The sequence below is a fragment of the Pseudomonas sp. 28 E 9 genome, assembly GCF_900004785.1.
Classification (GTDB): Bacteria; Pseudomonadota; Gammaproteobacteria; order Pseudomonadales; family Pseudomonadaceae; genus Aquipseudomonas; species Aquipseudomonas orientalis_A.
Map to the genome: position 1 here is coordinate 206,088 of NZ_CVTK01000053.1, position 56,273 is coordinate 262,360.

General features: G+C 52.3%; 57 protein-coding genes and 1 pseudogene (2 of these 58 cut by a window edge). 26 read left to right on the plus strand and 32 right to left on the minus strand.

The window, feature by feature from the left end:
- The 7 genes from BFQ00_RS21325 to BFQ00_RS21355 all read right to left on the minus strand — a co-directional run.
- A protein-coding gene (locus BFQ00_RS21325; RefSeq protein ID WP_065934660.1) for an MFS transporter crosses the window boundary here: on the minus strand, positions 1–412 show its beginning. It extends 782 nt beyond the left edge of the window; 412 of the gene's 1,194 nt are visible here — the first part of the coding sequence; it begins with the start codon at positions 410–412; its stop codon lies off the left edge, out of view.
- A gap of 40 nt (positions 413–452) precedes the next feature.
- Positions 453–1,808, minus strand: a complete 1,356-nt coding sequence (locus BFQ00_RS21330) for an MATE family efflux transporter (protein WP_065934661.1) — start codon at positions 1,806–1,808, stop codon at positions 453–455.
- A gap of 184 nt (positions 1,809–1,992) precedes the next feature.
- Complete coding sequence (locus BFQ00_RS29700) at positions 1,993–3,246, minus strand: hypothetical protein (protein WP_170827580.1); 1,254 nt, start codon at positions 3,244–3,246, stop codon at positions 1,993–1,995.
- Positions 3,247–3,415: 169 nt separating this feature from the next.
- Positions 3,416–3,886 carry a hypothetical protein gene (locus BFQ00_RS21340; protein ID WP_065934663.1) on the minus strand — a complete coding sequence of 157 codons (471 nt, stop codon included), beginning with the start codon at positions 3,884–3,886 and terminating at the stop codon, positions 3,416–3,418.
- A 117-nt stretch (positions 3,887–4,003) separates the two neighbouring features.
- The gene (nadE, locus tag BFQ00_RS21345) at positions 4,004–4,819 is read right to left on the minus strand and encodes an ammonia-dependent NAD(+) synthetase (RefSeq protein WP_065934664.1); all 816 of its coding nucleotides are present in this window, start codon (positions 4,817–4,819) and stop codon (positions 4,004–4,006) included.
- A 1-nt stretch (position 4,820) separates the two neighbouring features.
- Positions 4,821–6,038, minus strand: coding sequence for a nicotinate phosphoribosyltransferase (gene pncB, locus BFQ00_RS21350; RefSeq protein WP_065934665.1), 1,218 nt, complete (start codon positions 6,036–6,038; stop codon positions 4,821–4,823).
- A gap of 11 nt (positions 6,039–6,049) precedes the next feature.
- The gene (locus tag BFQ00_RS21355) at positions 6,050–6,688 is read right to left on the minus strand and encodes an isochorismatase family protein (RefSeq protein WP_065934666.1); all 639 of its coding nucleotides are present in this window, start codon (positions 6,686–6,688) and stop codon (positions 6,050–6,052) included.
- 105 nt (positions 6,689–6,793) lie between these two features.
- Here BFQ00_RS21355 and BFQ00_RS21360 point away from each other — a divergent pair, with 105 nt between their 5' ends.
- From BFQ00_RS21360 to BFQ00_RS21395, 8 genes are all read left to right on the plus strand, one after another.
- The gene (locus BFQ00_RS21360) at positions 6,794–7,939 is read left to right on the plus strand and encodes a tyrosine-type recombinase/integrase (protein WP_056859331.1); all 1,146 of its coding nucleotides are present in this window, start codon (positions 6,794–6,796) and stop codon (positions 7,937–7,939) included.
- Entirely contained in the window at positions 7,939–9,618 is a 1,680-nt protein-coding gene (locus tag BFQ00_RS21365; RefSeq protein ID WP_012723725.1) for a hypothetical protein, read from the plus strand. Before BFQ00_RS21360 ends, BFQ00_RS21365 begins: the two co-directional genes overlap by 1 nt.
- Positions 9,615–11,498, plus strand: coding sequence for a hypothetical protein (locus tag BFQ00_RS21370; protein ID WP_056859333.1), 1,884 nt, complete (start codon positions 9,615–9,617; stop codon positions 11,496–11,498). Before BFQ00_RS21365 ends, BFQ00_RS21370 begins: the two co-directional genes overlap by 4 nt.
- A complete protein-coding gene (locus BFQ00_RS21375; protein ID WP_065934667.1) occupies positions 11,495–11,935 on the plus strand; it encodes a TetR family transcriptional regulator in 441 nt (146 codons plus the stop codon). The genes BFQ00_RS21370 and BFQ00_RS21375 overlap by 4 nt, the downstream gene beginning before the upstream one ends.
- 375 nt (positions 11,936–12,310) lie before the next feature.
- Positions 12,311–13,342 (plus strand): site-specific integrase, encoded by a 1,032-nt coding sequence (locus BFQ00_RS21380; RefSeq protein WP_065934668.1) that lies wholly within the window; start codon positions 12,311–12,313, stop codon positions 13,340–13,342.
- Between the two features lie 251 nt (positions 13,343–13,593).
- Entirely contained in the window at positions 13,594–13,905 is a 312-nt protein-coding gene (locus BFQ00_RS28480; RefSeq protein WP_083227404.1) for a hypothetical protein, read from the plus strand.
- Positions 13,902–14,504: a DUF262 domain-containing protein gene (locus BFQ00_RS21390; protein ID WP_065934732.1), complete on the plus strand. Its 603-nt coding sequence runs from the start codon at positions 13,902–13,904 to the stop codon at positions 14,502–14,504. Before BFQ00_RS28480 ends, BFQ00_RS21390 begins: the two co-directional genes overlap by 4 nt.
- Before the next feature lie 581 nt (positions 14,505–15,085).
- Positions 15,086–15,508, plus strand: coding sequence for a hypothetical protein (locus BFQ00_RS21395; RefSeq protein ID WP_065934670.1), 423 nt, complete (start codon positions 15,086–15,088; stop codon positions 15,506–15,508).
- An 806-nt stretch (positions 15,509–16,314) separates the two neighbouring features.
- Here BFQ00_RS21395 and BFQ00_RS21400 read toward each other — a convergent pair.
- The 5 genes from BFQ00_RS21400 to BFQ00_RS21415 form a co-directional block, all read right to left on the minus strand.
- Entirely contained in the window at positions 16,315–17,052 is a 738-nt protein-coding gene (locus tag BFQ00_RS21400) for a S1 family peptidase (RefSeq protein WP_065934671.1), read from the minus strand.
- 290 nt (positions 17,053–17,342) lie between these two features.
- A complete protein-coding gene (locus BFQ00_RS29345) occupies positions 17,343–17,942 on the minus strand; it encodes a hypothetical protein (protein WP_124433840.1) in 600 nt (199 codons plus the stop codon).
- Positions 17,943–18,032: 90 nt separating this feature from the next.
- Complete coding sequence (locus BFQ00_RS21405) at positions 18,033–19,109, minus strand: hypothetical protein (protein ID WP_065934672.1); 1,077 nt, start codon at positions 19,107–19,109, stop codon at positions 18,033–18,035.
- Positions 19,110–19,241: 132 nt separating this feature from the next.
- Entirely contained in the window at positions 19,242–19,583 is a 342-nt protein-coding gene (locus tag BFQ00_RS21410) for a hypothetical protein (protein WP_124433841.1), read from the minus strand.
- A gap of 16 nt (positions 19,584–19,599) precedes the next feature.
- A complete protein-coding gene (locus BFQ00_RS21415; RefSeq protein WP_065934674.1) occupies positions 19,600–20,481 on the minus strand; it encodes a hypothetical protein in 882 nt (293 codons plus the stop codon).
- 87 nt (positions 20,482–20,568) lie between these two features.
- Here BFQ00_RS21415 and BFQ00_RS21420 point away from each other — a divergent pair, with 87 nt between their 5' ends.
- The gene (locus BFQ00_RS21420) at positions 20,569–21,648 is read left to right on the plus strand and encodes a helix-turn-helix transcriptional regulator (RefSeq protein ID WP_065934675.1); all 1,080 of its coding nucleotides are present in this window, start codon (positions 20,569–20,571) and stop codon (positions 21,646–21,648) included.
- 230 nt (positions 21,649–21,878) lie between these two features.
- Here the strand turns inward: BFQ00_RS21420 and BFQ00_RS21425 are convergent, their stop codons facing one another.
- Complete coding sequence (locus BFQ00_RS21425; protein ID WP_065934676.1) at positions 21,879–22,280, minus strand: hypothetical protein; 402 nt, start codon at positions 22,278–22,280, stop codon at positions 21,879–21,881.
- Entirely contained in the window at positions 22,273–22,776 is a 504-nt protein-coding gene (locus BFQ00_RS21430; RefSeq protein WP_065934677.1) for a 3'-5' exoribonuclease, read from the minus strand. The genes BFQ00_RS21425 and BFQ00_RS21430 overlap by 8 nt, the downstream gene beginning before the upstream one ends.
- A gap of 818 nt (positions 22,777–23,594) precedes the next feature.
- On the opposite strand from BFQ00_RS21430, the gene BFQ00_RS21435 reads away from it, so the two are divergent.
- The 4 genes from BFQ00_RS21435 (at position 23,595) to BFQ00_RS21450 (ending at position 28,956) form a co-directional block, all read left to right on the plus strand.
- Entirely contained in the window at positions 23,595–24,602 is a 1,008-nt protein-coding gene (locus tag BFQ00_RS21435; RefSeq protein WP_065934678.1) for a putative phage abortive infection protein, read from the plus strand.
- Positions 24,603–26,183 carry a DUF262 domain-containing protein gene (locus BFQ00_RS21440; protein WP_065934679.1) on the plus strand — a complete coding sequence of 527 codons (1,581 nt, stop codon included), beginning with the start codon at positions 24,603–24,605 and terminating at the stop codon, positions 26,181–26,183. It abuts the gene before it with no gap.
- Between the two features lie 710 nt (positions 26,184–26,893).
- On the plus strand, positions 26,894–28,219 hold the full coding sequence (mauJ, locus tag BFQ00_RS21445; protein ID WP_065934680.1) for a methylamine utilization protein MauJ: 1,326 nt from the start codon (positions 26,894–26,896) through the stop codon (positions 28,217–28,219).
- A gap of 119 nt (positions 28,220–28,338) precedes the next feature.
- On the plus strand, positions 28,339–28,956 hold the full coding sequence (locus BFQ00_RS21450; protein ID WP_065934681.1) for a 3'-5' exonuclease: 618 nt from the start codon (positions 28,339–28,341) through the stop codon (positions 28,954–28,956).
- Between the two features lie 3 nt (positions 28,957–28,959).
- Here BFQ00_RS21450 and BFQ00_RS21455 read toward each other — a convergent pair whose 3' ends face one another.
- From BFQ00_RS21455 to BFQ00_RS21470, 4 genes are all read right to left on the minus strand, one after another.
- Positions 28,960–29,430 (minus strand): Mov34/MPN/PAD-1 family protein, encoded by a 471-nt coding sequence (locus BFQ00_RS21455; protein ID WP_164484666.1) that lies wholly within the window; start codon positions 29,428–29,430, stop codon positions 28,960–28,962.
- A 7-nt stretch (positions 29,431–29,437) separates the two neighbouring features.
- Entirely contained in the window at positions 29,438–31,048 is a 1,611-nt protein-coding gene (locus BFQ00_RS28495) for a ThiF family adenylyltransferase (RefSeq protein ID WP_083227408.1), read from the minus strand.
- A 115-nt stretch (positions 31,049–31,163) separates the two neighbouring features.
- Positions 31,164–32,387, minus strand: a complete 1,224-nt coding sequence (locus BFQ00_RS21465) for a nucleotidyltransferase domain-containing protein (protein ID WP_065934684.1) — start codon at positions 32,385–32,387, stop codon at positions 31,164–31,166.
- 7 nt (positions 32,388–32,394) lie between these two features.
- A complete protein-coding gene (locus BFQ00_RS21470; RefSeq protein WP_065934685.1) occupies positions 32,395–33,513 on the minus strand; it encodes an SAVED domain-containing protein in 1,119 nt (372 codons plus the stop codon).
- 207 nt (positions 33,514–33,720) lie between these two features.
- Between BFQ00_RS21470 and BFQ00_RS21475 the strand changes: the two genes are divergently transcribed.
- From BFQ00_RS21475 to BFQ00_RS21490, 4 genes and pseudogenes are all read left to right on the plus strand, one after another.
- Positions 33,721–34,206: a hypothetical protein gene (locus tag BFQ00_RS21475; protein WP_065934686.1), complete on the plus strand. Its 486-nt coding sequence runs from the start codon at positions 33,721–33,723 to the stop codon at positions 34,204–34,206.
- A gap of 158 nt (positions 34,207–34,364) precedes the next feature.
- A pseudogene (locus BFQ00_RS30145) lies at positions 34,365–34,973 on the plus strand (histidine phosphatase family protein); the annotation flags it as partial.
- 885 nt (positions 34,974–35,858) lie between these two features.
- On the plus strand, positions 35,859–36,554 hold the full coding sequence (locus tag BFQ00_RS21485) for a hypothetical protein (protein ID WP_218188832.1): 696 nt from the start codon (positions 35,859–35,861) through the stop codon (positions 36,552–36,554).
- 168 nt (positions 36,555–36,722) lie between these two features.
- The gene (locus tag BFQ00_RS21490; protein ID WP_065934688.1) at positions 36,723–36,932 is read left to right on the plus strand and encodes a hypothetical protein; all 210 of its coding nucleotides are present in this window, start codon (positions 36,723–36,725) and stop codon (positions 36,930–36,932) included.
- 130 nt (positions 36,933–37,062) lie between these two features.
- Here BFQ00_RS21490 and BFQ00_RS21495 read toward each other — a convergent pair whose 3' ends face one another.
- Entirely contained in the window at positions 37,063–38,061 is a 999-nt protein-coding gene (locus BFQ00_RS21495; RefSeq protein WP_164484667.1) for a Shedu immune nuclease family protein, read from the minus strand.
- A 356-nt stretch (positions 38,062–38,417) separates the two neighbouring features.
- On the opposite strand from BFQ00_RS21495, the gene BFQ00_RS21500 reads away from it, so the two are divergent.
- The 3 genes from BFQ00_RS21500 to BFQ00_RS30505 all read left to right on the plus strand — a co-directional run bounded on the left by BFQ00_RS21500 (position 38,418) and on the right by BFQ00_RS30505 (position 39,460).
- Positions 38,418–38,789, plus strand: coding sequence for a hypothetical protein (locus tag BFQ00_RS21500; RefSeq protein ID WP_065934690.1), 372 nt, complete (start codon positions 38,418–38,420; stop codon positions 38,787–38,789).
- Positions 38,786–39,034, plus strand: a complete 249-nt coding sequence (locus BFQ00_RS21505; protein WP_065934691.1) for a hypothetical protein — start codon at positions 38,786–38,788, stop codon at positions 39,032–39,034. The genes BFQ00_RS21500 and BFQ00_RS21505 overlap by 4 nt, the downstream gene beginning before the upstream one ends.
- A 225-nt stretch (positions 39,035–39,259) precedes the next feature.
- Complete coding sequence (locus BFQ00_RS30505; RefSeq protein WP_371914205.1) at positions 39,260–39,460, plus strand: SDR family NAD(P)-dependent oxidoreductase; 201 nt, start codon at positions 39,260–39,262, stop codon at positions 39,458–39,460.
- A gap of 205 nt (positions 39,461–39,665) precedes the next feature.
- On the opposite strand, the gene BFQ00_RS21510 is transcribed toward BFQ00_RS30505, so the two are convergent.
- On the minus strand, positions 39,666–40,661 hold the full coding sequence (locus BFQ00_RS21510; RefSeq protein ID WP_065934692.1) for a hypothetical protein: 996 nt from the start codon (positions 40,659–40,661) through the stop codon (positions 39,666–39,668).
- Positions 40,662–41,340: 679 nt separating this feature from the next.
- Here BFQ00_RS21510 and BFQ00_RS30155 point away from each other — a divergent pair.
- Positions 41,341–41,529, plus strand: a complete 189-nt coding sequence (locus BFQ00_RS30155; protein WP_241188866.1) for a hypothetical protein — start codon at positions 41,341–41,343, stop codon at positions 41,527–41,529.
- A gap of 75 nt (positions 41,530–41,604) precedes the next feature.
- On the opposite strand, the gene BFQ00_RS21520 is transcribed toward BFQ00_RS30155, so the two are convergent.
- On the minus strand, positions 41,605–44,151 hold the full coding sequence (locus tag BFQ00_RS21520; protein WP_124433856.1) for a UvrD-helicase domain-containing protein: 2,547 nt from the start codon (positions 44,149–44,151) through the stop codon (positions 41,605–41,607).
- Positions 44,152–44,381: 230 nt separating this feature from the next.
- Here BFQ00_RS21520 and BFQ00_RS21525 point away from each other — a divergent pair, with 230 nt between their 5' ends.
- Complete coding sequence (locus BFQ00_RS21525; RefSeq protein ID WP_060549397.1) at positions 44,382–45,203, plus strand: DUF6602 domain-containing protein; 822 nt, start codon at positions 44,382–44,384, stop codon at positions 45,201–45,203.
- 282 nt (positions 45,204–45,485) lie between these two features.
- Here the strand turns inward: BFQ00_RS21525 and BFQ00_RS21530 are convergent, their stop codons facing one another.
- The 4 genes from BFQ00_RS21530 to BFQ00_RS21540 all read right to left on the minus strand — a co-directional run bounded on the left by BFQ00_RS21530 (position 45,486) and on the right by BFQ00_RS21540 (position 48,739).
- On the minus strand, positions 45,486–46,775 hold the full coding sequence (locus BFQ00_RS21530) for a DUF4200 domain-containing protein (protein WP_065934694.1): 1,290 nt from the start codon (positions 46,773–46,775) through the stop codon (positions 45,486–45,488).
- A 153-nt stretch (positions 46,776–46,928) separates the two neighbouring features.
- Complete coding sequence (locus tag BFQ00_RS30510) at positions 46,929–47,222, minus strand: hypothetical protein (protein WP_371914204.1); 294 nt, start codon at positions 47,220–47,222, stop codon at positions 46,929–46,931.
- An 85-nt stretch (positions 47,223–47,307) separates the two neighbouring features.
- Positions 47,308–47,817: an SLATT domain-containing protein gene (locus tag BFQ00_RS21535; RefSeq protein ID WP_060549399.1), complete on the minus strand. Its 510-nt coding sequence runs from the start codon at positions 47,815–47,817 to the stop codon at positions 47,308–47,310.
- Positions 47,818–47,956: 139 nt separating this feature from the next.
- On the minus strand, positions 47,957–48,739 hold the full coding sequence (locus BFQ00_RS21540; RefSeq protein ID WP_065934696.1) for a DUF4253 domain-containing protein: 783 nt from the start codon (positions 48,737–48,739) through the stop codon (positions 47,957–47,959).
- 213 nt (positions 48,740–48,952) lie between these two features.
- Between BFQ00_RS21540 and BFQ00_RS21545 the strand changes: the two genes are divergently transcribed.
- On the plus strand, positions 48,953–49,189 hold the full coding sequence (locus tag BFQ00_RS21545) for a hypothetical protein (RefSeq protein ID WP_056859367.1): 237 nt from the start codon (positions 48,953–48,955) through the stop codon (positions 49,187–49,189).
- 141 nt (positions 49,190–49,330) lie between these two features.
- Complete coding sequence (locus tag BFQ00_RS21550; RefSeq protein WP_256537197.1) at positions 49,331–49,735, plus strand: hypothetical protein; 405 nt, start codon at positions 49,331–49,333, stop codon at positions 49,733–49,735.
- A 103-nt stretch (positions 49,736–49,838) separates the two neighbouring features.
- Here BFQ00_RS21550 and BFQ00_RS21555 read toward each other — a convergent pair whose 3' ends face one another.
- From BFQ00_RS21555 to BFQ00_RS21575, 5 genes are all read right to left on the minus strand, one after another.
- Positions 49,839–50,138 (minus strand): hypothetical protein, encoded by a 300-nt coding sequence (locus BFQ00_RS21555; protein WP_056789366.1) that lies wholly within the window; start codon positions 50,136–50,138, stop codon positions 49,839–49,841.
- Positions 50,139–50,720: 582 nt separating this feature from the next.
- Entirely contained in the window at positions 50,721–51,263 is a 543-nt protein-coding gene (locus BFQ00_RS28510) for a 3-demethoxyubiquinol 3-hydroxylase (protein WP_244160699.1), read from the minus strand.
- A gap of 455 nt (positions 51,264–51,718) precedes the next feature.
- Complete coding sequence (locus BFQ00_RS21565; RefSeq protein ID WP_048402005.1) at positions 51,719–52,339, minus strand: hypothetical protein; 621 nt, start codon at positions 52,337–52,339, stop codon at positions 51,719–51,721.
- Between the two features lie 200 nt (positions 52,340–52,539).
- On the minus strand, positions 52,540–52,824 hold the full coding sequence (locus BFQ00_RS21570; RefSeq protein WP_003191463.1) for a hypothetical protein: 285 nt from the start codon (positions 52,822–52,824) through the stop codon (positions 52,540–52,542).
- A 201-nt stretch (positions 52,825–53,025) separates the two neighbouring features.
- Positions 53,026–53,442, minus strand: a complete 417-nt coding sequence (locus BFQ00_RS21575; protein WP_048402003.1) for a hypothetical protein — start codon at positions 53,440–53,442, stop codon at positions 53,026–53,028.
- A gap of 267 nt (positions 53,443–53,709) precedes the next feature.
- On the opposite strand from BFQ00_RS21575, the gene BFQ00_RS21580 reads away from it, so the two are divergent.
- Entirely contained in the window at positions 53,710–54,204 is a 495-nt protein-coding gene (locus BFQ00_RS21580) for a hypothetical protein (RefSeq protein ID WP_065934699.1), read from the plus strand.
- Between the two features lie 170 nt (positions 54,205–54,374).
- Complete coding sequence (locus BFQ00_RS21585; protein ID WP_065934700.1) at positions 54,375–54,710, plus strand: hypothetical protein; 336 nt, start codon at positions 54,375–54,377, stop codon at positions 54,708–54,710.
- A 98-nt stretch (positions 54,711–54,808) separates the two neighbouring features.
- Here the strand turns inward: BFQ00_RS21585 and BFQ00_RS21590 are convergent, their stop codons facing one another.
- Positions 54,809–55,468, minus strand: a complete 660-nt coding sequence (locus tag BFQ00_RS21590) for a hypothetical protein (RefSeq protein WP_065934701.1) — start codon at positions 55,466–55,468, stop codon at positions 54,809–54,811.
- 255 nt (positions 55,469–55,723) lie between these two features.
- A protein-coding gene (locus tag BFQ00_RS21595) for an SOS response-associated peptidase family protein (RefSeq protein WP_065934702.1) crosses the window boundary here: on the minus strand, positions 55,724–56,273 show its 3' portion. The gene runs 161 nt beyond the window's last position; 550 of the gene's 711 nt are visible here — the last part of the coding sequence; its start codon lies off the right edge, out of view; it ends in the stop codon at positions 55,724–55,726.

Genomic DNA, 56,273 nt, shown 5'->3' on the forward strand with positions numbered 1-56,273 from the left:
GCCTGGGCTGGCCGCGGTACAACTCGGTCCAGCGCGCTCGCACCATGGCCGACATGTTGGGCATGCAACCGGCCAGCGCGGCGAACAGGAACAACGTCCAGTTCGGCGCCTGCACACGCGTGCACAGCAGCACCATCAACAACGCGCCCCCACCGATCAGCGCGGCGATGGGCAGCACTCTGCCCTGGCCGTATCGATCCACCAGACGCGATACCTGCGGCGCACAAAATGCCGTGGCCAACGCGAACACCGCCGCCACCGAGCCCGCCAGGCCATAACCGCCATGCACCTGCGAGAGCATGGTGATCAGGCCGATACCGGTCATGGAGATCGGCATGCGTGCCAGCATGCCCGCCAGGACAAAAGCGCGAGCGCCGGGAACCTGGAACAACGCGGCGTAGGGATTTGCCATTGATAAAGCGCCTTCTGTCCTTAGGTGGGGCAACCTTGTATCACACCAGCCGCTTGATCTGCTTATGCCGCCATACCAGGCGGTAATAGGCTGTCTGCAACACCAGCATCGCCAGGTAAGTCACCGGAAACGCCATCCACACCCCTTCCAGGCCAAAGTGCGCATTGAACAGGTACGCCACCGGCAATTCCACGCACAGCACACAGAAAATCGAGATGGCGACCGGCATCAGCACCACGCCGCTGGCGCGCATGATCCCGCCGATCACGGCCTGGAAGCCGAACACCAGAATGCTCCACAGCATGATATGCAACAGGTGCTCGGCGTTGACGCGCGCGGCGGCGTCGGTGATGAACAGACCCAGCAGCCAATGCGACAACCCGTAGCCGAGCACGATCAGGCCACCGGTGAGGCCGGTATTGATCAACAGCCCGGTGCGCAGGATCGGCCCGATGCGCTCCAGGCGACCGGCGCCAATGGCCTGCGCGCCCAGGATCGAGGCGGTGATGGCAATCGACAGCGCCGGAAACTGCACGTAATTGACGATCTGCGTCACCGCGCCGTACGCCGCCGTTGCCTGGGAACCATGGCCGTTGACCAGCGCCAGGATGACCAATTCGGACAACGACAACACCACCATCTGCAAGCCGGTAGGCAAACCGATGCGCAGGACCTTGCCGAGGATCACCCGGTCCAGGCGCAGGGCTGCGAGCATGTCGCGATCCGGCGCCATCACATGGTGCTTGTGGCGCAGGCGCAGAATCAGGAACAGCATCGCCAGGGCATTCCCCGCCAGCCCGGCGTACGCCGCACTCTGGATACCCATGGGCGGCAGGCCGATCCAACCGCGGATCAGCGCCGGCGTCAGCAACAAGCCCATCAGGGTCGATACCATCAGCGCCAACAACGGCGAAACCGTGTCGCTGACGCCGCGCAGCAGCTGGGTATAGAGGATAAATACCAGCAGCAGCGGCATGATCAGCATCATCACCTGGGCGTAGCCCACCGCATCGTCCAGCACGTCGACGGGGGTTCCCAGGGCCTGCAGCGCGGGGCGCGCAAACAGCCCACCCAGTACGGCCGCGAGCAGGCCTATCAGAGCGCCAAGGGTCAGCGTGGCGCCGGTGATCACCTTGACCAAGCCTGTCTCCCCGGCGCCCCAGGCCTGGCCGATCAGCACCGAGGCGCCGGCACCCAGGCCAATCACCAGGGCGATGAAGAAAAACACGATGGGGAACATGCCCGACACCGCCGCCAGCGCGTGGGTACCGAGCATCTGCCCGACATAGATACCGTTGAGCGTACCGGAGAAGCTTTGCAGAAAATTGGAGAGCACCATCGGTGCCAGAAAGAACAGGTAAACCTGCCACAACGGTCGTTGCTGGGTGACTTCCATGATGGTTTGGGCCCCTGGGTGGCAGTGGAGTGGTCAATCGCTTGAGGCTGTTGGCGCTGAACCGCCAATGGTACGCCGAGATCGATGGACCACTCCAGAGGGCAGGTAGTTGCGTGCAACGGGGCAGGTGCCAGGGGCGGCTGCTATCCGTCTGCCGGAAAGCAGCCTTTGATAGCCGCAAATATTACCCGCCGGCGGATACGGAGAAGTTACCCGCATACGCGCTGGCGTAGGGTTTGCCTGGCGCACGGGAGGATTGCTGGTCGATCATGTGGTCGATGTTGACCATATCAAAGCGTTGGTCTTCAGCGCCAGGCTTGCCCTCCTCCCGAATGCCGATATCCAGCTCACGCAACAAGCCAGGACGATTGAGCAATTCCAGGGCCACTTCACGCGCTTGCGGACTGAAGGTTCGTGTGGACGGGGCAAGACCCGCCGCCTCTTTCAGCTCATTGACATTGACGTACTTGTCATCCGCACCGGCGGTAAACTGTCTGAAATTATTTTTGACGGCATGCAGCAGCCCTTCGTCGCTCATCGTCCTGAATGTATTCGATGCATCCCCCAGGTCCTGCCGGGAGATACTGCCGTCGAGCACGCCACTGCGGCCTTGGTCCAGTGTCTTGAACAGTTGCCCTCGCTCCATCAATTCCTGCGCGACAGCAGTATCGGCCGCACTGATAGGTCGTCCATCCAGGGTATGTCCCGACGCAGCGGCGCTCAGCGACTCGTCCGTGATGCTACCTCGCGAAGGATCTTGCAGGGCACCGAAATGGGAAAGCACCTTGGCCGAGAACGCCTCGTCACTGTCATTGGCATAGGGTCGACCTGCGGCCATCATCGGGCTCCATGGCTGGTTACCTTGCACGCCCATATAGGACGGGGGCTGCGTCGCCTGCCAGCCTTGCATGCCTTGCGGCCCACCACCAAATGCAGGTTGCGCGTTGAACTGAGGAGAGCATTGCTGATTTATTCTCTGCTGTTGCATCGCGCCGTTATTCCCTCCGGCGAACCGATTGCCTGACAGTGGGGAATAGCCGCCTGCCTCCTGCTGAGACAACTGACCGATAGCCAGTTGCATATCCTCGCGGTTAATCAGGCCATCTTCCTGAGCGCCGTTTTGAATACCGTCAAACAGGCTTGCGAGACCGGGCCGACCCAATATATCCCTGGCCAGCAACGTCATCTGGTCATCATGACCGCCCATCCCCAATGGGCGATTGGCCACATCAGCCAGCGACTCTCGAGACGCGAACGAACTGCCAGGCGATCTGAAATATTCGAAGTTTTGCAGCAGCATGTCTGCAACGGCCGAGTGGGAATAATTGCTGGTCATTACGCCAGGCATATTCGTCGTCGCATTACCCGCTGGCGGAAATTCGTGGTTCTGCACGGGCGGAGGCGAATAGAACGGTTGGTTTAAGTAAGGATTCATCATGGCAACACCTCATGTCTTGGACGTAACAACGGCCTGGCCAAACACACAAGCGCTCGGTTCAGCTGCCTGTTGGTGGCAACTGAAACAGTGCAGTTCCAAACCAACATAGGGTTTTCGCATCAGGATTGGGCTACCCACCAAACGCCTGCGAGGCTGGCGAAGTGCAGGGTCAAACAGAGCCGTCTGCGCGCCGATCGCCGCCGCCGTGGCGCTGAACACGTAGCTTGAACAGCGAGTGACGCATCTCGCGGTGGCGTTCGCTATTGAGCAGCAGCAATCCGCACAGCGGACATACGACACCCAACGAATAGGCCAGGGTGTGGGGATGGTACTGAAGCGTCGGTACCACCAGCATCAGACACATCGCAAAGTAGCCTGCCAGGACAACACCCGCCCAATGCCGACCGCACACCATCATGACATTGGAAAACACGGCAACAGTCGCCAATGCGACAAGGCTCCACCCGGACATCTGCGCTTTGAGCGACGGGTCGAACCGGCGCAGATAGGTCGCATCATCCAATACCGTCACCAGGATGCCTGACAAAATCGCCATGGCCGTCGTGCCGAGAAGCACTGGCAGGTTGCGGCGCAACACCCTGGCAACTGAATCACTCGCTCTCAATACGCTGGAAGCCATTCCCATGATCCTGAACTCATTGATAGCCCAGAGCGTAAAGAATCCTCATCCTTCAATAATGTAGGAAAAATTCCATTTCACGGCGAGACACTTCCTGATATGGCTTGCAGCCCGCGCCTACTGCGGGGCAATCGGCAGCGCACGTTTATGCGCTGTCTTGCCATACGCCGCCTCGACAATCGCCCTCACCCGCTCGCTCACCGGTTCGCCCATCAAGTACGCATCGATCTCGGCGTACGAGCAACCGTAGGCGTCCTCATCGAGTTTCCCCGGTGCCAGTTCTTCAAGATCGGCAGTCGGCGGCTTTTGCGCCAGTTTTGCCGGGGCACCGAGGGCGGTGGCAAGCAGGCGCACCTGGGATTTGGTCAGGCCAGACAACGGCGCCAGGTCGCAGGCGCCGTCGCCGAATTTAGTGAAGAACCCCATCAGCGCTTCAGCCGCCTGGTCGGTGCCGACCACCAGGCCATTGTGCAGGTTGGCGAGTGCATACTGCGCGATCATGCGCGCGCGGGCCTTGACATTGCCCTTGATGAAATCGCGTTGTGCGGCACTGGCTTGCGCAGCGCCCAGGCTGGCCATCAGGCCGTCGACACTGGCGGCAATGTCCAGGGTGTCGACATGGTCCGGCAGGATAAAATCCAGGGAGGCCTGGGCATCGTGTTCGTCGCCCTGGGTTTTGTAGGGCAGACGCATGGCGATAAAGCGCGCGGCGTAGTCTTCGTCGCGCAGTTGCTGCACCGCCAACTGGCACAGGCGGCCTGCGAGCAATGAGTCGACACCGCCGCTGATACCCAGCACCAGCGCCTTGCAGCCAGAAGCGCGCAACACGCGCTTGATGAAATCGATGCGTCGTTGAATTTCCCGGGCCTCGCCACCTGCGACCAGCAAGCGGTCTACGTTCAACTCACGGGCGATGCGTTCTTGAGTGTGCATGTCATGCCTCCACGCTACCAACGTTGAATACCTGTGCTGCGTACTGCAGGAACGACGGGTCTTCGCAGACGTTCTTCACCGGGTCATCGGAAAATTTCACCACCGGCTCGCCGTGTACCCGCACCAGCTTCATCACGATACTCAGTGGCTCCACGCCGTCGACATCGCAGGCGAGGCTGGTGCCCATGCCGAAGCCGAACCTGGCCTTGCCGCGGATATGCCGCAGGATCGGCAGGCATTTTTCGAAATTCAGACCATCGGAGAACATAAGGTCTTTGGTCATCGGGTCGATACCGAGCGCCTTGTATCTGGCCAGCACTTTGTCCGCCCACACGATGGGGTCCCCGGAGTCCTGGCGCAGGCCGTCGTAGAGCTTGGCGAAGTACAGATCGAAATCCTTGAGGAAGAAATCGGTGCTGATGCAATCGGTCAGTGCCATGCCAAGACGGCCGCGGTACTCGTGCACCCAGTTTTCCAGTGCGGCGTTCTGGCTTTCGCGCAGGCGCCCCAGTTGCTGGTGCACCATCAGCCATTGGTGGGCCATGGTGCCGATCAGCGGCAAGTCGAATTCATAGGCCAGGTGGGCGTTGCTGGTGCCGAGGAACTGCCCGGGGAAGTCGCGGCGCATGATGTCCACCACTTCGCGCTGGGCCTTGAATGACAGGCGCCGCCGCGTGGAAAAATCGGAGACGCGCAGGTCGGCCAGTTCGTCGCGGCTGAGGTTTTTCTCCAGCCAGTCGAACTTCTGGTAGAGCTTGCGGGTGACGTCTTCGAGGGTGACGTCGGGGTACTTGTCGCGGTTGCGCAGCTCGCTGATCAGCGCCAGTACCGGTTGCTCGAACATGATGCAGTGCAGCATCGGGCCGATCACCCGGATGTTCAATTGCCCGTCCACTTCACTGACGTGGATATAACGCAGGTTGAAGCGAAACAGCCCGAGGAAGCGCTCGTAATCCGGCGTGAGGTATTCGCGAAAGCGCGGGTTGAACAGGAAGCGCAGCTCGCCTTCACGCATCTGCAGGCCGGCCAGCTTTTCCAGCTCGGCGCGCAGCTGCGGGATCAGATGGCCGAGTTTTTCCCTGGAGCGGACGATGAAGTTGTACTCCACATCCACATTGGGGTGCTGGTGCAGCACCGCCTGCATCATGGTGAAGGTGTAGTAATCAGTGTCGAGCAAGCCCTGGATGACCGGGGACTCGGTGTCATAGGCGCTTTCCATGGTGGATCTCCTTAACGCGTGGCCATCGCGGCCAGTTCTTCGCGGGTGCGGCTGATAGCGGCACCGGCCTTGAGCAATTCGTTGACGGCCTGCACGCCGCCCTCTTCAGTGATCCCTCGACACGCCGGCAGGTGCAGCACCACCTGCAGCCCGGCCTTGAGCAGTTGCAGGGCGGTGGTCTTGACGCAATAGTCCAGGGCCAGGCCACCGACGAGCACGCGGGCGATACCCCGGGCCTTGAGGTATTCAATGACGCCGGTGGACAGTTTGTCGTGCAGGTCGTGGTAGCAGGCGCCGTAGGGGTGCAGGTCGGGTTCGACGCCCTTCCAGACGAAGTAGTCGTAGTCATAGGGGCTGGGCAATTCAGCCAGCAAGGTGAAGCCCTCGGTACCCGGCACGCAGTGGCTGACCCAGGTGACATCAGCGTGAGCCAGGCCGGTAGGTTGCAGCATCTGGCTGTGCTGCTCGACCACCCAGGGCGCCTGCGGGCTGTGGGCGTCCTTGCTGCCGATACGGCGCCCGGCGAGGCTGGCCATGTAGTTGAGTTCGGCACCGATCAGGTCTCCTCCGGCTACGGGCAGTTCGTCGGGGCACAGCGGCGTGAAACTCTTCTGTTCTGGCACCTTGTAACAGTTACATCTGCATGATATTAAAGATCTTAGGTCTATCTGACGGGGAGTAGAGGGCAGCAGTAATAGCCTTCATGCAATCCATGCAGACAGAGCAAACGTGATCGGTTGATGAATGGGTGGTAGATGGAGCTTGTGTGGGGCACAGAGGATTTCTTGATCGCAGGACATCCGTACCGAGGATTTCCGATTCTGCTGTGGGACTCGATGGAGAGCTGCACTCCCGCCAATCAGTTCTTCCGCTTCTACCTACTTCGCGGAGAAATCGGCTCGGATCTATCCTGGCCGAATACCGGACGAGCACTTTACGACTACTTCAGTTTCCTACAAGCCCATCAACTTGATTGGCGGGACGTAGATCGCGGAGAGGCCAAGAGCCTTCTGGCCGCCTACAGGGATTACTGCCTGAAGACATGCGATCTGGGATCAAACACTACTCGCCAGCGAATGACGTACATCTGCAAGTTCTACGAATTCGCTCTAGACAAAGGCTGGGTGAAGCGTCTGCCGTTCAGTCACGAAGAACGTACAGTGCCGCGCCAAAACAGCTTCCTTGAACATATCGACGCCAGTGGCGGCAAGGTCTTGGTGAACGATGTGATGCCGCGCCATCACAAGCAACTTCCCAAGTTTCTGAGCATGGCCGAGGCCAAGTCGCTCCTGACCGCAGCAGAAAATCCACATCACCGAATCATGATTCAACTGGCACTACGCACAGGATTGCGTCGTAACGAACTGGCTACTTTCCCGGAGGCGTATATTTTCGACCCGGACAAAGCTGGTCGAATCGAACGCAATCTCCGAATTAAGCTTGATCCGTGCGACGGCACCGGGATGGAAACCAAGGGTAGCAAGGAGCGATATATCTGGATTAGTCGCAAGTTCATGTCCGAGCTCTACCGCTACCACTCTAAGGTGCGTGGCGAGCGGGCATCTCTGGGCAAGAACCAAAAGGCGCTTCTCCTCAACCGTCTCGGAGAACCCTATAGCAGTGCTGGCAAGAGCCTGAATCGGATAATCAACCAGACTGGCAAGCAGGCAGGGTTTGAAGTCCATGCGCATATGCTGCGCCATACCTACGCGACCCACACCCTGTTCAACCTTCAGCGCACCCCGCAGAACGGGATCGATCCTCTAACGTATCTGCAACGTCAACTTGGCCACAGCTCCATTCAAACCACGATGATCTACCTGCATTTGGTCAACGAAATGGCCGATGAAGCCGTGCTGGCATATGACGACGAGCTGAGCGAAATGGCGGGTGTAGCCTGATGGGGAAGCGCAAAGTATTTATCAAGACTGATCTCAGCGTCCCGAAAGTCGAACACGGCTTCGACACAGAGGGCAACGTGTACATTCTGCCCGAGGTGATTCCTCCGGCGGACACCTCGGTAGCGTTCGGACGTAATAGCTCCAGCCGTCGAGGATTTGATTTTGCACGATGGTACGGATCTGGAATTGACTCCATTACCTACGCGTGTCAGCGCCAAATTGAGCGCTTCTTATTAGGGCAAGAAGGCGACCTCTCGGTTGCTACGGTCGTCGGCCTTTGCACCGCTGGTCTGAAATATTTCCTTGATTTCTGCATGCTCCAAGCGATGGCTTTCGAACGTGACTTAACATTGAATGATGTGAACCGAATACTCATCGATAGTTATCTCGGCCATCTGTCTGGAAACGGTCTAACGACTAACGGACAGAAAAACGCGTACGGAAAAACAAAGTCTGTACTGGTTGCTCTCGCGCAACGAGGTATCTTTCCACTGGTCGCATCTGGCGGCGAAGCCACCTTTCCACGTAATCCTTTTCCGAACTCCACTCGTAAAGCCAAGGGCGAGACGGCGCTGTCCAAGCGCGAGCGGAAAGAGTTTGCGGCAGCTCTACGACAAGCCATCAAACCAATATGGGCCGATGTACCGACGGTAACCAGCGAACTATTGGTCTATGCGTTACTCATAGTTGCTTTGCACACTGGCCGAAATACCACTCCTTTGCTGGAAATGGGCCGCAATTGCTTGCGCGCGCACCCCAAGGACGACACGGTGTTTTTGGTGCTATGGAAGCGACGTGGTTATAGCTCCAGCAAAGTAGTTTTGCGCGCTGAGTCGAAAGCTGAGCGTCTATTAGAAGCAACACCCAGCGTTAGAACTAACGTTGAGCGTTTGATCCGCCGCGTGATCGCCTTGACTGAGCATTTGGATGCAGAAGCACCGCCTGACATCAAAGGCCGTGTATGGCTGTTTCGAAGTCGAACCATAAGATCAATCGGCCAAGTCACAGAGCTGCAGGCGCGTATGGTGGATTACGGAATAAACCGTCTTGTAGCTGATTATGGCCTGAAAGATAGCGATGGAAAGCCACTGCGAATCAATATTTCCCGCTTGCGCAAGACATTTGGAAATCGAATTTTTGAGCTTACTGATGGAGACCTCGCAACCACCGCCGTTGCTCTTGGGAACACCCCACGGGTAACCGACCAGAACTATTTAGCTCCGACTGAGGAAGCCCGTCGAAACTGGCGGTTTATGGGGGAGGTACTGGTGGGAGAACTACTGACTGCGACCATTGGTGCTACCTATAAGGAAAACCCTCTGGGCCACTGCGGCGATCCAGAAAATGGTCAATTCGCTCCGAAACGTGAAGGAGCTACATGCATGAATTTCATGAACTGCCTCCGCTGCAAAGACTACGCAGTGACCGCCGAAGACCTGTACAAATTGTTCAGTTTTTACTTTCGAGTGTTGAGTGAACGCTCTCGCATGTACAAGGGGCGCTGGGCACGTGAATATGCGCATATCCCTCGCCTTATCGATAACTATATCGTTGCGGAAGGACTTCGTCGCGGAGTTTTCAAAACGGCAGCGGTAGACGCTGCTCGCGAGCGCGCCCGTACCAATCCACATCCGTTCTGGTCAGTTGACCTGATTGCCAGCTTGGAGATCTTTTCATGAGTGAAAAGGTATCAGAAGACCTGCCGTGGCCGCCCCTGAAAGATCAGCCGAGCGATGTTCGCGGGCTTAGTAACTCAGAGCGCGACAAGCTAATCATCACGGCAACTCAGGTCGATGGACAGTGGATCATCCGCAGCCGGTACGGTGACGACGTCTGGCACCTTGAAGGTTTTCCAAGCAACGTGAGGGCATCCTCAAGACGGCTCAATTTCAGCAGCATGCCACCAGCATTCCGAGCAGTGATGAAGGCTATACTTTATCGCTACATCCGACGAGGTCGACTAGAGGCAGGCCGACCGAGGGGCAATACGATTCGAGATCTGGCTAATAACATGCAGCCATTTCTACGTCACTTAGAGAAGCTTGATATCGCAAACCTTGGTGCGGTAACGCCCTTGATCGCAGCAACCTATGTGACCGCCTGCAAGGCCTATCGGCAGATCAAAAAATCTGAGAAACCCCTTACACTCAATGCGCTAAATAGCCGCTACGACGCAGTAGAGGCGATTTATGAGTTGAGCCAATATACAGACGATCAGATGCCGGGGCATCCGTGGCAGGGCACTTCTGCGAAGGCGATGGCAGGACAACTTGGTATAGCCAGCAGCGGCCGAACACCGCTTATGTCCGATGAGATATTTTGCACGATCTTCGAGCGAGCATACAGACAGGTTGAAGACGGAAGGTTGTTACTAAACCTCCGAGATGATCTTGATGTTATCGCAGTAGAGAGCAGGGGCCGCCTTGCTGGAGGCATATATAAGGCAAAAAATAAGCACTTGAAAGCTAAGGGCTGGGATGGTGGTGTGCGAACTTTAAATACGGCGCTGATGTCCCTGCGGACGTCCTGCTATATAGTCCTGGCGAGTACCTCGGGTTGTCGGAACCACGAGCTGGCCAATCTGCAGTCGAACGCCCACCACCGCACTGAGGACGACGAAGGTACGATCTATCATTGGATGCGTTCTAAATCCGAGAAGACTGATGAAGGGATCCACGACTGGATGATTCCAGAGATCGCAGTACGGGCCCTGCGTATCATGGAGCGTTGGGCTGCTCCATATCAAGCGAAGATCGCGGCTGAGATTATTCAGCGACGTCGCACCAACCCCCACGACCCGCTCATCGCAGAAGCTCAAAAGCATCGCCATTCACTCTTTCTCACTACAACCGCTTTCGAAGGGATTGGTTCGCGTACCCTTTCTGGTAGCTCTTGGGACGACTATCTCAAGAGCTTTTCCCACGACTGCAAGCTAAGTTGGAATCTTACCAGCCATCAATTTCGTCGTAAATTCGCTAACTATGCCGCGCACAGCCGCTTCGGAGACCTACGATACCTCAAAGAGCATTTTGCCCATTGGTCATTGGACATGACCCTTGGCTATGCCATGGACGATGGCTGGGGGCAGCATCTCGATCTTGACCTTTACATGGAAATCCAAGATGAGCTGGAGGACATCAAACTCGGCGTCGTCGATAACTGGATGGGCGATGAATCGTTGGCAGGAGGCTATGGACGCTCCATCAAGGGATGGCAGCGAGACCCTCAAAACCTGCTGATCTTCAAAGATCGTGCCTCAATGCTGAAGTCCGTCTCTGAGAGCACAGCCATCCGCAGCAACGGCCATGCCTGGTGTACGGCAGACAACGACGGCTGTGTCGGCAATACCCTCGAACGCACCCGCTGCACTGGCTGCGACCAATCGGTGATCGGGAGTATCCACGCCCCCATCTACCAGCGACTCTACGATGATCTGAAAGAGCTGCTGCTCTGCAAGGACATTGGCGAAGGAGGTCGCCTACGCGTGAAGCGCGACCTGAACCGCTGCCGGGAGGTATTAGTGCAACTGGATATGCCTCCTGAGGATCTGAGTGCATGAAGAGCAAGGACAAATCATCCAATTACAAGCCTGCTGTGGATCGAGCGAAGGATCTGAAGCTAGCCATCTATGCCATCCAAAAAGGTCGGGCTCGTACCGGTGAAACTAAGGTGACCATCGCCGCTGTGGCCCGTGAGGCCGGAGTATCGACGGCGCTCATCCATAATCATTACCCAGCAATCGCTGAGGAGATACGACAGATCCAGGGGCGATCTAGTCGTGCCATGCGAGATGTAAAACATCAGGATCTGATTGCCGAGCGTCAGAAGTCTAAGGGCTACCGTCATGAGATTGAGGAGCTTCAGGCCAAGCTCGCCAGACTCGCATCCATCAATGAGGTGCTGCTGTACGAGAACGAGACCCTAAAGGCTAAGGTGAAAGAGCGAAACGTGGTTGAACTGGTTTCGTCCACCCGCATGGATAAATCTCACATCTGACGAAGTCCTCCGTTCATTGACATCAAGCGAAACCAAATAGTCATCGAAGCTACTGTTGCCGTGGCATGCCCCTGCGCGGACGGCTGTCGTTAACCAAGCCTGTCTACGACGAGTCTTGGCCCTGCGGGCTTCCATCCTCATGCTCTGCGCGCTCCGCTTGCCTTATCAGTCACGTGGACGCATCTAGGTCGTCCATTTGATCCAATAGACAAGCGCTACGAATATGCTAACTTGACCGCCTCGGTTCCCTAGTCGAGATCGGGCGGTCGGTTCGCCAAGGCGGTATAGCCACAGGGTGCTTCACCTCTTTTGCTTCACATGCATTCCGACAATAGTCAGAGGGCAGCCGACACCGCTGGCGAATTGGAGGATGCTATGCGCGTACCAATCTCTCTTGCCGACCTTCGTGTCAAATATGGCTTCAACCGTATCGCCAAAAAGCTCCAGCGCAATTGGCGGAGCGCCTTTTCTCTATCCCTCGCATCTTCGCAAGAAATCCTCTCGAAGGGTCTTGGCTATCAGGATCTTCATGATCTGCAAACCTCGGCTAGCAAGCACGCCAAGAATGTCGCCGGGCCTACTCAAGATGAAGTCAGGGACGGGATCAGTAACGCCCTTACCGCTTTCTGTCAGTCCAAAAAAGTTACTGACATGGGCGAGCGCGACGTCAACCAGTTAGTAAGGTTGCTGCCCCTACACGAGCTTACCGTGTTCCAGACTTCACGCTCACAACAGGCCGGTACTCTCGCTTCTCAGTCCGTCTTTGAATTAATCACAAGGCCAGCCAATGAGCTGGCTGGGGCTGCCAATCAGGGACAGTCGAAGCGTCCCGCACACTTACGCGACGATCTGAGTGCAGAGCTTCTGAAGCCTCCAGCAGACCCCATCAGCCAAGAAGAACTGAAAAGCTTTTGGGAGGTTGTAGAGCGCAAGGGTAGTCTTCATGACCAATGTTTGTGCCTGGGTTTGCTGCAAGGTATTCGTCCGCTTGAACTGCTAAACGTCAAAGCTCATGACGTTTACACTACTGACGAGCACTCTCTCCTACGGATCAAGAATTTTAAAGCGCGCAGTCGTAGTGGTCAGCTATTTATCCCTCCCGTATTCAGTACCCTCATTGAGAGGTACGTGCGCCAAGCGAAGATTCCTCCAATCGGTTACCTCTTTCCTTCTCCGAAAGACAGCAATGTCCCTATGTCACTCGAGCAAATGCATCGGATTATTGGAGTCTATCTGCGAGAGGCCATAGCTAATCCATCTCAGAGGCGTGCATCCTCCATTCGCCAATCCATGCTCCACGTTGCTGCGAAACATATTCTCGAGCGGATAGCGCAAAACATGGGACATCAGGTTAGCGGGATGACGATGAAGTATCTGCGCATTCCGAAATCAAGCTCTGAGAAGTGATGATTTGGCAGGGGCCACGTTTAATTTATGCCGTGCCCTAGCGGGCCGGCTGTCGTGAACCAGGCCCGGCGATACTCGCCGTTGTCCTGGCCCTGCCGGGCTTCCATCCTCACGCCTGCGCGCTCCGCTTGCTCTAAGTGATGAGCATTCACCATGCATGCCGTCCCCGCATTCAAAATTCTCCGCATCAGCTCAAGGTTTTCCGAAACCAACCGTTTGTGATGGGTAAGTACCCTTTTTGAGCGACGCCTTTGACCCTCTCTACACATGACTTCGCACAGCGCCTGAGCGGCGCCTTATCGTTCCCCTCCACGATCCTCGGCAACCGCCAACGGCGGACATGGGAGCGGCTGATCGGCTACATCGAATCCTCAGCCTGCACATCCGAATTCAACAAGGCGGCAGCCTATTCCGAGGGCTATGCACATGCTTTGGCCGATAGCGGGCAGATCGATATTTCCACAGATCGGGATCTGCTGATCATTGCAACGATGGATGCATGGAGATGCGCCCGTACTTACCCGAATACTTCGACCAACCTGAGCCGCCCAGGAAAACTATGACTTCCTTTTTTAAACGTTACGCCGACGGCGGAACATCAGACATGCACATCCATATGCCGCAGCGTCTTCTGCCCACGACCGTCAGTCATTGTCCCCTCGAGGTCTTAGTCGGCCACTGGGAAAAGTATCTCGTAGACCCCTCCTCCGCTCGTGAGCAGTTTCCGTGGGCTGCGCGATTCGTTATGGGCATGCCCGTCCCAACCTGGGCGCGCGGGCTGGAGTGGAACCTCGGTCAGAAGTCTCGTTTCATCTCAGCAATATGGTCAGGTGGGCATCTGGGGAGCTACCTCACGAATGACTGGTACGAGCCAGAGATCGGTAGCAGGGCATTAGCCGAAAACAGTGAAATTTTGATTGATGGCCAACAACGTCTGCACAGCCTGGAAGAGTATTTCCTCGACCGTCTGGCGATCCCTGATGCACAAGGACAGCCGAGGATTTGGTCTGAGCTCGGCAACGGCGAAAGGAAGCGCTTTCTGTCGACGATCTTTACTCATGTCAGGGTGTCGTCTGGTGACGAGGTGGCATTGCGCAGGACATACGATCTTTGCGCGCTGGGCGTAGTGTCCCGATCATTTGATCAGCGCACCTTTCGGTAATCATCAACGCTTCGGTAGTAGTGGCATGCCCTTGCAGGGACGGCTGTCGTTAACCAAGCCATGTCTACGACAGGTCTTTGGCCCTGCGGGCTTCCATCCTCATGCCCTCCGACCTTCCAGGTCTGCGCGCTCCGCTTGCCTGGCAACGTGAGTCACTCCCTATTAGCAGCATTAGCCACGCAGGGGGAAGACGGCCTTTATAGTGATCAGATCCCTCCTAACAAAAGTAACCTCCGCTTAAGGGTATGCTCGTAATATACTGATTTTTCGTCGGAAATATCGGACAACCCACCTATCTTCCTTGACCGCTGGAGCCCTGTAGGTTTCATTTCACACCACATCCTCGGAGAGATGCAGTTTGAATCCAGGATGTAGAACTCGCCTGTAGGTCTGTCTTTTGCGTGCCTACCGGGCCGGCTGTCGTGAACCAGACCCGGCGATGCTCGCCGTTGTCCCGGCCCTACCGGGCTTCCATCCGTACGTCTGCGCGCTCCACCTGCCTCAAAGAAAAGCCGTAGTCGCTTGCTGGAAAACAAGAGGTCTCTCCAAGCTGGGAGACCTTGCTAAGGGAGAACTCTGAGATGCATCAGTCACCATACGAACAACACCGCGACATCCTTTTGAACGGTATGTACGGAACAGCATATCGGTTGCAAGAGTTCGTCCTCTATCAGCTTGATCCTTGTAGGTACACTTTCGACATCGATGAGCATCGCGGTAGGCTCGACAGTGTCCATCTTCAGATCTATCAGGATATGAAGCAGTGGTACTGGGACAACGGCCCATCAAGCGCTGGCTTCAAAGACGTCGCCGAGGCACTTCAAGATAGGTACACCAGGCAAGCCCAAGAGAATCTAGAGGAGCTGTATCTCCTCCGAGCGATGCAGCCAAGCGATTTTCCTGCTGAGCCTGGCGAGATACCTGCAGACTCTCATAGGCATGCAGTTGAGCGAGCTGAGCTGCTTCACAGGGAGTATGTCGGCAAAGGGTTCATCAACGAGTAAACGTAGTCTACCGTTCCCCTCCATCCATCCAGACGTGGGGCAAAACCGATGGCATGGCTATTTTGGAAAGACAAACGCCCTGCCTGGGTGCAGGCAGAAGAACGAGAGTTCATCAAAGCGGTGAATAGCCTGCAATCGCTGCAGACAACTCCTCGTGGTGGGATGAGGATAGATCCAGAAGAACTCAGAGATCAGATCCTGAAGTCACGAGAACAGTACAAAGATCTGGTGAAAAGGTAGCGACGCCGAAGTGTAAACTGGCTCAGGCCTTGACTCAGATATTCAAGCAAGGGTTGTCTTGGTGCGTGCACCAGCGGTGAATGGCTGTCGTGAACCAAGCCTTGGCATAGCCTGCGTCTCGGCCCTTCGAGCGTCCATCCCACACGCCGCTCGCTCCGCTTCCCATATCTCTCCAACCGCGTCATTGCCTAAAAATCTTCTAGGGCCGCGTTCGCATTGCAGGCGCAGGCTGAGAGTTTCACGCGAAAGCGCTTCACTACAAACCCATGACGGACACATATGAGTATCTCGGTGATCCTAGAAGCTTGCTTAGTATTTGGTGTGCGGATTCAACGCATTATCTCTTGTAAGCCGTAAACCCTGCCGTACAGCCACTAAATATGTCGGAGTATAAAACGTCTTTGTCCGGCCTTTTGAGAAAAATTAGGCAAGCGCCGAAAGGGGTTTCTGCCTCACCACCTCCCGATGCTTGAGCACTTAGTCTGGAGCCATCTCTGTGAACTCTCAAACTTCATGGGTCACGCTGCCATTTCGATCTAAGTGATCCCGATGATCCGATATCAAAATTAGCTTAGCGGTTTTGTAACCGTGCCAAACAACAGGTCAATATGTCTGCAAAAATAGGGCGAGTCAGCCCCGCCGCCTTGAATGAATATTCCTACAAGTTTAACCCCACCATCGGGGAAAATTTTCCACACGGGTGCACCGCTCATTCCACCAAAATGCTCGGGAGTCGTTATCCCTTCGGCAACAGGAATTTTTATCCTGGCGCCCTCCTCATTAACAATAGTAAGAAGGTTGTCAGTTGATGATGCAACAAAGTCACTCAGACACGCTATTGCAGCATCAACGGTAGTGCTGTCGCCCTTTCGTAGCTTTCCAGGATAACCAACTATAAAAGTAGAGTCACCTCTGACAGCTCTCTCTAAAGGCCAAGTTTGGGGTTTGTAAAAGGACTTATTGATTCGGGACGGGGAAAAACCCTTCGGGATTTTTATTAAACAGTAATCTAGCTCAGAGTCAATTGCTTCAACCTCCCATTGTGATATATTGATCATATGGCAATCGCTTCCGCCAATGAAAGTCATATAATTATTCCCAAGCGACGCCAGGTAATCCTCTGCAACGTGAGCAGCAGTTATTAGCCACTTCTTATTCATAGCTTCAAAAAACCAACCTGTACCGCCATTGACCCACTCTTTTGCCTCGCCAGCACCAAGCCTGTAGTGCAAGATCGGAACAACAAACTCAATTACTAAATTGGTATTGTGCTCAGCTGCTTCTTGAAACTCTGAGATACTCATAAAACCCCTTAAGATTGTAGACGCGGAGACAGTCCAAATTGTTGGCGAAATGCCAAAAAATATCATACGATGAAGGCAGCACTTTATTTCACCAGCTTCTAATTACTAGATACACCAAAAGAATTAACACACAACAGCCAACATTTAAACCATCGGGGAATGAGGGAGCAAGCGAATCGGGCTAGATGCGCCAATCATGTAAAACCCTTGGCACCAACCTATGATGTATTAGCCCCGAGAACATCAAGAAGATATATCCAGTTAGTGCGACATCGTAACAATTCGCCAAATCACATTTTGGTACTGATCCATTTAATGAGCGACAGAACCTTAAATCGTTTCAATCGCTTCAATCGCTTCAACTTCTTCAACTGTCTCGCCTCACGTGCTTTCCTCTTCGCTGCTGCAGCTAATATTTCTTCATGGCGGGCAAGAAAAAGCTGCTTAAACTGCGCTAATTTTTTTGGATGATCCCAATGCGGTTTATCCCAGTGCACTGCCACTATCCAATGAGGTGGAGAATGCCAAGAGGTTGGTGCGTGCGAGCACGTCGCGCCCAGCGACAAAAAAAGCTTCTCTCGCGCATTGCGTAGCGAAATAGGGTTGTCTGATGGATTTTGGCGATACAAATCAAAATGAAGCGCCGTGAAATTTGGCAAGATCTTAGCTACATGTTCAGCAAAGAGCAGCGCCCCCAAGCCGCCAACTCCGAATCCCTTTAGCTCCGCCACGACTGCGTAATGGTTAAAGGAAAGATTGCCGTTATTATTCGCCCCGGTCGGAGATTCGACGTTGGCGATGACGAAGGATCCATAGCAAATAATCGCCGGCCCCACCCCTTGATATGGCGCCCCGCCGGAGTCTAATACACAAAAATTCGATTGAGCCATATTTCTTGATGCTCCCTGTTATCTAATTTAGAGTTGAAGCGCTCATATGCAAATAGCTTAGCGTCGCTCCCGAGATCAGTTAACCTCTAACTATGCTCCGTCAGCTTTGCCTGACGAATCCTCCGTCCCATGGAGCACCTTTATCTGGCCTTTCTCAAGGGTCAGATTTGATACATCCAAGGTAATCATAGATTCGTAAGACATCGTTACCACGTGCTCATCCTGTTTCAACTTCTGAGTTCTACTCAGGTCTAACACCTCTACTTTCACGCGTGGGCGAGTAGCAGGATACAGACTATAGCGATTCGGAATCACGGGAACCGATTGCGTCAAGAGCCTCTCTCCAAACACTGGAACATCCGCTTGACCGCGAAACACCGGAATTTGTAATACCACATTACTAAAGCTAATCTGGAACAGCATGTAAGGACAACCAAACACGTTGGACTTACGCCGAGCTAATAGAATGTGCATATGCGGATATGGATTCGGAAGATATATCGTACTCTTGATAGCACGAAACGCTGAGACAGGAACAAAGCCCCAAGAATCATGCGCTCTCTCGACCCACTTTCTAGACTCCGAAAATTCATCCAGATACTCATCCGGCATGATGGAAAGAGCAATTTTTGTTAGGCATTTAAAGACGCCGGCGGGCACATAAGGTGCTCTAACCGTTTTGAAGGTAAACGTCTTCTGATCACGATCATGAACAATAGATTCGGATCCTGGCATACTACATATCTCGGTGAGATTCGTATACTTTCCTTTCTGGATTGATCCGCCCTTGAATTTTTCTTTTGGCAGTCCTTTCTTACCTTTCATCCCTGTTAAAATTCGATCAATACCTAGATAATTAGCAAGATCGTTTTCAATTGTCCCACCAAACTTATTATTACAAGCGTCACATTCATCTGTGGCTATGAGCTTGGTATTCCCCATAAACTCTGGCACCGCATGAGGCACTAAATCAAAAGTCGTTTTATCTGGCCCAAGACCACAAAATCGACAAATAGGATTCTCCTCAGCCCCTTCAACTCCTATCTGCATTTTTTCCCGAAGTTCACCAGCAGCAATAGGCTCGTATTGGTTGAGGATCGCGTCGTCCGGCGATTGACCGAAGTAAGGTCGAACATGAGTAAGATAGAAAGCGGTGAGATCATCCATGATGGCACTCTAGCCCTTAAGTAGATGTGCCATCATGAAGCGACACCAAGAGAATGCCAACCCCCCTCCTTCACGATACGCACTTGCAGCCTCCCTACACGGTGCTGAGCGTCGACCGGTTGATGCCTGGAACTATTTCGTCCGGGCCCGAGCGATCATGGCGTCCAGTTCAGCGAGTAGCTGGTCGACATCTATTTCAACAAACTCTCCGGGGTTGAGGATCTGCTCAATCACTTCGGGACTGAAGTCTTCGAAAAGCTCCTCCTCGCCCGGGCCAACAGCCCAAACATCTTCCGCCTTACTGTAAAACTGATGCAGTGCGCCGGATAATTGGAGCTCCACCAGCGCATCATCAAGCTCTCGACAAGATACGTGTGGTACCTGCTCGGCTATTCGGCTCCTCAACAAGGAGTTGGAAATCCCCGATCCAACCGATGCCAGGATCAGCGCATCCAGATTAAGTTGGTCGTTCATGCCCCCATCCCCTCGCTCACCCGACTCGGTGGCCAAGGTCGTACCCGATCATGAAAAGGCCCATTTCAAGTTTACGAAGAGGATTTCCGAACCCCTCATGGAAGCGGCTCGCGCGCGCCGATGGATGAGCCAAGGCTTCGCTGAGCACCCAGCTCGCCCGCATGTTCCAGAGTGCGTGGTGATGACCTCGTCGCAGCCGGGGAAATTTAAAGTCACATTCCAAACTCGGATCACGGTTCTTAGGCGCAACAGTGTTCTGAGCCTCCTTTGCCGGCGCCCAAGGGAAGCGAAGCCCGTCAGGGAGAGAGGTCAGTTTTCTGTCACAGCAGTATTTCATGACAAGCCAGCCCATAGCAGCAGCGACTCGGCTGTCGTAGATGATGAAATTCTTGCAGATCAGCGAATAGACCTTAGTCATGCCTGCATTGAAGCGCAGATCGCTGAAGAATCTAGGGCTATCCAGATCTCCATATCGCAGAACCTCCGCAACCTGCTCGATCATCGCTGCCAAACCCACTCGATTCTCTCCAAGCCAGCGGTTGTTCTTAGCAGAAACACCACCCCAAGACATGGTGGCCTGGGTTCCCCGCAGCATTGAGTCGTCGCATGCAGCCGCGCTGAGGTCAGCGGCTAGAGCCTCAAGAGCTTTAGCGTTGCTATTACCACAATTGCCTGCACTGACATTGAGATGGGCCACCCCTGGGTGATTCCATTCGTACTGCTCAAAAGCATCATGAAGACTTGAGAACTGCCAGATCTTTCTGGTCTGCCGGTTGGTGTAATGATGCTCCAAAGGCTTGTTAGACCCCAACTGATCAGCAAGCCATTCAATGAAAGCATTGACCTCAGCGCGATCTTTGTAAGCGGGGTACTTCCGGTGCGAGACCTTAGTCTTCATGAGATGCTCCATTAAGTTCGTTGGGTTTTCTTGCTGGCAAAGTGATGCTGACTCACAATAAGGACAGATTTTGTCTGTGAGTTCGCTATGGTTAAGAAAATTTCCAAGGAAGATAGACGCAAGGCACTCTTAGGTATGCTGCTGCGGGAGCGTCGCTCCCTGCTTACTGAGGAGCTGCACGCTCAGCTGACACATTGGATTGAACAGGTTCCCCACCTTAAAACCACATTGCGCGACCTGCAGATCCTTGCTTCGGAGGGACTGATCGCCGGTGAGAAGCCAGTAGGTCAAAAATCCTACCGGTGGAAACTGCGAAAAGCTCGCTTAGATCTCGTACTGACACCCGCTGAATCGATGACGTTGGTAGCCATACTGCAGCATGCCGAGCGCTTCGGGTTCAAAGTGGTAACCGACCAGCTCGTGGAGCTTCGAGATTACGCGCTAGGGGTAATAAGCCGAAACTCAAAACACGACCTGATCGGCCAGGGCAGAATCACTACGGGCACTCGCTTCATCACCCTACTGCCTGGCGCTTACGATCCGGCGCACCTTGAGCTCATCCAAGCGGCCATGCTCGACGGTCAAACGTTAGAGGTCGTCTATAAGCCACGCGATGTTGGTGATCTCGAATGCACATATATTTTGAGGCCTCTAGCGCTCTCCTTCCAAGACTCCAATGTCTATCTGTCGGCCTACGTCGAATCTGAGCAGTGGCCTGACGGTAAGATGCCGAAGCGGGATGCCCTGCGCGGGAAGTACAGCAGCAATGGGCCCGGCAAGCAGTGCGTGCTCATGCTTCATAGGATGGTTAACATCAAGACCTATTGGCAAGATACCCCTGAGCCAGAGGGATACAGCGTCGGCGCATTCGTAGTGCAGAGAGATCTAAATACCATTCATGAGGAAGCTCCTGTTGAGCTGAGGCTGCGTCTTGAAGCGAATCTCCTTAACCGCCTCACTGAAAACCAGATAAATGAAACTCAAAAAATCGAACACACCTCTATCGGTACAATCTTGAAATGCTCAATTCAAGATACCCAAGGGCTGAGACTGTTTTTGCTTAGCAATGCAGACGAGATTGAAGTCCTAGAACCGCCTTACCTTCGCGACCACATCAAAAATTCATTACGCCGGGCTTTGGAAATGTACGCAAGCGACAAGGTGTGATGGTGACTGTAGGTTTTCAGGGCTGGGATGAGGCCGACGCGAATCACTTGGTGGCAGATGTAGATAGCTGGTACATCACGTTTTATAACGACTGCGACGCGCTCAGCTACCGCCAACATGCTGTAAGTCCGGATGGGCAGCTTGGGTGATCCGTTGGGTGCTGATCCGGTGGCGCTGCTGATCACACGGCAGACGCATGAGTGGTAGACAATAGGAGGTACGCCCGATGCTTAACGCTTAGGCGCTCGCCTTGCAGAAATGTGCGCATCCAGGTGCTGCATTTCAGCCTGCCATTGAGTCAGAAACTTTTCCCAATCGTGGGCGTACGGGCCATCGACTAAACGCGTCGAACCGATGCTCGCTTGCAGAAAACGCTCGCGCCATGGCTGTGGAATACTGGCCTCGTCAACAATGTTGATACTAGAACTGTGACGCTCAATCAGGACTGCTTTGCGGACAGCATCAATATCGAGATGTGGATGACTCTGGTTTAAGTCGACGCGTTCTTGGTCTTCAATGTCGTCAAGCACATTCAAAATAGCGGCAGCTTGTGGGTCGCCCGGCACCAGGCGCGACAGTGTCCAGAGGGCTTTGCGCCTGACAGACTCACGCGTATGAAGATCATCAGCCATGTTCAATGCCTCGATTGGAACTGGCAGTTAGTCGACGATAAAGGTCGGCTAAGAGGCGAGCATCCAGCAGCGCGTGATGGGGAAGTTCCGGGAGCGTCACGTTGCCGATATCATCCGCTTCAAAATGCCTGAATAGCAGGATCAGGTTGGTTGGACGATTGGCAACGTTAGCTGGCCAACGATGATTTACGTAGGCCAATTGGCAGAAGAAATCCCAGTCCCAGTCTGGAGCGTCCGAGCAAATCTCTAACGGGACTTCTAGGTGGCTCAGGAAAGCGAGCAATGAAGTTTGGGCTTCGACCAAGGTTTGCCCGTGCGCAGCCAGGTTGAGCTGAGGCAGGACGTTCTGGATCACGAAGTCGCTGCAGTCTCCGACTAGGTAGGTGTCTGTGAGTTCGACGTAGTATTCATGGCCGGCTTCGGACACGAGTGCCAGGGAAATCAGCTTCGTATCTCGGTTCAGCTGTGTGAACTCACAGTCCAAAAATAGCTTCATCGCACTCTCCCCATGTGAGTACCTGGTTGATGCATGCCGGTGTACCTTTGGCAAAACGATCAAAGCCGACTGGTTTCTTTTATGACTTTAACCTATTGCCCTGATGAACCTACGCCTGCACTCACAGCAAGGGAGGTTTGCTAGGTACTGCGCGATGCGATCTTTGGGCGACGCGCGATGGTCAGAGTATGCGCCCGGACTTGGGACGAGGTTTATCCTGGCATGCTCATGGTCGACATTGGGGGATGGAGCATTACGATCTTCAACGACTGTGATGAGGTCGATAACTGTGAACACTGCATCAGTCCTGATGGACGGCGATGGTCATTTGACTCAGGGGATCATTTTGGAAGAGACCCTATTGCGTTGCTCAGCACTTGGGAACACCAGGCTCTGGAGCGAATGCCGAAAGCCCTCTAGCCGGACTCTTAAAGTGTGTCTCTGCGAGCCCGGCTATCGTTAACGGAGCCGCCTGCGGGTCTCGGCCCTGCAGGCTTCCATCCGTCACACATGCGATCTCTGGTCTGCGCGCTCCGCTAGCCACGAATGCCAGTGTATGTTGCACCGATCTACATCGGATTCATGCAATAGCATCGATAGCATACGATTCGCAATCATGACCAGATGCGACCCTAGAGATCGGTATAGAACCTACAGAGTCAGCGGCGGCGCTTGAACGCCATTAAGAATTGCTCACCGATAAATCCCCACCCCTACATGCTGAGAATTTTAAGCAAATGTGAGATTATGGCCTCGCCCACAGGCCACCGGTTTCAAACAATCGTCCTTACCATGAAATGCTAATAGGAAATTAGCCAATGTTTTCAGCCAAAAATTCTGGAAAGGCTGCTGCAAAAGAAAATAAAAACAGCTCATCACTCATCGATCTTCTAATACTAGGCTTAGTTCTTTTGGTGGTACTGAGCATTTGGCTTGGCGGGGCAATGTGGATCGATAGCCACATAACGGGAACTGATCCAATTGCGGCAAGAGGCCAATTTGGTGATAAATATGGTGCCGTCAATGCACTGTTTGCAGGCCTTGCTTTTGCTGGAATCATATTCACCATATTTCTTCAGAACCGAGAAATAAAACAAACCAAAAGCATGCTAGAAGCCCAATTAAAAGACTCAAACAAACAACGCTTCGACAGTACGTTTTTCCAGCTTCTGGCACTCCACAATGATATAACGTCGAAGCTTCAGGATACCCACAACAGTGGCAGACGGGCATTTGAAGATTTCAATACTAGAATTAAAACCGAAGATCCAGACTTCGCAGCATTTGTAGCGCTGCAAAAGCTAGAGCGCGAGGAAATTCGCGCTCTTAAAGACGCAAAAAAAGTGCTAAATGAGACGCGCACAAAACTTTCAGAGCATGAAATATCGAACTTAGAGGCGATGCTTGAGAAGGGAGTGGCATGTATTGACAACTTCCTCGATGACAAACTTCAGATACAAGAACGCAAAATAAAGCTTGCCTACACAAAAGCTGCAGAGCTCCACATCGACAAATACTCTCATTACTTCCGAAACTTATACCATCTACTTTTATTCATTCGTGACTCCCCTTTAATTGACCATGAGGAGCGTGGACGTTACGCTAAATTTGTTCGCTCACAGCTTTCCGAGCCCGAACTTTTTACTATCTTCTATAACTCATTGACTAAAATTGAACTACCGGGGAGAGAAGAAATGGAGTTAGGCTTCCCAAAAATGGGAGAATTGCTTCACAGATTCGACATATTACAAAACTTGCCCCCTAGAAGTTATTTACATCCGTTGCACCGGCAGATTTTCATGACGAACTATCAGGAGAAGCCATAGATGTCACAGCGCGATCCTAAGCCAGTCGTGTATCGGCTGGAAGAACTAGCTCGGCTGGTTAAATCTGGGGATATCAAACTGCCACGCTTCCAACGCCCCTTCGTATGGAAACGTCCCGACATGCTGAAATTGCTGGACAGCATCTATAAAGGCTATCCGATTGGCAGCCTACTAATATGGGATAGCTCACAGAGACTAAAGAGCGAGCGCGACATTGCTGGACTTAAAGTAAATGAAGACGCAACCATCTATCCTACCAGCTACCTCCTAGATGGGCAGCAACGGCTTACTACGCTGTGCGGTGCATTGTATTGGGACGGGTCGGGGGTGAATAGCATATGGGGCATCCATTTTGATCTTGAAAGCGAAGAGTTTATATATCCCAAAGACATCAACAGTGTAACAATCTTCCCACTCAACAAGTTGCTGAATACCAGTGACTTTATCCGCCAATGTATGAAGCTTGAGCACCTCACCACATCCACGCTCCTTACCGAGCGGGCTGAGAGATTGTTAAGGGCTATAAAAGACTACCAGCTTGCAGTTGTCAAAATTGGAGACATGTCTATCGAAGAGGTCGCCCCAATATTTGAGCGCATAAATAGCACTGGTCGAAAGCTCACCATTGTAGATCTTATGATGGCCGCAACTTGGAGCAACGGTTTTGATCTGGCGGAAGAGATCACCAATATTCAACAATCTTGCCTTCAGCAGAATTTTGTTAACGCTACAGATACTTTGATATTGAGATCGGTAGCAGCAAGTGCAAACTTGGGCATTAACAAAGATGACATCCAAAAGCTGAGAAAATTGACACCGGAGCAATTGAGCGAGGCAACAACAAGGTGCAAATTATCCATTGACAAAGCCATCTCATGGTTTAAGGAAAGCCTGCAAATATACGACGCAAATTACCTACCATATGCACTGTATTTTACATTTGCGGTTGAGTTCTTCAGGAATTGCACTAACCCTTCGCCGCAACAACTTGACGAATTGAAGGCTTGGTTTTGGTTTACATCTACAACGCAGCAATTTGGTGGTGCTAGCACAGGTGATATTGCACGGGAACTTGCGAACGTTCGGGACTTTTCAAACCAAACAAAGAATTATCTATTCGCGCGCAAAGAAATAAATATAACAAGATTTTTACTCGACAAGTTCACACTTAAAAATGCTAGCAGCACCGCTTTCGCACTGATGCTTTTCTCATTGAAACCCACGAGAACCATCACCGGCAAAAATATCGAGCTTCAGGATTTTTACGAGAAGACCAGCCGAGCTTTTACAAAACACGCTCCCAAAAGGTCTCTGGCATATAATATTGCCTTAATCGTCCACCCTTTTAAGAATGATATCATCACCACGGACTCAAAATGCGATCTAGAACTTCATCTATTGGATGATTCTTGCCTCGCCTCAATCGCCACCGATGATCATGAAAGTTTTTACTTCAATCGTGCTTCGCTGATCCGAGACTGGGTATCGGCCATGACAGGTTGCGCAACCATAATTAATATCGATGATGATTTTGATCGCAGTGATCGGGCTGAAGAAGAAGATGAGACGGATTTGCTTTGACAAGAGTGTAATTATCCAGATCCCACCTTCTCCCAAGCTATTTGGGATACATAAGACCGCGTAAGTGGGCGGCACCTTACTCAGGTCGGAGTGGGAGGTTGTTGAGGTGTGTTGGCCACGTCAATTCTCCTCATCAGCACGATCTTCCCAAACTTCTGGGCGCTCGTCGTAATCACGTGATAGCCAGTACGCGTCGTTGTTCTCGTTGAATTGGTTGGCGCGGTTGTCATCGTCGCTCAGTGCCCACGGTGTGTCCTCGTGAATGATTTTAGTCCGCCAGGCGGCTGCCGACCGCTTGTACCATTCTTGAGGGGTTGGGGGGCTCCTGCATGCTTACGTTGATTAGTGAAATTTCGGCCACCAGCGAAACAGTCTCGAACACGTGTGACATCGCTCTTGTAGAAGGTAACGAGGTGATGATTGCGATGTCAGCCTGGGTGGGCGATCAGGCGCTTACGTTCACTCCGATGCCCCACCACGTGGCCGGTTAAGCCAAAAAGGGGCGCGTGTTAAAAGCCTGCGGTGTGAACCCAGGTGCTCTCCCTCAGATGCATCCTGGCTAAGAGGCTTCCATCTTCCCATGGGCCGGCATGATCGAATGTTCTGCAGGAGCTGGTCTTAAATGGCTAGGCCTTCGGGTCACGCTCACATCGGCAACCAATATAAACTGAGGTTGAACCCTGTAACCGCCAAACCCTAGGAGCTTCACAATGCTGGCGACCGATGATCCATTCGAACGAGCAGAGCAATATCAGGCCCAGCGAGGTGAATGGGTGGTTGGCGGGCTGGAAACCCAGGTTTTCTGGCCGAATAGGGCTCAGCTGATAACCTTTGAGGGGTTAGAGTTTCTGCTGCAACCAGCTATATCCGAAGGGCAGCATCGGAGCCTCCCTGCAATCGCGCTTCGAGTTAATGGTCAAGGCATGACTGTCAATGAAGGGCGAGCTGCAGTGATGCGCCTGGCGACTGCAATTGCCTGGCGTGAGGGTGCGAAAGTAGAGATTGTCATGTGGGGTGGTGGTAGCCATCCACATCGAGTAGGCATGCTTCGCAACAATGCCTTTACCGAGTTTTTTTCTGACGAGAACCTCCACTCACCTCAAAGCGATGAAGCCCGCAAAGCAATGGCCTACTATCGTGAAGGGCTGTCACTCAGCAATCCCTTCTACTCGTTTCTCGGATTCTACAAAGCGTTTGCCCGCTCTTTGCCTGTTGGCAGAGAACGAGGGCCGTGGATCCAGCAGGCCCTCCCGGTATTAACGGACAGAGACTCAATTGCCCGTCGTGATGAGCTGCAGGCTCTTGGCACCGACATTTCCGACTACCTAGCAACACAAGGCCGCCATGCTATCGCCCATGCCGAACGCGACGATATCGTAGATCCAGATGATCCGGATGACCACCAGCGGATTCACATGGACAAGCCACTGATGAGACATCTTGCTGAGCTCGCTATGGAGGAGCGTCTTGGGGTGCCAGCACGGTGGGCTTATGAACGGGAGCACCTGTATGAGCTCGAAGGATTTCGTGCCCTGTTTGACCAGGAGCAGTTGGACGGACTAACGCGGGGTGAGCTCGTCCCTAATCGGCAATACGAAATTCCTGATGAGTTTTACGTACTCGCACGCAAAGGAAAGTCATACGCTCCCCTTGGAAATATGCGCCTTACATCCGCTGGAATGGATGATGGGAAGATAGGTGTTCGTCTGGAGTCGGCCAACGGTCGAGTGGCGTTTATTTTTTGGATGGACTTCAGAAACGAGCGTTTACTAATTGATCCTCTAGCTGGTTGTGGCTTACTAAATGAACGGCGTGATAGCAGAAGTGACATCCAGTCGGAGCTCTCTCTACAGGAGTTTAAATTCGCCTTGTACTGTAATGCGTCGGTGGAAATCTGGTCTTCAAACCTGCAACAGCGCTTAGGTAAATCAGAGCCCTTCATACTCGAGAATGCCATGCCAGACTTGGCTAGTCATCGGCAGATCATCGACGAGCTCAAAGCCGCCTTGGAGAGAATTCCCCCTGAAGAGGGCTAACTGTTCCGTGGAGGCGGTGAAGTTAAGCCTCTCTAGTCGGATGGGCTATCAAGGTCGCCACGATTGGTGAAAAAAGCCGTAAAGTCGCAGTCAACCCCAATCAAACGGTGTGCTGACCAATGCATAACCAAGAAATACAGAGCATCCATCAAGACCTCGAGCCGTTCAGGTACCTCTTGTGTGTTGACCTTGAGGCTACCTGTGATGAGATACAGGCGGGTGATCATTCGCGGGCCTTGGTTGTGACGCCCAGTGAAATGGAGACTATTGAGATCGGCCTTGTCGTGATAGATCTTCATAGGAAGCAAAAGACGAAAAGCTTTCAGAGTTTTGTACGCCCCCACCTGCACCCGGTGCTCACTCCTTTCTGTAAGAAGCTGACGACCATAGCGCAACGCGATATTGATTCGGCGCCCAGCTTTACTGACGCAATGCAGCGACTCAGGGACTTCATTAGTGCCTATGATGATGTTGCTTGGGCCTCATGGGGCAGTTACGACGCCGTCCAGATTCAACGCGATGGGGCAATCAATCAGTGCAGCGCCATCCTGGAAAGCATCCCCCACTTCAATGTAAAAAATTGGGTGGAATACGATTCTGGTCAACGGCCCTCTGGCCTTAAGCCTTGTATAGAAAAGCTGGGGATCGTATGGGACGGGACTTATCATCGCGGAATTGATGATGCAAAAAATGTGGCCTCGCTGGTTCTGCAACTTCTAGATAGCTCAACTCAATGACGGTTACCGGATGAGGCTTTCAGCACGCCAGAGCGTTGCTCCATCATGTACCCACACTCCAAATCCCATTGGTGCAGGTGCGGTGCCAAGGATCATGAATACCAGCCCCTGGTAATCTGATTTTCCAGCTCGTGCCTGTTCCTCAGCCATGGCAACGTCAGTCGGCGAAATATGTGGCTCAATCTCGGGATGCGAATGCCAGAAGCCGATGCAGTGAAGCCCCTGAACAAACAAGCGATCTCGCTCACGACGTACAGCCTTCATATCTAAACGGACAGAAGTGAACCTGGCCCAGAGTGGCGCAATTAGCGTCACGTGGTCTACCTGCACTGAAAGAGCCTGAAGGTCACGGGTGTATAGCTGTCCAACCAACTCGCGTGACTGCCCACCCTTCTGGGCAAACGCCTGTAGCTGAAGCACCGCTTCCTTAGGAAACTCCAGACACCAGGCTGCATCTGGTATTTGGAAGCGCAAAGGATATCTACCCCCCATAAATATCATGGAATGATCGAGTCAACTGAACAGAGTCAAATATGCTTTTCGTCTTTGGGACATACGGGCCACATACTGCTGCAACGCTGAGAGTGCTGAAAAACCCTTCAGATCTAACCCAACTCCACACTTGGGAGTCTTTAGCCACACCGTCTATTACAGCGAGCGTACGCTCTGATATAAATCCTGCGACCTGAGCGACATCAGATGATCCATAGGGATGAAACCCTGTTCCGCAAGCAGGTAGCTGGATGAGGGTGCCGGGTGGCCACTGGGCGACGTTCACACCAACCGCTGGCTCTTCAACGGGGTATTCATCCGCCGGAGCCAGGTGGACTAAGTGGGCTGCTGCGCAAAACGGTTCCATCCAAGCGTGGAAAATTGCTGAGCCATCGAAACACAGATTGCGATACCGAACGAGCATGCTGCGCACGGCAGCTTCACCCGTCAGATCAACCACAACCTCGTACTGTCCTGGCCTACACTGTGAAGGAACCCAGCGCTCTGCCTTAACGCGATGTGCATTCACCTGTACTGAAGGGACGAGTCGCAGCAGACGGGAAGCCATTTCATTCGCCTTGCCCAAATCGATACTATCAGCACCGAGCACATGTCTGGCGCAGTTCGCAGCGTCGAAACTCTCCTTGTCGACGATGTCAATGCTGCCCACTCCTGCTCTCGCCAAGTGTTCAATGACCATTGAGCCGAGCGAGCCACAACCTAGAACCAAAGCCTTAACGCTTCGGCGCCGATCCACCGCCCCCAGGTTTTGATCCCGCGCTAGGGCCCAATTAGCATCCACACGGTCAAAGTAAATCGGAGTGATACGCGGCCTGCTCATACCCGGAATCGTTGGAGCCTCAAGTAGGTAGCCATAACAGACATTGGACTGAACGAAAACAACCATCAGAATTTGTTCAATTTTTTGGCTCTTTTCTATTAGCCAAGCTTTAAGCCTGTGAGTATCGCCGGTCAAATGGCTTACTAGCGCATTGAGTTCATCGATTGAGGTCGGCCAGGCGTCGGGAGTCCAAAGAAACGAGTCCGGTAAAGGAAGAAATAACGAGCCCCCCCTTTTCAAAGTGCCGTGCGACCAGCCGTGACGGGTGGCAAGGGAATGCGGGTCTGTATCACCTAGGTTGGCGAGCAGGCTCGTAATTCGTTTCTCTCTCTGCCCTGAAAAATATGCTGCGACCCGACCTTCCACTAGATCATCTACCTGCGAATAATTTACTCGAGCACAGATTGGCGCCACTCCTCCATTTAAAGCTCTTTGCCTCAGACAAAAACGCGCCCAGTACGACAAGCTTTCTCTCTGGAACTCTGCCTGAATCCAAGCTGGATCCTGAGTGTTTTGCCAGAAGTCCTCTAGCTTTGTCAGCACTGCTTTCACGGCACCCACAGGGTTGTCGTAGTCATCCGGCGAGGGTTGCACACCGTGGCAGAACAAGCCTGTCTCTTCCACATGCGGCCATACTAGGCAAAGTCGCTTGGATAAATATACGGCTGGGGGCACAGCCGGAAAATCTATAGAAATACAAATCTCGGCACGTTGGGAACCTTGGCTGGGATGTACCAACTCAAGATCCCAGACATGCATCTTTCCCCTGTTGTGCGCGCGGCGAGAGGGTACCGCGAATGTCGAGCCTGGCCCATCAAGCCAATCTTGTATGGCCTGGGCCGCAAGCTCATACGGCGTCCTTCCAAATCCCGGATCAAGCAAGCGTGTCGCGCTCCCCTGTAGAGCGAGGCCGTTGAGGCTGAGTTGCCGAGTTACCTGGCGCAGTTGCCAGGAGGCCACCTAAAATACCTGTTGGCTGGGGCTGCATTTCCTTCCACCCAGACACACCGACCTCCCCGAAAACGGCACGAATTTTTTCTTCCGAGCGCTTACTGTAACCGGCCACGAAGAGCGCGAAGAGATCATCGCTCAGTTGACGGTGCCAAGTGTTGAACTCTCGGGCACGGAGCCCACCGTCATGATTCCACTTATCAGCGAAGTTTTCTGGATAAGGGCCTTCTAAAGCAGGGTTGTTAACCTCGAATTGGCGGTCACGCTTGATATAGCCAGGCATGCGCTCGACAACTTCCAAAACCACGTCAATTGCCGATACAAAAGCATTGGGCTCTTGAGTTGCCATATCCTGGTACGCCTTGGTCGCAAGCGTAACTAAGATCACAGAAATCGGCATTGCCATGCGGCGCTCATCGGGTAGCTTTCGGAAATAGCTATCACGGTGCAGCTTCATTAACTGTACCAGCCGACGCAAAATGTCATCGATCCGCACAGGCTCACTGGGGAGTGGATCTACCTTAACAGCAGCGTCTTCGGCTTTGATCAACCACCGGCGCTGTTCAAAAGCAAATCTGAGCTGAGCAATTGAACAGAACCAGCTAGCGAACTCTTCAGGGTTTGAAGGGCTCCAACCTTTCTCCTGATCGCGTACCCGCAAGTCCGCACCCGTAATGGCGTACGAAACGGGAACGGCAGGAGTAACGTCGAAGTATAACGACTCCCCGGGGTATCGCAGTCGCCAACAACGGTTCTTCGCCTCAGGTTCACCAGCCCCAGGGATCCCCCGGAGTGCCTCCCCGAAGGTATTGAAGAACATGTCGGGTGGCATAACTGATAGAGGCCCACCGTGTACCTTAATCACTATATCGAGGTCGAACTTTTCCGGCCCGTAGCCCGCAACGGTGGTTTGGGTACGCATCGAACCCTGTACGACGACATGCACGTTCTCTTCACCCATATTGAGCTTATGCGCCACATGTCGGGCGAGCTCGTAATACCGAGCCTCAGCGGCCCTTCTCTTCTCTTCTGGCAGTTCAAGTTTTTTCAGCAGCTTGACAATAAAAGACTCCCACTGAGTCTCCTCATTCGCCACCTGAATGGTTTTCGCCAAGAGGCGGGTTTTCGGCTCGAACATGGGCAGCATGGACACCTCAGGCGTTAGCAGTTTGAATTTCTGTGGGAACGTAGGTAGCAGAAGCGCCTAACGTCAAGGGCATCCGGACACTCCATGGGTAAGCAGGTGTTTGTCCTTTCTCCCACTGGTAACACTGCAGCGCTGGCATATTGCGAGCGTCATAGGCTTTACCGAATCGAATGGACAAGCTGGCTGAGGCGGCGAGAACGAGATGTATACACGATACCCCACGATTCTGGAGCTCGGACAGAACGCCGAGGAACTGATCAGTAAGAGCGACTTGTTCTTTCTCTGACCACAAGGCGTTAACACGTGGGTTAGGGCGAAAGAGATGTATCAGGGGCATACCCGGAAACTTTTCTGCAATATCAGCAAGTTCTGCAGTGTAAGAAGCGGAAACTGCCATTACGACCGGGGCACTGCGCTTTGCGTCATCCAGTCCGTCGACCTCGAAGCGATTGCCAGAATCAATGTCCGTCAACTCCCGCCATTGTTCCTTTGTACGATCCCAATCCATAAGCGTCACGCGACCTTCGTCATCAAGCAGCACCCCCGCGTAAAACAAGAGCGGAACCTGCATCACGCCGCCAGCGAAAACCTGTACATCGGATCTCGAAGTGTCACCGCGCCGAAGCCTGAGGTTGCGAGGTAAGTGTGCCAATTCTGCGAGCGCAGCTGGAACATTTAGTTCGCTTGGCGAAACCACGCTGCGCAGTTCTACTCGGCAGTCTTCTCTGCGCCCAATGAACCTCGCAGGAATAGCGGAAATCAGTGGGGCATCAGAAGTATCAACCAAGCCTCGCAGTTCAACGACCACAACCCGCTTGGTATCAGCCTCCTTCGCCTCCCGCCTATAGATCACGAGGGTGAGCACGACCCCTACAAGGAAGCCAAGCATCAGAGCCCATGCGATCAATGTGGTAACCGCCGTCGGCAATCCACCGGTAACGGAAACTTTCAAGAACTCGATGAAACCGCCTATCTGTCGACCTTCGACTGTGAAATCGCCGAGAGACATGCTGACGAGCCCACCTACGCAAAGGGTTGCTAACGCCAGCCCCAGATTTCGCTTCCGCATGTGCCATGCAGCGTAGGTACTGATGAGCGTAATCGCCCATTGAATGAAACCTGACATGGATCGCCCTGCTGTGATTCCAAGTAGCCTCTACCATATGTAGTATTTAAAAAACTTTCAAGCACTACATGCTGTGCCTAAGGCGTCCTCGGACTATGGAGCTCTCAGATGTGAAGGCTGCTAGACTCGCATCGCCACGATTACTCGACGCAAAGGCGATTCCTCGTAGCGACACCGGTAGAGCCCCAAGCGCTGAGGAGCACTCACATGACCAAGCCGCTTTTCGACTTTGACCTCAAACGCGTCTCGCATCAGCACTACATAACAGGAAAAGCCGCCATCAATTTCCCACATCCAGGTAACACCACGGGTGGATGGCACTTCCTTTCTTATTTTGATCGGGAATCCGGCGTGGCCAAGGTGTCGTTAGCAGACATCCATTACCCTGACACCACGGCCTACTTTGGCGGCCTGGGCATTACTGACGTCACTGATCAGCTAGCTGAGCGCGGCTGGATTGTTGAGGGACGGCGCCTGTTTATGGCTGATCATTACAGAGCCGCTGCAGACATGATCGTGAGATGGGCACTGAGCGAGTCTAACCACTGCAGCGTCGAGATTGATGATTGGTTCCCCTCTCGTGCGGAAAGACAGCGACTGCTTGAGATTCTAGATACAGCAAGGTCACAGCTTTCCAAGGTTGGCCGATGGCAAAAAGTGGAAGCGTGGCTAAGTGCGCAAACCTTCCGCTAGGATAGCGGCCTTGGGCGCCAGTTCTTCCAGATGTGCCCGTGCACCATTAATAGCGAGAGCGTTCTGGTATCGTTGGAACACCAATCCATAGCCCACCGTCAGCCCTGAATTTCAGTAACGGATGGAACGCTATGCGTCCCAGTCTGTGAGAGTATTCGATGAAGCATGTCAGGTTAATCCGACACGGAGAAAGTGCCGCGAACGCCGGTGAAGCCAGCCTGGATCACGCGAGCATCCCGCTCACGTCTAAGGGTGTCGAGCAAGCGCATCTGGTGGCCTCGTCATTCACCAAAGCCCCACATCTGATCGTTGCCTCGTCGTTCTCCCGAGCCCGCGCAACAGCGATGGCGACTGTTAGGGCTTTCTCTTCTGTCCCGCTCGAAATCTGGCCCATTCACGAATTCACCTACCTCGAACCTGCACGGTGTGTGAACACTACCATCGCTCAACGGCGGGAGTGGGTGGACGCATATTGGTCTCGGTCAGACCCCGCGTTTATGGACGGTGAAGGCTCCGAGTCGTTCTTGGACTTTATATCCAGGGCTCAAGCGTTCTTGCATAAACTTGCAAAGCATCCTGCCCAGGACATCGTGGTGTTTTCACACGGGCAACTCATCAATGCAGTGGCGTGGTTGATCGAGCGTAAGCCGCAGCATATTGATGGTCGAGCTATGACTGACTGGCGTCAGTATGAGATCGCGAACCACGTGCCCAACTGCGGTGAGTGCCTGCTTTCGAAAGATTCCGACGAAGCCGGTTGGAGAGTAAGCCGGTCAGCTCCTGAGGAGCCGCGAATGGATACAACTGGGCGAGTACCAGGCAGAGCCTATCAAGTCGCTCGTGATCCTGAGCGCCTGCTCATTGAAGAGCGCGCTGAGGCTCTCTCAGCGGCAGGCTATCCAACGCCAGATACTGATACGGCTATGTACGCGGAGGAAAGGCTGAAACAGGCCAGAGCTGCAGCGCGTTCATCCCAGGTAGGTATCATTAGCGAAAGCACTGCGGGTGAACTCTCGGCGAGAGAGGTGTGCCAGGTCTTGCGAGAGGTCACCTTCGAGCGACGGACGATGACCAAGGTAAGGCAGGCGTCTTGGGATGAGATTTATGCGGGCCATTTCGTGGTGAGCGTCGAGGGTTGGCGGATATTGATCTACAACGACTGTGACAAGCTCGACTACTGCGAAGAATGCATCAGCCCTGATGGGCGGCGCTGGTCGTTTGACTCGGGGGATCGCTTTGGCACTGATCCAGTTGCACTGCTCAGCACATGGGAACATCAGACACTTGAGCAACTACTAAAGACATTGTGAAGTAAAAATTACCGTTTCGGTGCGTACCCTTTCAGGTGCGGGCTGTTGTGAACCAAGCCTAGGCTTAGACGCCAGCATCTCGGCCCCTGCGGGCGTCCATCTTCACGTCTTCGGCTGTAGCCTACAAGCTCCACTTGCCACCCATGCTGAGTCAGGCCTAACCAGATAGAAACATTTTGCAGAACCTGCTATAGCTAACGTATCTACATGCTGTGAGAGCAAAAAATGGAGCTCGGGACTCAGCAATTCTTTCAAGATCCGCCACCTCGTCAAGACTTCTGGCTGCTATTCAAAGTCTCATCTTACGAACGACTCCGCCAGATGCAGGCAGGATGTCTGTATATGAACAGTCTCGACTATTTTTCCAGTCTTAAGGATGAAGAGTCAATTGCCCTTCGAGTGGATGAACTCGAAAAGGTCTACGGTATCTTGAGAGCGGGGAAAAATACTGAAGGTTACGCGACACTTTCAATCAAGATCGGTGAGAGTGATGTGGAGACAGATCTGGGGCCGGCAGCGATTTTGCGAGCTGACTTTCCTCAACCTAAAAACATCATGCTTTTCTGCATGGGGGCACTATCAGAAAACGAGGATGCAGTAATTACAGGGGAGGTGGATGGGATGCTTACATTCGATCCGCGTTTTTTGGAATTCGGGACGCATGTGCTCTTTATAACCAGCGCAACAGAATTTGGGCGTAGAATAAATATCGCTCTTGCGAAGGAGCAAAATGCGTTTAGCTCTCCATTCATACATGAGGGGTTTGGGTTAATCAAATATAGGGAGCTTGATAATTATTCCGGAGCTTTAGGGCTGTTTACAAAGGATATTAAATATTCTTGGCAAAGAGAGTTTCGCATATCGTTTGGTGTTGAAAATACCGGCTTTAATAGTAGGGGCGCTTACGAATTTCAAATTGGTGATATTTCGGACATTAGTCACATCTGCCCTGTCCAAGCAATGATCGATAATCCGATAACCATAAAGCGACGAAGCTTTAAAAAGACAGATACAGGGTACGAACAGGTAACTGATTAAAAGTAACGAATGCGATATTTATAAGTTACCTTCGGCCTGTATTTGCCAATACGTACCATATAAAGTCCCGACTATGAATCTAGTAAAGCTCTTTTAAATTCCCAGCAAGTAAGCTGACAGTGTTCTAGCAGCGCAGGATGCAGGAACTACTATTAGGAGACAATATAAATGCCCAGTGAATACTCGTTGTCAGACGTGCTGGAAAGGATGTACCAAAACCAGCTTGCTCTAGAGGCAGCCCTGATGGAGCTGACCCTCCACGTAGAAGCCCACGGTCATGCAGATGTGGGGAATAATGTCCGTGGCGCCCTTGAAACCATTGGCGAAAACGCTGGCCACATCAAGCAAGGTCTAGCCCGGCTCAGCAAGCTCCCATGAACAAGCCGCTATTTGGCTTTGATCTCAAACGCGTCTCACGCGAGCACTATTTTTCTGCGCGGACTCCACCGTTGTTAACGAGCGCGATATTGCATTGAGAGTCACACTCCGTCATTAGAATATGTATTTTTTAGTCGGTTTGTATGAATGGATAGTCACCGAGCAGCTCTAGCTCTAGCTCTCTGGCTGTTGAATCCGCTAGCTTGTTACTGAAGGTAAGAAGGTCATTTTTTTCCCATTTCTGTATCTCGTAACCGGCTTTGATCAGTTCTCTTTTTTGATCTGATCTTAAAATTAGCGTGTCGGGCCCTATCCGCGCGAATATCTTGTTCGGATGGAAGTGCATGTATTTGAATTCAAACTTGTCGTTTTTTGTCCGGCGCATTACTAGCTTAGGTTTTTCTGTGCAATGGTAGTCGATTAGTTGATCGTAAGTAAAAATATCTATTTGTGTCTCGACGCTTTTTCGGAGAAAAGCCTGCTTTCGCTGGAAATTTTTATTTTTATTGGCGGAGCGACCAATAATTAGCTGGTATTTGAACTCTACTGGGTTTTTTGGGTGATCTAAAGGAGCCATGAGGGGAGTGAAGCGTTCGGTTACTGCTGCTTTTGAATCTTCGATAAGACTCTTCCAGCTCTGCACTTGGGCTACGGCCTCGTGAAATTTTGAAGAAAACACAGGATTTTCCTCATCCTTGTTGAATATCGGTTTGTCTGGGGATTCTAATTCAACAAGTATGATTCTCCAGAGCCCTGAACTCCTAGTGATGTAGCAGTAATCCGGGATATGGTCAGTATCTAGCGCGAATTTTGAAAGAATAGTTTCAAAATGCAGTTGGTGGTTTAGCAGATTAGGGGTTGGAATGAAGCGTGTATGCTGCTCTAGGAAATCTTGAACAACTTGCTCCTTTTGGCGACCTGCCGGCGGCTTTTCATCTAAAATTCGGCGGTAACGATCTATCAATCCATCATCAAAATCTGCCAACTCGAATGCTCCTGCTGTAGTTTTTTGGTGTAATGGCACTTTGTTTGAGACCGGAGGATCTCCATTGACTATAGCGATTACCGAAGGAGCAGAATTCCAACGCCGTACTTTGATAATCCATGGTTCAAAGCGTGATTGAATCACTCCCCCCATCTGGATTCAAGCAACAAAGTTACTCAATGCGGCGAACCGTCTTTTTTGACGTGGCAGGAGCAATGAGGTTTTTCCGGGGCGCTCTGTTGAGAGAAAGGTGAAAATTCTTCCCCGCCCCTAGCTTGATGGTCAATGATGTGGGCAAGGGCACGGGGCGGCCAACACGGTAGGCGGGCCGCTCAGGCTCTTCGCATCGGACATGTAGAATTTTGGTATGCTTTGTTTACAGAAACGTTTTTAAAAAGATAAACTCGTTTGAAGGCTAGGTGATGGATAAGAGCGCTTGAGCATTAATCTTTATGATAGATATCACGACGGATCAAATGTATTAAGGGATGGAATTTATTATGGGTTTGAAAGATTTTATAATGGGGCCCAAGGTTAGAGCTTTAATAAATTTGTTACTAACTATATTTGTAGGTGTTTTGTCTAGTGTTCTTGCAAGTCAGATTATGCCAGGGGGGGATCTGAGCTGGAGCCTGACTTATCAGGTATCAGGCTTCTGGATGTTGATCGTTGCTGCCGTTATGCTGCTTTCATTTCAATGGTTTTGCATCGGATTTGACGATAGTATAACGCGTTTTTTGGATGAGAAGCGCTGCCTAGCTTACGTTAGAAAAACCCAGCTTGATGGGTTCGCCGAGCATATCAAGCAAAACCCGCAGGAGGCCATGCTTACGGATGCGAAAGTAGTAATGAAAAGGATGGGTATAAAATGAAAGTATTGGTATCGCAGCGCTTTCAAGATAAGTTGGGGCGCCCCGAGACGCTCGTTAGGTTCTCATTTGAAAAGATCATTGAGGTTGTTGAGCGCCTAACGGTAAATGATCTGGCGAGAAGCCGTCAGGTGCAGCAGATTCGTGGTGTGAATGAAGAAATCTATGTAGTGAGGGTTGATGGATTTCGCGTTTTTTTCACTCGACAGAATGACGCTTTTGTTTTGCTTGACGCTGAGTTTGCATAACTAAAAACTATCGAGTTTATAACCACATCGATGATTCAATCGTAGTCGACATTGCTTCTTGGGGAGGCATTGCGACTACTTCAAATTGGTCTCGTCACGGAAATAAACTTCAGCCCTTCTTATTAAAGGATGAGTGACCCAAAAGGCACTGATGGGCAGGGTAGGTTTCAGCCGATGCGTTGAACCCCAGAAGCCCCCCCCCTGAACCCAATCATCGGGGCAAAACTGGTCGGTACGTTCTGCGGTTGCCATGCTGCGCTGAAGCACATGATTCAGAACTGCACTGGTCGCATCATCAACACCTCATCGACTGCCAACCAGGTTGTTCAAGCGGATTGTGCTTCCTACGGCTCTTCGAAGTTTGCGGTCATTGATTCGTGGCAACTCGGCATCGATTCTGCCAAAGTCAGCCTATTTGATGACTAGGGCGTTGATGTAGCCGACCCAGAATCATATATGAAATGCATCCGCGCACGTCGTAAGGGTACCTAGAAGGAGGTACCGGCAGCCCTCCTGTTCCAAGTCTCGGATGAAGCCAACTAAACAAACCACCAGATGTCGCCTAAATGGTTTGTGATCCTGATGGTTGCGCCCTGCAGGATCGCTTGCTCCCAAGCAATGAGTGTGATGGCTACTTCGTCGCTTCAATCACGTTAGTGGAGCTACCCCCAATCCTATGGATGTGAAAGAAAGAGGCCCGATTTTGCACTGAGACTAGGTCGTACTGGGCAAAGTGCGTCCATTTTGGTTTGACTGAATCTGAGTAGAGTACGAAATCAAGTTCAGATAAACTTAGTTCAACAATCAGTCCGCTGATGTCCAAGTCGTAGCATGACTGAAGGGTCTTCAGTTTCGTGGACGGGAATTTGGTTCTGAAAATATCGTTGTATTTGGGCTGAAAGTAACGAATAAGCGCCGCTTCAATCAATGAGATTTTTTGTTTCTTAGAGGGAGGGTTCTCTATAGCATTGAAAAGTCGCTCCTCGTTCTCGTTTGTATCGATAGCACCTGGGGCGCCATCCATCCCGCTGATAATCTGGTCGTGTTCAAATTCAAACATGAAAAGGACAATTTCACGATCCGGATACTCATGCGCCGTCCTGGCTAAGATTTTCTGCAGAGTAGAGTGGCTTTTGAGGCGCGTCTGAGCAGAGCGACTACCGTCGCCAAAAGCCTGCCCTACGTACAGCGTCTCAAACTGGTTAAAGACTCCCGCCTCATTTTGATAGTCTGCCACCAATGCGAGCGTGCTAGCGCTCAAGTAACGTACTTTTTCGCTTGCGGCGTCCAGCGTCCAAATGTTCCGATGGGGATAGGGCTCTACCGTGACCTTCACCGCACCGTCAATGAGCTCGAAAGGGTAGTCTTTAAAAGACAATACATGTTCTAGGCCATTGAGCCTGTAGCCCACTTCACCGCTGATCGTTGACGTGGTTGGGTTGTGGGCACATGATTTAATATAGCAGGCGGGCCTGGCCGCGATGATATAGATGTGCGATTTGTCAGCTACATCTTGGCTCGCCTCATCGAACTCAATGTCTGACATCAAGTCATTCGCGGTCACCAAGCACCAGCGTGTATTTTTATAAGCGATTGCAAATTCGGTAATATACTTCCGCTTCTTCATCCCTACTCCTTGTCGTGCACTTCACTGTTAAAAAACTGCCGCTGAGTTAATCATTACGTAGTGCCACGATTATTGCGCCTTGCTCTCTGGAAGGCAAAAAGAAGTTCCTCACGAATTACCGGAAAACCATTCTTGATCGTCATGAAAAGAATTCGCTGCCCCGCCATCCGCTTGATCACCTTGAACCGTTTGTTAAGACCTTCCAACCGCCGCGTATGCATCGCCCACCTCACTCTGCTCTGGATGCCACGCCAGCATCCCTTCCCTCCAGATTAGGGCGACCGTAACTCAACGCTCGAGCTTGGCAACACTCTCATCTGACATTGGGCATCGCTGTAATGGAATGTTCGAGAACTGCGAGGCTTCCCTGCCTGGTGATGGCACTGTAAATCATTCGCGAAGGGGTGGGGCATACCGGCACAAACTGGCAACAGCGCGACGTCCTGCTGCTAAGGAGTGTGCTCTGGCCTACTGCCAGTGGACGCTCAATCTGAGGTTTACTGGCTGTATATTCAAAGGCAAGCGCCTCGGTTGGGCTGCCTATTTCTGTCAAATAATTATTACTTCCCAGTTGCGTGCCATCAATCACACAGTCAGGAAGCTCACAGACCGCTTTTGTCCAAGCGGGGAAATCCATCCGAAGTCCTTGATTAAGACCTTCTACGAGCTACAGAGGGGTATGAAAGCCGATAACGGCTACATCCCGAATCTCGATGCTCTCACGATCAGCCAGAAGCGCGAAAAACTTGCCATGTGGCTTGGCGATGACGCGCTTAAGCTGAGTGACGCAGAGGTGGAACGTCGATTTGAAATCAAAGCCAGCAAGGCAGTGCGGGAGCTAGAAGAGGATATCGCCCAAACGTCCTGACCGCCCAGCCGCTGCGCTTTTCTGTATTCCCGCACGTCGCCTGCAGATATCAGATGTGACGAACAAAGGCCCTAGCTAGCGTCCTTTGACTGCTTTGCGTTTGATCCCATCTGAAGGTGGTGCGGGACGAGGGGTCACAACGTTCCAATAGGCCTGATCCCCCTTGATATAACGGCTTGCCTTCTCCGACGCGGGTACCTTTTCGTCCCAGGAAACATACCAGTAGCAGTAGGTGACGGCCCGAGTGATGGCGACGTAGGCTGTTCGCAGCGCCTCCTGCTGCTGTGCTCTGTCGTAACCGCAGGGCTCGCCCGCATTCGCCATACCAGCCTGGGCATAGAAATCGTTTCTCGAAGGCGATGATGTGGTGACCTCGCAATCCCCCAGCAAAAAGACGGCGTCGGCCTGCAAGCCCTTCGAGGAGTGGTAGGTCAGAAACTTGATGGCCTTGTCTCGCTTATCTTCACGAGCTCTCTCAATGACGTCGCTAAGTTTTGCTTTGGCATCTTTTTTGGTGTCGCGTTTACGGTAAAGAATAAGGATCGAGTGGCCAGCGTCGTAATGGTGTTCGGTAATCTGGACTAGGTGTTCCCAGTCAAGCTCTCGAACCTCTACCGGTATCTGGTTGCCGATCACACGCTTGTTAACGGCAACACCGTGCTTGTTTTCAAAACCTGGTGTCTGGTTGACGATTGCTTCTGCCGCATCAACCACCATTTGGTGTGATCGATGGTTTTCCTGCATGAAAACCTGTGTCTGTTTCGGCGACTTAAACTCCTTGCCGAACTCCATCAGAAAACGTGGAGAGCTGCCACGCCATCCATAGATGCTTTGCCAATCGTCCCCCACTGCCATCACCGAAGCATAAGCTGGCGCGCCCAAAGTTTTAGCGGTCAACCCGCGCAGTTCGATTTCCTTAAAGGTCGCCCTGACCCACGAGATTGTGTTCGCCCCCACATCTTGGAATTCGTCGATGAGTAGCGTCGTCATGGGGTGAAGTACGCTGTCCGGTACTGCCCTAAAATTTTGCTGACCACGTTCGCTGAACATCGCAAACATACTGTTAAACGTCATTACCGGCGGGCTCATCTGCAGCAGTCCATCGTTGAACGCGGCCCAGTAAATGCTCATCGCATGGAAAAATGGCGTGTCGGGCTCATCCTTGTACAAGGTCATATTTTTGACCGCCTCAATGGCGTCCAGGCCCAGGTTTTCGATGAAGGAAGCATTGGAAAAAAATGCCTCCAAAATATAACTGGAGCTTATCTCCCCCCTGACCTTGTACTGGAATTTCGGGCATCCATTTATCCGACCTTTGAGCGCATCAACCGACCGCGATGCATCGACATAACTATTCAGATAGACAACCCGTGGGCTGCAAAACGCCTGAAACAGTGTCCGCTTGTCGCGCACGTGCTTGCGCATGAACCAACCATATTGGTGATCAAGCTTAATTTCATTTGGTTCGGTATCGTCGACCCCTAGAATCACGTAGGTATCGAACTCGGGAATATATCCGTTCACCCGGAAGTTTTTCCCAAGCAGTCGGACAGTCTTATGTGCAGGCTCTATCCCATCAATTGGCCAATAACCGGCAGCTTCCCAAAGACCTTCAAGTTGAGCGCACAACGCATCATCGATATTCGCCATTTGCCAGGCCTTATCCTGGCGCTCCAGAACGTCTGGATGGTCTTTATTCATCTCAGCTAGCAATAGTGAGCGTTGATAGAGTTCACCGATCAGTGAGCGAAACTCCGTGTTAGTTTCATAGAGTTCTTGGTATGTGGCGTTCATCAGGTCAAGCTGGATTTCACCCAGCTTGACGTTCAGCATCGAACCGTCCTTTTCGTCCTCACCTGGCTTGTTGTCTAGAAACTCAAAAGCCTTTACATCACTGAGACCATCGATGCTTTTTGCGAAGGACAGAATGCGGGAATGGAACGTGCGGACAATCTCAAGGGACTTCTTCTCGCTGACTTCATAACCCCAAAGGTCAAACACCTCGCGGACTTTCTTCGCGAAATCCAGCTTGGATTCTTTTGTGAAAGTGACAACCGTCAGACCCGACAAATCAATTTTGAGGTAGTGGTATAGAACAATCAGCCGCAACACCATGGTGGTCGATTTACCGCTACCAGCGCCCGCAACTACAGAGGTGGTCGGAGTGGTGGACAAGATCATCTTCCACTGATCTTCAGAAGGAGGTTGATCTGGAAGATAGTGCTTCACATCCTGCCGGATCTCAGCAGCCATTTCTGGAGTGATCGCAAATCTCCAGTCCTTGAACAGTGCAGTTTCCTTGATGCCCGGTGAAGCTGGAGTCGTAGGTGTACCAGGACGTAACTCAACAATTAGCTTTCCGTCGTCCAGTCCTTGGGTATGCCCCTGAGAGAAACCCTCCTCCAAGCCTTTGCTTTTCCCCTCTTTGGTACCGACAAGCCGACCCGCATTCCAAGCAGATGTTTGTTGAAATCCGACGACGTCGAGGATTGCATTGGTGAGCCAGTTGAAAAAGCCACGCTTGGCGGACTGTGGGCTATGACCACACGCCAAGGTATCGTTTTCATCTGATGAATCAATCTGTGGTGGTTGAGAATGAGGGTTGGTTGGTCGCGAATCCACTAGCTAAGAGCTCCCTGCAGGCTTAGAGCGTGCCAGGAATCCGGGCGCCGCCTCTTCGATATAAGGGCGTAGATTACCACCACAATTGCAACGTGAAGCTTCTAAAGCAGAGGTCACGGCAGCCCGAGCCGCCTAATCCCGCAGCATGTCCTGACTTGCCAGACCCTGTGTTAGTCAGCAGGATTGGCGTCATGGATGCAGACAGACATCGAGCAACTGGAGGAGGATCAATGAGCTTATACGGTGGATACATCGAAAGGTTGGCCAGGAAAGTCGAAGCGAGGCTGCAGGACATCGAGGCGATCTACAACTTTGACCTTGGGGATGAATTCGAGGTCGCCATATGCGCTTTGCTGGAGGATATTCTGCCAGCCAAGTACGGAGTGTGCCGGGGTTTTATCATCGCTGAAAATGGCGAAAAGGCCGGGGATGACCTCATTATCTACGACAAGATGTCCAGCCCTACCCTGCGCTCCGGCTTGAGCCGCCAGTTTCCGGTAAAAGAACAAATCCCGGTTGACGCGGTGTACGCCTACATCGAATGCAAGCACTCGATCTCGGATTCAGCGGTATTGGCAAAGGCGGTCAGCCAAGCCGAAGCGGTAAAGAAATTGCTGCTCACACGCCGAGGTCGCACCAACCCTGAGTATCAAGTAGATGGGCCTATCTACAACGGCAGGGCCAGGGACTGGCCCCGTACTTACCCTCCACTCAAGAACCAGCCCTTCTGTGCAGTCTTTGCACGCAAATACTCACCGGACGTTTCTGTTCGCAATGTCCAGGGAGACCACGCCCCCGACCTCATGATTCTTGGAAATGACCACATCGCGACACATACGGTGTACATGGGGCCGGACGGTGTCAAATCGTCGCTCTTTTACGACACCAAGTTCGGGGCGCCGCTGTACGTGGAAGCTGCCCCTGGCAACGCCTACGGCTTGGGTCTGGTGATCCTTCTTCAGGCGTTGAGCTGGGTTGAACTGCTGCCGATTGATTGGACTGAGGCGCTGAGCACCACGTTCTTCGACAACCTGCTCAACCGCAAAACCTAACCTAAGCCCTTATACCTCCCCTACCGCCGGGATCTTCGTCTGGCACGACAATGAGCGCTTCTCTGCGAAATCTACCATCTGTCCATGTAAGCCTGAGTTGCAGGCCAACAACCAATGCTGAAAGATAACGAGCTGGACGAAGACCAGCGCTAATACTGCAAACACCATTGTTATGCTACAGACAGTGAAAGCAGTAGGCCTTTTTGAAAGCCTAGACTTGCGAGTCTTAGCAGGCACAACATCTCCGCAGGGCTTACAGAACGACAAGACGCCCGGATAGACTCAAAACGCTGGAGGCTCCCATCCATTGAAGTGTTTCAACGCGTCCAAATCCCCGATCAGTTCTTTCGCTTTAGCCAGCCGCTCGATAACCACTTTCCGCTCATCATCTTCGAGCCTATGCGCAGATCTCTCAATATCGTCAAAGAATGCCTGAATGCTGTTCACCTTTGCCCAAGTCTGAATCACAGCTTCTAGCTGCTCACGGCTATCCTGGATCGCCTCGAGTCGGCGTTTTTCCTCTTCTTTTCTTTGCCACTCAGCCATCTGCAATTGGTGCTTCTGCCGTTCGAGCTCAGCCCTTTCTCGCTCAACCTCTACTTTTTTGGCAAGCCCTGGGGCTTCAGCAATCAAGAATTTGACGATGCTTGGGATTTTGCTGACCAAATCACCAGGTCTGTCCTCGATCCAGCGATGAATCCAATCTACTCGGTAGTAAGGGGAATAAACCTGAAGGCAGAGGCGACCGGTAGGCATGTCGGTACTCATTACCCAATCATTGCGATAAGGAGAGCGACGTTGATTGGCTGGAAGTGAACTCAATCGAACATACTCCTTGTCTACGTACTTGACCTCGACGTACTCACTGATTTCGTAGATGGTCAAACCAAAAACTATGGCTCCGATGTAAACCACGGTAGGACGTTGCGGCTGCCACAGCGAAGGATGTATGTACCTCGTTGAGGCCTTTTCCCTATGATCAACTGACTCACGATTCATATGCTTAGCAGGATCGCTGAGCGCTACTGCAAGACCTTCTTTCATCAGAGCCAAGTAAAACTGGTTGGCAAAACCTACCGCATCGGCTATCCCGGTACGACTCACAATTAAATCCGCCATGGAACGTTTTGTGGGCCGTAAATAACCGTTATCGCTTTCCAGAACCTTCTTAAAGTGCTCTTCAATATCTAGTAAAATTGGGTGTCTGCGAGGCAGTGCAGCAGGGACTGGAGATATTTTCCGGCTCGTTTTTTGACGTTCTTTTGGCAAAGATCTCGAAATCTGGAGAGGCGATCCATTTCGACTCCACGCAGTCAAATCGCCAGGCCGAGATTCGGGCAACAATGGACGCGCTTTAGCTTTGCCCACTGCGACTTGAGCCCAATACCCCACCGGTGGACGAGGAATATTTAAGCTGGTGAAAACTCGAGCCAAATAGCTTGAAGACACCCCATATCGTTCGCCGATTTTGGTCATAGGAGCCGACCAAACCTGTTCATAAAGCGACTCTCTTGTCACGACATCTTCCGACAAGTCATCGGCTGGAGTGAGAACCTCAGATGTGTCTTCCATGGGCGGGAGCTTTAGTCATTTGATGGGTGTCGACTGGATGATCATAGCCCATGCATTATGACGATTCAGGGCAATGGCTCGCTCACCAGCCAAGAAGCATTTTCTTCCCTACTTTGCTTCGCGAATCCAGGCGTTTGAGGGCGAATTGCACCGTCATGAGGCGATTTTGATTGACGAAAAAACAAGCGGTGCAAACAGGACTCCTGATCGGACTAAAAAATAAAGAAGGCCCTCAAAAAGGGCCCCTTGGGTAGTCAAATCAAAATCACTTGGCCAACCAAGACTCAACAGTTTCACTGCGTGCTCTGCCTTCCTCTTCAAGCCTGCGTGATTGCCACCTTCTGTCACAATAACCTCGCCGCTGTGGGGTTTGGTGTAAACCTTCAGCTGACGAGCTTTCCGTGAGCCTGCTTTAGGCGTACGCAACGAAGCATGGTGACCATGCATGGGAATCTAGCGGGTTAATTACCTCCTTAAGGCTTTAGCCATTACTGGCGGGCGCTAAATCAACAAGCCATTACTCTACTTATCATCACACTTCAGATTTGTCCTGTAGAACCCACTCATCTGACACGCCGTGCTTATGCATATAACTATGTACCGACTTCGGAATATGAGGCGACTCTTTAGCGAGCGAATCTATACGCTGACGCATATTATCCAAGCCTTCAAAATTATTTTCCCTACCCGCTTCAAACATAAACTCCATCTCTCTTCCCAACGCATTGTAATTGGCACCGGCAGCGCGATGTTTTTCAGCAAGTTCTTGATAGCCCAGTGTACTCTGGAGGGCAGTCATTACTGCAGCCAATACACTCATAAACCCAACCACCACCTGCCAAAAAATATCTATTTGTTGCTGCATACTGGCGAACACCGTAGTTCCAACAGCTGCTGAAAAAACAATTGCCGGGATTGAGATCATTTTATGGATAAATGAATATCGCATAGCGGCACGATAATGACCCATTCCAATCGACGCCAACCGCGTATACCACTTATATGCCAGTTTTCCAACTTCGGACTCAGACTCAAAACTCATACACACCCCAAGAGATAATAACGCATTAGAATTTCTTCATCATTAATCTAGCCAATTAAAATTAGTGCCCCCCCCTAACCCGGCTACAGGTTGACTTTGATGTATAAATCGACTGGCGAGACTTGGCTATTCACGGAGCTCACTCCACGTAACGGAGCCAAAGATGCGTCCGACCGGAGATCGCCTGCGCAACTTTGGAAACACGTCCCTGTAGGTTTTCATCGCTAGTGTTATAGAGCGCACAGAAGTCTTTGGCTACGACGTTAGCAAGTGATGTATCAGGCGGTTCAGCACGAATGAAGCCGATGTAAGAAGCACCTACGCCCATCAACTCATAGCCATGCGCTACTGAAAAATGACGCGCAACGGCAAAGTTTTTCGCGGGATCCAGATCCGAAGTGAAATAGCCATTCGGAAAAGCCGCGAGTGCCTGGCAGGACTGCTGAACGGGTACCAGGAGCGCTGAAAGAGGCTGCTCTAGAAGAGAGATAGGGTTGTTCTGGTAACCGATCCACTCCTGGAGGGCCTGCTGATCTAGCGTCAAACCATGAGTACAAGCATCCTCGAAAGACGTGGCTGCAACCAGGGTCATGAAATTGCGAAGACAGATTGCGAACTCCTCTTTCGTAGTCGGATAGCCTATGTATTCACCATTCTCAAAGCACTCTGGAGGCAAGCCCGCTATGTCCTGCTCCGATGCATCGTCCATCCCTAAATTATTGCGCACATGTCCCGAGGTGTAGCGGGCTTGGTGCAGATCATCGAGCGAGAACAGAGGTTTAAAGCCTGGATGCGCCTCAGCAATCTTACGACGAGCTTCGGTCAGATCGTCAAAGCTGGTAATCCCGCTCACGCCGTACTCATCGCATGTACCTACAGACGGATTATCACGCTTGCCGTTGCCGCGAAATTCGATATCCATAAACCGTGGCCTGCTCCATTTTGGTACTGAATTGAGTGAGTAATCCTAAGCGTTTCAGGATCATCATTGAAGGTCTGCCGCCAAGCGACAATAAGTCTTCCTGCCACCACATAGCAGCGCGCTACGCTAACTTTGACGTTCGCACTTCGAGGTAATGTTGATGTCCTAAACTGGCCTACCATGCAATTTCTAATCGACTCAGGGAAGAAACTGATGACTACAGATCCGTTATGTCTAGTCTTTGTGCCGGCTCTGGCGGCAGTGCTGCAAGCCGCCGAGGATAAAAAGGGCCAGCCGCTTACCGAGATTGAGGTGTGTGAAATCCGAGACAGATCCACCTGCATCGCTTTGCCTTTTAGCGCAGCCTTGGCAGTGGAAGAAGATCGTGGTTATCCAGACATCGTCGCGGAGGACTGCTGGAATGAATGGCAACGTCTACGCTCCCAGTGATTTGCGCCTGTACCAAAACAATGCAGCCCTTATGTGATCAGACAATCATCCGACTGTAAGCAACCGTTGCTCTCTGTCGGCCACGAGACGCTGGTAGCACACCGAGTACCTCCCTATCTGCCAAAAGTGAGTCACCCCCTCATGAACGAAGGTTGGCAAAACGACGACTATTTCATCATCTTCACGGAGGATGAGAGCTTAGCTGCCTTGAAGGCCTACGGATTTGATCATCATCTTCCGGGGTACACGCTATTAGGTCTAAGAGGATGGGACGACTTTATCGTCATCAACTCTTCCGGAGTAATGTTTACCATTCCGACGCTGCCACTCGATGCGTCCTATGCCGCGCCGTTTGCCCTTCCCCAGCAGATTTCCCTTGAGCCGGACGAGCGTTTCGCTGGCAAGATCAAGTGGTATACGAAGCCCTTAGTCTTTGGGGGCGACCCGGCGGACAAAACAAATTTCGCATGGATCACTCACGAGCAACATGCTGAACTTGTCATCTGGTGGAACGAACAGTACAGGAGCGCCAAAGCACAGAGCTAGTGCAATTTGCCCATAAAGCGGAAATCGCAACACATGCTCAAATGGCGTACTGAGGCACTCACGACTAGCCGAGACCCTATTTTTTTACCAGAGCTGCTGGGTGCTATCGATGAGTGTCCGTCTCCTCAGCCGGATAAAACTCGCCTTCCTTCCCCATCTTTTCCAGCCGTTCGCGCACCATCAACTCAACGTTGGCCACAGCAGCGTGATCGCCAGGGTTGACCACCTTCACGCAAAGACGTCTGACATTCTGATCGTGGGTGCCCTCGCTCATCATCTCGTGGGTGAAGACCTGTTCGCCACGCCATAGGCATAGCTGGGTATGAGTCCCGCCGAGCCATATCTCGTTGATTGATCTCAGGTCAGTGGTCGCCAGTTGATCGACGGTGATTGTCTTATCCATTGCACTGTACCTTACCCGTGAGTAGACACATGTAGACATACAGGCATAGCGGGTCGTTCCAAGCGTCTGCAGCTCAACCGCGCCAATGGTGGAAAGTACGCCCCGGATCAACGTCGGACAATTGAAGGCGCAAGTACGAACAGACAAGGGGAATCCCATGACTGACCCGCCTGGTTTTACATGCAGATGGCCGCGCTTGGATAAACCTTAACCCACCCTCCCTGTCCAATACTGCCAGCTCAATAATCAGCACAGCACGGAAGAAAAGCACTGGCTTCAGACGCATTCCGGCACAGTTCACGACGGCGTGCTGCCTATGGAACGACTGACGGCTATCGGCCGAATGTGTTGAAAAAGTCGGTTTCCCAAAACACTCGAATATTAATGTATGAAAACACCTCTGTTGCACGCCGCTAAGTGAAATCCGAGTCCTGAACCTACTGCCAAAAATTCAGATTCAATCTCAGGCGCGTACTTTTCTGGCGCGGAATTCGAAGCTGACTTTTTCAACAGAATCGGCCAGAAGCGGTCAGTCATTTGTCCAAATTGCGGCAGTGAAACTGGGATAATTACACCTGTTTTCTAAGAACGCATACCCATCCAGATTACCGCTTCAGTCCATGCAGTCACCATCGGTGTCAGTACCCTGAACCAGGGATCGCGCACATCAATCTGCGCTGCTGAGTGGTCATGATGTTGCTGCTCCTCCTCCACAATCGACGTAATGGCAGCCACCGCGTGGAGATCGATATCACCCAGCACATCAAGTTGATGAGCCAGGTGCTTGAGCACCACACTTTCAACCGCGACGGTAGTAGCGACAATGGCTTTGCGGCCACAGATGCCAGTAACCAGACCCAACGCCAGACCGCCGATGCCACACAACCAATAGCTACGGCAGCGGGGATAATTGCGACGTTGCAGCTCCTCCAGAAAAACCGTCCGATGGCGGCGCTCGTGGGAGAGGAACTCCTTGAGTTCGTTCACCATGCCCGGGACGAAAAGCCGAGCCATAAACAACTGTCCACTGTAGATACAGATCGCACCATGCTCGCCCGCATGGTCGACCTTCATCATGCGGTTGCCGAGGTCTTCGCCCTTAGCCGTGTAGTCTGGTGAGTTCACATTGAGATTTCTTGTTCGAGGGGCTTGGTCATCGGGCCTATCCTTGCTCTTGAGCCGGCATCGTGCTGTAACGCCAAGCAGATAAGCAAGTGGGACTTCACAGGGCGCCCCCTCACCATCGTCGATTTGGCCGATCTTTAAGCAGCTGACAGACCGCTTTGGGTCGAAAGCGCGCAGTCGTATGCAAACGCAGACATGCCCTTTCGAGCAGTCAAATTGAGTTGAACAGACCGAGATATGAAATGGTTGCGGTGCTCTCCGGTAAGCGCACCAGCGGCTCTACATCGGTAGTGGTCGAACGTCGGTCGCCGCAGATGGCATTCGAAACCAGCCTCTTCAAGGGCGGCTTTCGCGAGCCGAGCCGCCGGGGGGTCTCGGCCCTTCGGGCATTCATCCTTCACACCTACGGGCTTCGGCATGCGCGCACCGCTTGCGATGGAACGCGCCAGTCATCGTTAATCTGTAACCTGCGGGCAAGGGTTAAAAACCTCGGTTACGTCGAGTGTTGTATGCCACGGGATGGCAGTGCCTGACACCATTCCGCCTACGGTTTGCTTTCGACCCGACTTGCGCACATATCCGCCATCCGTCCCAGTGAAGACGTGCTGCCCTGGCTTCGTCAGATAATCAAAGAAACTGACTTTCACAGGCACATTCATTTGCCCACCCGGCGTAATGACGGCGAGCATGATCGCTCGGTCTTTGGTGAATACAACGAACGGTTCGACTCCAGTGCGACCACCAACTGTCTTCACGCACTGCACTTGTTCTGGGAGGATGCGTGCGGTTTCAGTGTAGGTGTGGTTGTTGTAGAGGCTGAGGATCAGGCCTTTGCTGGTCAACACTCCCAGGCCTTGAGTGGCCCTGCAGCTGCCTTCGCTTCCATATGGGAACAAGCACCAGTTAGTTTCCGATACGGCTTGAATATCCGATGGTGCAATTTTCAGATCGCGCTGGATTTGGGCTTTTGATTCCGGCGTGTCGTAAGGGATCATGACGCATCCGCCGACTGTCACTGCTGCGATGAGGCCTATGGCCGCAGCTACGTTTTGAACTGATGATTTGAAGGTGTTCATTGTTCGCTCTCCTTGCTGTATTACCACCACTGGAAGGCTGTGGCGATTTGGTAGCGAACCTTACGGCATGGGCGAAAAGCAGTCATCCTCGTGCTGATAACTGGATCGGTAGATGACTTGATTGGACGCTTACCTATTTCTGACCGATTGCTGAACCCTGGCAAAATCGTACGCAAAACCTTGCTTAAAGAGCCAGCAACTCAACGCTCGAGCCTGTCGTCACTCTCCTCCGACATTTTGGTACTCGCTTTCATCGCAGATAGCGTCGGCTTGGCAGCAGCGATGACAAGGCGCCATTGAGGGAGCGCAATTGCCGCAGCGTCGTTCTCAATGAGTTCAGGCGTTGCTTCGCAAAAATCCTCGATGGCTGCGCTTACATTTACCAAAAAAACGCTCTGCATTGGAGTGAACCCCTGATCGACGAAGTATCCTTTTGGCGAGGGAGTTGGCACCCAATCTTCCCATGAATTGATTAACTCATTCATACCACACCGAGGTGGCTCATTCTCGCACTCAATCAGCCACTCAAGTAGCTCGACAATTCGATTTCGTATTCGTTGGTAGACAAGCTGTCTGGTCATAATTTCACTGGTTGAATCATCATCCGCCCCTAATGAGGACAATTTTAGCCTTAATCCAGTGCCCGCCCCTGGTCAAAAACGGGCCTAACCTATGAGGCCGTCAGCTCAGTTGAACAGGCCGAGATATGTGATGGTTGCAGTGCTCTCCGGCAAGCGCACCAGCGGCTCTACTTGGGTAGAAGTCGAACGACGGTCACCCCAGATGGCATTCGAACCCACCATTATAAAATGCGTGAACTCTCCTACCCTAGAGCTGACCAACGCTCTCTCGGACTGACTGCGGATTTGCGCTATGACGTCTTGTGGGGTGCCGGCAAGCTCAACGAAATCTGAATCCATAGAGAACCCCAGCTCCTCCGCTAGACGCCAGGTTGGATTGCGGTCTTCCCACGAAATGTACTCGGCTTCGCTTACGCTTTCAGGGGGCTCTGGCTCCCACTGCTCAAACACAAATTTCTTCGCCTCGGATTCAGTGGCGAAATTGGCACCGAAGAGATGGAAGGGCCAGCAGCCATCTTGCATGACACGATCTCGATTGTTGATGAGTCGTCAGGATCGTAACTGATTACAATCGGAGGAGCAGCTTGTCAGGGAAGCCCGACGGGAAAAGATGCTCGCAATCCGACCTCGTCCTCATCGTTGTACCAAGGTTGAAATCTGCCCGTCCGTCCAGGTGCAATATAGGCTGCCCTTCAAGCGTCCGAGAGTAGCGATCTGACGCGTAGGGTGATATCACTGGAGTATCATCATTCTCTGTGACACCGCCGCACTGCATTGAAGGACTTCGCGATGCATCAAGTTATCAGCGCCGCTTACTACCGACCTGGATTCGCCAGGAGCGCTTGCGCATGGTTAATGATTGACGGCATTGGAATTGAGCAATGGCTGTCCACTCATCTCGAATGGTCAGACGTCGCAAGCCTTGGTCTTTCTCTGATCTGGCTTATCGACGAAGACGAAGACGCTCTTGCGAACCGTCGCATAATCCCAGCCGAAGATGGAAGCTCTACAATCGTGCCGTTACTGGTCTGTAGCGATGACATGAATTTTGACTGCATCGTCTTGGTCGCAGAGCAGGTAATCGATGCTAACACCGTACACTGGCGGCGCTTCGGTCGAAGTATTTCGGACAAACTGGAGGTTGGAATCTCGACAAAATGGATCGCCGAGAGCAAGCCGGTAAGCTTTGCATTAGAGGACTTCCAAAACGCATTGGAGCAGTTCACTCAGTTGTCGAAGACAAAGCCAGCCAACCATTGCGATGAACCCTTAAGCCCTCAATAGCCTAGCTTACGTTGCATCATTTTTATCGCTATCAGGCCCACTACCACGTTGAAATGTTGTGACCACGTAGCACGAATTCACAGTGGCCGTACATGCTCCCAGAGGACACGCTGGAGCCGCCATCCTAGTAGAATTCGTCGAGCTGATTACTGCCCACTTTGAGATGTTCTATGAGCGCTGAATTAACTGAAGAAGAAATGCGTCGTGCCCTATTCGGTACGCCTCAGCCCGAAGAGCAGATATCTGCTCCTCTAGTAAATGAGCCTGTGGAAGAAATTGTGCTCGCAAAACCCGTTGTCGCTCCAGCAGCCAAGAAGAAGGTGGCGAAAGCATTTACGCCTAGGCTGAGGGTCACGTTACGTGTTGGAAACGAGTTTGAGGGGAAAATGATCGAGTTGATTCACGAGGCTGATACGTTGAGCTCGTTGCTTGCAGAGCAGGAGGCTGTGAAGGCTGCGAGGAAGAAGTACAAGTACGTGAAAGTGGTATCGGTTAAATCGATGTAGAAAATGTAGCTGGGCTGATGAGTTATTACGTCGTTCGCTTAGGAGCGATATTTTATATCTCACGAGCAAGCCCCTCTTCATTCTGTTCTCTATCTGAATCAACTCGGCGGCGTTGTCGACGAACAGCCCGTCACTTGTGGGTAAGTCTGGCAAACCACCATAATTTTATTTTTGGGCTCAAAGCCGTGATCAATCATGCAACGCTGCACTTCTGCAGTGCGCCCGATGCTGGCGACGTCCAGATTCGACCCTAGTGGTTTCGCATAGCCGCACGCATACATCACCGGCAGGGCTTCACTATCATTGGCTACCTGTACTGAGAAATGGAGTGATGCTCCCGCTTTACGCCACGAGACCTGCATGCGTTCATCCCGGCCTGAATTAGGCTTAATGGGATGAAATGCTTCATCTTCGACAAACGGTAAGGCTTCGAGCTGGGACAAGCTGAGCGGACGGCCCTGCCTTTCTTCGACGCAGGCTGGCATATTCTTCATTATTTCACAGTATTCAAAGCCGTCTTTACGAGTAAAACCGAGGCGCTGCATACACTGGAATTGCAGCACTTGCTCGTTTATTGGCAAGTGGGTTATCGAACTACCTACCGGGTCGCCACACTCTGTCATTGCGGCTTTGACACCCTCAACAGTGGTCGAAGCGCGTTTCCACTGGGTGAACGACGCTGATGGCGGGCAGCCGGTGAGTAAAAGTACCGATGAGATCAGGACTGGGATGGTAATGATCTGAGATTTGCTGAACATATTTTGTCCTTAATTTATGCCAGGCTACGCCAATGGCGTCCAAGTCTTTGGGGCGAATAATCCCACCACATGCCCCCTACATTACCAGCCGCTACCTGGGCGGTCTCAGGTATGCCGGTGTCAAAACTGGTGGTTGGTCTAAGCGATGTCCGTTCTTGATGAAAGCTGACAAGAACTACTCATGGACAGGCAGGACAACGCTCCAGTTGCCGTCCATCAACATCTACAGCCAACGGGATGTACGACTCAGGTTTATCATTCATCGACGTCTGACGCCTCTGAGAGCGGCTTAAGCAATTCTGGGCCCTGATTACGAACGCTACCCACAGCCTTGCTCACCTTATACCAATGAAAATCGATAGCAGGCCGGCAGTGTTCCATCGCGATTTCCCGCGCGCGTTCAGGTGAAGTATCTGAGGTGATCCATTCGCGGGCGTGTTCAGGTGCCAAGACCAGCGGCTTTCGATCATGGATATCTACCATCCCTTGATCGCTGGCGGCGGTGATGATGACGAAGCCGTCGCGAGGGTCTGGCTCTAGGCCCTGGTGAACCTCCGCTAAACCAGCGAAGAACATCGGAGCCTGCTCTTTCAGGGTTATGAAGTAAGGCTGCTTCTTCTTTGGATCAGCCGGATCGTTGACCCACTCAAACCACCCGTTTCCCGGTGCAAGTACACGACCGCTTGGCCAGAGCTGATTGAAAAACTTCCCAGTCATGACTGTTTCAACCCTGGCGTTTATCGGGTCAGGACGCTTTCCTTTCGCCCAAAATGGTGACCATCCCCATTTCACCTTATCTACGCTT

Bases quoted from the DNA above. Each gene is read 5' to 3' on its own strand.
- BFQ00_RS21330 (WP_065934661.1), bottom strand. From the start codon at position 1,808: ATGGAAGTCACCCAGCAACGACCGTTGTGGCAGGTTTACCTGTTCTTT.
- BFQ00_RS29700 (WP_170827580.1), bottom strand. From the start codon at position 3,246: ATGATGAATCCTTACTTAAACCAACCGTTCTATTCGCCTCCGCCCGTG.
- BFQ00_RS21340 (WP_065934663.1), bottom strand. From the start codon at position 3,886: ATGGCTTCCAGCGTATTGAGAGCGAGTGATTCAGTTGCCAGGGTGTTG.
- nadE (WP_065934664.1), bottom strand. From the start codon at position 4,819: ATGCACACTCAAGAACGCATCGCCCGTGAGTTGAACGTAGACCGCTTG.
- pncB (WP_065934665.1), bottom strand. From the start codon at position 6,038: ATGGAAAGCGCCTATGACACCGAGTCCCCGGTCATCCAGGGCTTGCTC.
- BFQ00_RS21360 (WP_056859331.1), top strand. From the start codon at position 6,794: ATGGAGCTTGTGTGGGGCACAGAGGATTTCTTGATCGCAGGACATCCG.
- BFQ00_RS21365 (WP_012723725.1), top strand. From the start codon at position 7,939: ATGGGGAAGCGCAAAGTATTTATCAAGACTGATCTCAGCGTCCCGAAA.
- BFQ00_RS21370 (WP_056859333.1), top strand. From the start codon at position 9,615: ATGAGTGAAAAGGTATCAGAAGACCTGCCGTGGCCGCCCCTGAAAGAT.
- BFQ00_RS21375 (WP_065934667.1), top strand. From the start codon at position 11,495: ATGAAGAGCAAGGACAAATCATCCAATTACAAGCCTGCTGTGGATCGA.
- BFQ00_RS21380 (WP_065934668.1), top strand. From the start codon at position 12,311: ATGCGCGTACCAATCTCTCTTGCCGACCTTCGTGTCAAATATGGCTTC.
- BFQ00_RS21390 (WP_065934732.1), top strand. From the start codon at position 13,902: ATGACTTCCTTTTTTAAACGTTACGCCGACGGCGGAACATCAGACATG.
- BFQ00_RS21395 (WP_065934670.1), top strand. From the start codon at position 15,086: ATGCATCAGTCACCATACGAACAACACCGCGACATCCTTTTGAACGGT.
- BFQ00_RS21400 (WP_065934671.1), bottom strand. From the start codon at position 17,052: ATGAGTATCTCAGAGTTTCAAGAAGCAGCTGAGCACAATACCAATTTA.
- BFQ00_RS29345 (WP_124433840.1), bottom strand. From the start codon at position 17,942: ATGGCTCAATCGAATTTTTGTGTATTAGACTCCGGCGGGGCGCCATAT.
- BFQ00_RS21405 (WP_065934672.1), bottom strand. From the start codon at position 19,109: ATGGATGATCTCACCGCTTTCTATCTTACTCATGTTCGACCTTACTTC.
- BFQ00_RS21410 (WP_124433841.1), bottom strand. From the start codon at position 19,583: ATGAACGACCAACTTAATCTGGATGCGCTGATCCTGGCATCGGTTGGA.
- BFQ00_RS21415 (WP_065934674.1), bottom strand. From the start codon at position 20,481: ATGAAGACTAAGGTCTCGCACCGGAAGTACCCCGCTTACAAAGATCGC.
- BFQ00_RS21420 (WP_065934675.1), top strand. From the start codon at position 20,569: ATGGTTAAGAAAATTTCCAAGGAAGATAGACGCAAGGCACTCTTAGGT.
- BFQ00_RS21425 (WP_065934676.1), bottom strand. From the start codon at position 22,280: ATGGCTGATGATCTTCATACGCGTGAGTCTGTCAGGCGCAAAGCCCTC.
- BFQ00_RS21430 (WP_065934677.1), bottom strand. From the start codon at position 22,776: ATGAAGCTATTTTTGGACTGTGAGTTCACACAGCTGAACCGAGATACG.
- BFQ00_RS21435 (WP_065934678.1), top strand. From the start codon at position 23,595: ATGTTTTCAGCCAAAAATTCTGGAAAGGCTGCTGCAAAAGAAAATAAA.
- BFQ00_RS21440 (WP_065934679.1), top strand. From the start codon at position 24,603: ATGTCACAGCGCGATCCTAAGCCAGTCGTGTATCGGCTGGAAGAACTA.
- mauJ (WP_065934680.1), top strand. From the start codon at position 26,894: ATGCTGGCGACCGATGATCCATTCGAACGAGCAGAGCAATATCAGGCC.
- BFQ00_RS21450 (WP_065934681.1), top strand. From the start codon at position 28,339: ATGCATAACCAAGAAATACAGAGCATCCATCAAGACCTCGAGCCGTTC.
- BFQ00_RS28495 (WP_083227408.1), bottom strand. From the start codon at position 31,048: ATGCATGTCTGGGATCTTGAGTTGGTACATCCCAGCCAAGGTTCCCAA.
- BFQ00_RS21465 (WP_065934684.1), bottom strand. From the start codon at position 32,387: ATGCTGCCCATGTTCGAGCCGAAAACCCGCCTCTTGGCGAAAACCATT.
- BFQ00_RS21470 (WP_065934685.1), bottom strand. From the start codon at position 33,513: ATGTCAGGTTTCATTCAATGGGCGATTACGCTCATCAGTACCTACGCT.
- BFQ00_RS21475 (WP_065934686.1), top strand. From the start codon at position 33,721: ATGACCAAGCCGCTTTTCGACTTTGACCTCAAACGCGTCTCGCATCAG.
- BFQ00_RS21485 (WP_218188832.1), top strand. From the start codon at position 35,859: ATGAACAGTCTCGACTATTTTTCCAGTCTTAAGGATGAAGAGTCAATT.
- BFQ00_RS21490 (WP_065934688.1), top strand. From the start codon at position 36,723: ATGCCCAGTGAATACTCGTTGTCAGACGTGCTGGAAAGGATGTACCAA.
- BFQ00_RS21500 (WP_065934690.1), top strand. From the start codon at position 38,418: ATGGGTTTGAAAGATTTTATAATGGGGCCCAAGGTTAGAGCTTTAATA.
- BFQ00_RS21505 (WP_065934691.1), top strand. From the start codon at position 38,786: ATGAAAGTATTGGTATCGCAGCGCTTTCAAGATAAGTTGGGGCGCCCC.
- BFQ00_RS21510 (WP_065934692.1), bottom strand. From the start codon at position 40,661: ATGAAGAAGCGGAAGTATATTACCGAATTTGCAATCGCTTATAAAAAT.
- BFQ00_RS30155 (WP_241188866.1), top strand. From the start codon at position 41,341: ATGAAAGCCGATAACGGCTACATCCCGAATCTCGATGCTCTCACGATC.
- BFQ00_RS21525 (WP_060549397.1), top strand. From the start codon at position 44,382: ATGAGCTTATACGGTGGATACATCGAAAGGTTGGCCAGGAAAGTCGAA.
- BFQ00_RS21530 (WP_065934694.1), bottom strand. From the start codon at position 46,775: ATGGAAGACACATCTGAGGTTCTCACTCCAGCCGATGACTTGTCGGAA.
- BFQ00_RS30510 (WP_371914204.1), bottom strand. From the start codon at position 47,222: ATGCATGGTCACCATGCTTCGTTGCGTACGCCTAAAGCAGGCTCACGG.
- BFQ00_RS21535 (WP_060549399.1), bottom strand. From the start codon at position 47,817: ATGAGTTTTGAGTCTGAGTCCGAAGTTGGAAAACTGGCATATAAGTGG.
- BFQ00_RS21540 (WP_065934696.1), bottom strand. From the start codon at position 48,739: ATGGATATCGAATTTCGCGGCAACGGCAAGCGTGATAATCCGTCTGTA.
- BFQ00_RS21545 (WP_056859367.1), top strand. From the start codon at position 48,953: ATGACTACAGATCCGTTATGTCTAGTCTTTGTGCCGGCTCTGGCGGCA.
- BFQ00_RS21550 (WP_256537197.1), top strand. From the start codon at position 49,331: ATGAACGAAGGTTGGCAAAACGACGACTATTTCATCATCTTCACGGAG.
- BFQ00_RS21555 (WP_056789366.1), bottom strand. From the start codon at position 50,138: ATGGATAAGACAATCACCGTCGATCAACTGGCGACCACTGACCTGAGA.
- BFQ00_RS21565 (WP_048402005.1), bottom strand. From the start codon at position 52,339: ATGAACACCTTCAAATCATCAGTTCAAAACGTAGCTGCGGCCATAGGC.
- BFQ00_RS21570 (WP_003191463.1), bottom strand. From the start codon at position 52,824: ATGAATGAGTTAATCAATTCATGGGAAGATTGGGTGCCAACTCCCTCG.
- BFQ00_RS21575 (WP_048402003.1), bottom strand. From the start codon at position 53,442: ATGCAAGATGGCTGCTGGCCCTTCCATCTCTTCGGTGCCAATTTCGCC.
- BFQ00_RS21580 (WP_065934699.1), top strand. From the start codon at position 53,710: ATGCATCAAGTTATCAGCGCCGCTTACTACCGACCTGGATTCGCCAGG.
- BFQ00_RS21585 (WP_065934700.1), top strand. From the start codon at position 54,375: ATGAGCGCTGAATTAACTGAAGAAGAAATGCGTCGTGCCCTATTCGGT.
- BFQ00_RS21590 (WP_065934701.1), bottom strand. From the start codon at position 55,468: ATGTTCAGCAAATCTCAGATCATTACCATCCCAGTCCTGATCTCATCG.